The organism is Streptomyces sp. IMTB 2501, assembly GCF_001953885.1.
In the GTDB taxonomy this organism is placed as follows: domain Bacteria; phylum Actinomycetota; class Actinomycetes; order Streptomycetales; family Streptomycetaceae; genus Streptomyces.
Genome location: NZ_MQUS01000017.1, coordinates 114,048 through 171,718 on the forward strand (window position 1 = coordinate 114,048; position 57,671 = coordinate 171,718).

Below are 57,671 nucleotides of genomic sequence, written 5' to 3' on the forward strand. Positions count from 1 at the left end.
CGACCGGGTGCGACAGCCTGCGGGCCTCCAGGGTGTACGACGGGGTCACCGCGAGGATGCCGTCGGCGGCGACCGGCGCCTCGGTGATGCCGACCGTCTCCCGGTAGGCGGTCGCGTACCGCAGCCGGTCGAAGAAGCGCTGGCCGGAGCGCGGGTAGTGCGCGGTGACCTCGTGCGGCACCTGGTCGAGGTTGATCCGCTGGATGACACCGGCGAGGCCGAGGGAGTGGTCGCCGTGGAAGTGCGTCACGCAGACGCGGTTCAGGTCGTGGGCGGCGACCCCGGCGCGCACCATCTGGCGCTGCGTGCCCTCGCCGGGGTCGAACAGGATGCCCGTGCCGTCCCACCTCAGCAGATAGCCGTTGTGGTTGCGATGCCGGGTCGGGACCTGGCTGGCGGTGCCGAGGATCACCAATTCACGTACGGACACGGTTCGTTATCCGGGGGGCCACTGCATGCCGCGGCCGCCGAGGACGTGCGCGTGGGCGTGCCAGACGGTCTGGCCCGCGCCGGAGCCGGTGTTGAAGACGACGCGGTAGCTGTCGAGCTTCTCCTCGTCGGCCACGGCCTGGGTCTCGGCGAGGACGTCGGCGGCGAGCTGCGGGGCGCCTGCGCCGAGTTCGGCCGCGTTCTTGTAGTGGGCCTTGGGGATCACCAGGATGTGGGTGGGGGCCTGGGGGTTTATGTCCCGGAAGGCGACGGTGGTGTCTGTCTCACGGACGATCGTCGCCGGGATCGTGCCCGCGACGATCTTGCAGAACAGGCAGTCGTCCTGCGGTTCTCCCGCCATGCGGGTGCCTCCTCGCGCTGGTGATCAATACCGGTGCATCGTAGTCGCATCAGGCCGGCATCCCCGGCGGGGTTTTCGCGGGCCGTTCCTCCAGTGCCTCCAGCGCGAGCCGGATCGCCTCGTCGAGCTGGGTGTCGCGGCCCTCCGCCCAGTCCTGAGGCCGCTGGACGACCTCCACATCGGGGTCCACCCCGTGGTTCTCCACGTCCCACCCCACTCCCTCCAGCCACATCGCGTACTTCGGCTGGGTGACCAGGGTGCCGTCGATCAGGTGGTAGCGGCTGTCGATGCCGATGACGCCGCCCCAGGTGCGGGTGCCGACGACCGGGCCGATGCCCAGGGCCTTGATCGCGGCGTTGACGATGTCGCCGTCGGAGCCGGAGAACTCGTTGGCCACGGCGACGACCGGGCCACGCGGGGCGTCGAGGGGATAGCTGGTGGGGCGCATGCCGCGCGGGAGGTCCCAGCCGATGATGCGGCGGGCGAGCTTCTCGACGACAAGTTGGGAGGTGTGGCCGCCGCGGTTCTCGCGGACGTCGACCACGAGTCCCTCGCGGGCCACCTCGACACGCAGGTCGCGGTGGATCTGGGCCCAGCCGGGAGCCTGCATGTCGGGTACGTGGAGGTAGCCGAGGCGGCCGTCGGAGGCGGCGTGGACGTGGGCGCGGCGGTCGGCGACCCAGGCGTGGTAGCGCAGCGGTTCCTCGTCGGCGACGGGGACGACGACCGTGTGGCGGGGTTCACCGCCGGCCGCCGGGGAGATGGTCAGCTCGACGGGGTGGCCCGCGGTGCCGGCAAGCAGCGGACCCGGGCCCGTGACCGGGTCGACCGAGTGTCCGGCGACGGCGATGATCGCGTCGCCGGGGCGGACGGCGACGCCGGGCGCCGCGAGCGGGGAGCGGGCGTCGGGGTCGGAGGTCTCCGCGGGCAGGACGCGGTCGATGCGCCAACTGCCGTCCGGATGACGGGAGATGTCGGCGCCGAGCAGTCCGTGCCGGGGGCCGCCGCCGGGACCGCCTCCGGGGATGACGTAGGCGTGCGAGGTGCCGAGTTCGCCGTGCACCTCCCAGAGGAGGTCGACGAGGTCGCTGTGGGTGGCCAGGCGGGCGAGCAGGGGGCGGTAGCGGGCGAGGACGCCGGTCCAGTCGGCGCCGCCGAGGTCGGCCCGCCAGAAGTGGTCGCGCATGAGGCGGCCGGTCTCGTCGTACATCTGCCGCCACTCGGCGGCCGGGTCGAGGGTCTGGCGGACGCGGGCGAGGTCGACGGTGACGCTGTTGTCGCCGTCGTCGTCGGTGGTGGTACGACGGTCGCTGGGGACGACCCTGAGCCTGCTGTCGGCCCACAGCAGGACGCGTTTGCCGTCGCCGCTGACCTCGAAGTGGTCGGCGTCGGAGGCCAGGTGCTCCAGGCGTCGTTGAGCGAGGTCGTAGCGCTCCAGCTCGGTGTGCGGGTCGGGGTCCTCGGGGTGGGCGCGGGCGGCGCCGAGGACCCCGTGCACGGGGTGGCGCAGCCAGAGCACACCGCCCTTGGCGGCGCGGAGGGTGGAGTAGCGGCCGGCCTCGACCGGGAAGGGCACGATCCGGTCGGCGAGGCCTTCGAGGTCGATACGGGTGGCCGGGGTGCCCTCGCTGTCCGGGGTCTCGTCCTTGTCGGGGGTCTCGAAGGGGCGGCCGTGGCGCTGCGGGCCGAAGGGCGAGGGCGTGGTGGCGGCCAGGGTGATCAGGTGCGGGCGGGCGCCGACCACGAACGCGAGGTCGAAGACATGCTCGTCGTAGACCGGGTCGAAGGCGCGGTTGGAGAGGAATGCGAGGTGTTTGCCGTCGAGGGTGAAGGCGGGCGCGTAGTCCATGAAACGCAGCGGGGTGGCCTCGGTGACCGACAGGTCGGTGGTGTGGGCGAGGCGCAGCTGGGAGAGCGGGCGGGGGCCGGGGTGGGCCCAGGCGAGCCAGGCGGAGTCGGGTGAGAAGGCGAGGCCGGAGACCTCGCCGTCGTCGCTGCGGTCGACCTCGCGGACCTCACCGGTATCCCGTTCGACCAGGAGCAGTCTGCCGTCGTGGACGGCTACGGCGGCCCGGCTGCCGTCGGGGGCCATGGCCAGCTCCAGGACCCGGCCGAGCTGTCCGGCGGCGAGCCGGCGCGGGGGCGCGCCGGGCACGTTGCCGGTCGCCGGGGCGAACTCCAGGGCGTCGTCGCCCTCCGCGTCCGTCACCCACACCACCCACTCCTCGCCCTCGGCACGGAAGGTGCGCGGCAGCCGGGCGCGCACGCCGGGGGTGGCGGCGAGGGCACGGGCCGGCCCGGAGCGGTGGGTGACCCAGTGGACACCGCCGCGCACGCAGACCGCGCTGCCGCGCGCGGTGTGGTCGGGGGATGCCGCGCCGAACCAGCGGCCGGCGTCCACCGGGCGGGGTCGCAGATCGATCCGGGGCCCGCCGAGGCGCACGTCCAGCCGGCGCGGCTCGGCACCTTCCAGGTCGTCCAGCAGCCACAGTTCACCGGCACAGCTGTAGACGATCCGGGTGCCGTCACCGGAGGCGTGGCGGGCGTAAAAGCCGTCGAGGGGGGTGTGGCGGCGCAGGTCGGAGCCGTCGGCGAGGGAGGAGTACAGGGCTCCGGTGCCCTCGTGGTCGGACAGGAAGGCGATCCGGTCCCCGGCCCACACCGGGCACTCGATGTTCCCGTCGACGTCCGGGTGCAGCCGGACGAACTCCCCACTCCCCTCCCGGTCGATCCACAGCTTGCCCGCGGTACCGCCCCGGTAGCGCTTCCAGTGGGCGGCCTCGCGGCCCATCGGCGCCGACAGCAGCACGGTGGCCGGGCCGAACGCCACATCGCCGACCGGGCCGTACGGCAGGGTCTCGCCGGGTCCGCCGTCCAGGGGGACCGCGTGCGCCCAGGTGTGCCGGAAGCTGGCCTGGCCGTGCGCGCCGAGCGCGAGCACCCGTCCGTCGGCGGTCCAACCGCGCACCTCGGTACGGCGGTTGCCCCAGTACGTCAGCCGGTCGGCGGGGCCTCCGTCGACGGGGGCGACATGCGCCTCGGGCGCGCCGTCGCGGGTGGAGGTCCAGGCGAGGGACCGTCCGTCCGGGGATATCCGGGGTGTGGTCACCGGCACGTTGTCGGCGCTGACCCGCCAGGCCCGGCCGCCGTCCAGGGGCGCGAGCCATACGTCGTCCTCGGCGACGAACGTCACCAAGTCGCCGTGTACATGGGGGAATCGGAGATAGGCGGAGGACGTCGTGGTTCGCGTCGAAGCACCCTGGGTCACCCCGTCACTGTACGCAGTGACCGGTGTGCCCCGCGCCCCTTCCGATCACTTGCCCGCGGTCACTTTCCCGCGGCGGGCCAGCAGGTGGGGTCGCCCTTGCACCAGACCGTCTCGGTGACGGTGACCGTCACGGTGGGCCGCCCGCCGCCGGGGGGACGGGTGGGCGGCGTGTACGTCGGTCCGGGCGTGGCATCGCACTCGCCGAGCCCGTCGACGTGGAACACCTGCCTGCCGTCGACCTTCGCCGTCAGATCACCGCGCACACAGGCGCCGTCGACGGCCTTGGTCACCTTCCCGCTGACGGTGATCTTCCGCCCGTCCTTGGTCTCGCCCCGGCAGCCCACGGAGACGACGGTGGTCTCCGTGGGCGAGGGCGTCCCGCCCGCCCTGCCGCCGCTGCCGTAGTCGCCGGTGCAGGTGAGCCAACTGACGTCCACATGCTGCCGTTTCAGAGCGGCGGTCGCGGTCGTACCGGTGGTGTAGGCGGCGGTCGAGGAGTTGAGATCGGCCGGCTGACACGCCACCACGGCCCCACCGCCCGTGACGACCAGCCCGGCAACGGCCAGGGCTCGCGCCCCGCGCACCCGATGTCGAATCCTCCGCAAAACCCCCATGGAGGGCAGGGTGCCACCGACACGAACGCCGGGAAAGGCCGCATACGGCCACTTATCCGTCCAGGGAAGTCGACCAGCGCCCCCAAGAGGTCCGGACGGCAACGCCCTGGGGGCGCGGGGAACCGCGCGACCAGCCACAACGGCGTCGCAGCCGCCCGACGGCATTTCGCGGCACCCCGGCGAGCGCCTGTCAGCCCCTCAGCAACAACCACTCCTGGAGCTCGACCAGGTTGCCCTCGGGGTCCTTGAGGTGGGCGACCCTCATCCGGTCGGTCATGGACGCCGGTCCGTGCAGCAGAACCGCACCACGGCCGGTGATCTCCGCGACGTAGGCGTCGAGGTCGTCGACCCGCAGGACGACCAGGGAGCGGTGACCGCAGGCACTCTCACCCAGCTCGTCCAGGATCTCGGCCATCATCGCCCGGTCCTGCAGCGCGATCCCGGCAGAGCCCGTGTGCGGGCTGAACTTCTCGTACGGACCCTCGGTCGCCCCGGACTGCGGCTTGAGGCCGAGGACGTCGGCGTAGAAGCGGTAGCAGGCGGCGAAGTCGGTGACCAGGAGCCGGACTTGGGCGAGTTCCATGATGTCCCCCAGATGTCAGGACCAGCGGCCGGTACGGCCCAGCAGCAGGGCCGCGGCGGCGGTGCCGGCGGTTGATGTACGCAACACGGTAGGACCGAGCACATACGCCTTGGCGCCCGCCTCCTCGAAGAGCGCCAACTCGTCCCGGGCGACGCCGCCTTCGGGGCCGACGACGAGCACGATCTCGCCCTCCGTGGGCAGTTCGGCACTCGCCAGCGGCCGGCTCTCGTGCTCGAAGTCGGAGTGCAGCACGCCGGCGAAGTCGGCTGCGGCGAGAAGCGCGGCAACCTGCTTGGTGGTTGCCGCGTCCGCGACCTCCGGGAAGCGCAGCCGGCGGGACTGCTTGCCGGCCTCGCGCGCGGTGGCCCGCCACTTGGCGAGCGCCTTCAGACCCCGGTCGCCCTTCCACTGGGTGATGCACCGGGCGGCCTGCCAGGGCACGATCGCGTCGACCCCGGTCTCCGTCATCGTCTCCACGGCCAGCTCGCCGCGGTCGCCCTTGGGGAGGGCCTGGACGACGGTGATCCTGGGGCTGGGCTCGGGTTCCACCGGGAACTCGAAGGGCTCGACGACCATGTGGTCCTTGCCCGAGACGCTGACGACGACCCCGGCCGCGCCCCGCCCCCTGCCGTCGGTCAGCACCACGTGCTCGCCGGGCTGCAGCCGCCGTACGGAGACCGCGTGCCGCCCCTCGGGGCCCTCGACGTCGACGACCGAGCCGGGGCCCACGCCCTCCAGCGAGTCGACGACGAACACCGGCGCGGTCATCGCGGGCCGCCCTGGGCCGACAACGCTGTCCTGGCTGCGTCGAGTTCCTCGGCCAGCACCGCCACGAGCTGCCCGGCCGGCAGCTCGCGGGCCATCCGGTGGCCCTGGCCCGCCCACAGCGACAGGCCCTGCGCGTCCCCGGCCTTGGCCGCGGCCTTGCGCAGCGGCGAGGTCAGGTGGTTGATCTCCGGGTAGGCGGCGGGGGCGTAGGGGCCGTGCTCGCGCACGAAACGGTTGACCAGTGCGCGCGCCGGACGGCCGGAGAAGGCGCGGGTCAACTCGGTGCGCGCGAATAGGGGGTTGGTCAGCGCCTGCTTGTGCACGGCCTGGGCGCCGGACTCGGGGGTGGCGAGGAAGGCGGTGCCCAGCTGGGCCGCGCTCGCGCCGGCCGCGAGGACGGCGGCGATCTGGCTGCCGCGCATGATGCCGCCGGCGGCGACGATCGGGATGCTCACAGCCTCGCGGATCTGCGCGACCAGCGACAGCAACCCGATGCCGGACCCGTCGTTCTCGGGGAGGTCCCGGTGGGTGCCCTGATGACCGCCGGCCTCCACACCCTGTGCGATCACCGCGTCCGCGCCGGCCTGTTCGACCGCGCGGGCCTCCTCCGCGGTGGTGGCGGTGACCAGGGTGAAGGTACCGGCCCGGCGCAGCTTGTCGAACACCTCCCGGCTCGGCACGCCGAAGTGGAAGGAGACCACCGGTACCGGGTTGTCGAGGAGTACGGCGAGCTTGGCGTCGTAGCCGTCGTCCCGGCCGCTGTCCGGGTCGCCCAGCTCGGTCTCGTACCAGGCGGCCTCGCCGGCCAGCTGGTGGGCGTAGACCTCCACGGCACCGGAAGGGGGCGCGGCGTTGGCCGCTCCGGTGGAGCCGGTGCTTGCACCGGGATACTCGGGCTGCGGCATGAACACGTTCACGCCGAAGGGGCGGTTCATGAGCCCCCGCAGCTGCTTGATCTCCTGGTACATGCCGTCGGCGGTCTTGTACCCGGCGGCGAGAAAACCGAGACCGCCGGCCTCGGAGACGGCAGCGGCGAGCTGCGGCACGGAGACACCGCCCGCCATGGGGGCCTGCACGATCGGAAGGGGGAAGAGATCGGTCAGCGCGGAGGACATGACCGCATGTTGTCACGTCCTTTGAACAAGTCCGAATCCGGGCTTCCCGTGGCATAGGACAGGGGCATAGGGGGCCCGAAGCACCCCGCACACCCCTGTCCGGCAACGGCTCAGCGACCGTTGAACGCGTCCTTCAAACGCGAGAACAGCCCCTGCCACCCCGGCTGGAACTGCCCCTGCGGTCGTTCCTCGCCCCGCAGCTTGGCCAGCTCGCGCAGCAGTCGCTCCTGCTCGGGATCCAGCTTGGTCGGCGTCATGACCTCGACATGCACGATCAGGTCACCCCGGCCACCGCCCCGCAGATGCGTGACACCCCGGTTGTGCAGCGGGATCGACTGGCCGGACTGGGTGCCGGGCCGGATGTCGACCTCCTCCATGCCGTCCAGCGTCTCCAGCGGCACCTTGGTGCCGAGGGCCGCCGCGGTCATCGGGATGGTCACCGTGCAGTGCAGGTCGTCACCACGCCGCTGGAAGGTCGGGTGCGGCAGTTCGTGGATCTCGACGTACAGGTCACCGGCCGGACCGCCACCGGGGCCGACCTCGCCCTCACCGGCGAGCTGGATGCGCGTGCCGTTGTCGACACCGGCCGGGATCTTCACGGTGAGCGTGCGGCGGGAACGGACGCGGCCATCACCGGCGCACTCCGGGCACGGCGTCGGCACGACCGTGCCGAAGCCCTGGCACTGGGGGCAGGGCCGCGAGGTCATGACCTGGCCCAGGAAGGACCGGGTGACCTGCGAGACCTCACCGCGGCCGCGGCACATGTCACACGTCTGAGCGGTCGTGCCGGGCGCCGCGCCCTCGCCGTTGCAGGTGTTGCAGACGACCGCGGTGTCGACCTGGATGTCCTTGGTCGTCCCGAAGGCCGCCTCGTCCAGCTCGACCTCGATCCGGATCATCGCGTCCTGGCCGCGCCGGGTGCGCGAGCGCGGGCCGCGCTGCGACGCCGTACCGAAGAACGCGTCCATGATGTCCGAGAAGTTGCCGAAGCCACCGGCCCCGAAGCCGCCCGCGCCGGCGCCGCCCGCCTGCGAGAGCGGGTCGCCGCCGAGGTCGTAGACCTGCTTCTTCTGCGGGTCCGACAGCACCTCGTAAGCGGCGTTGATCTCCTTGAACCGCTCCTGGGTCTTCGGGTCGGGATTGACGTCCGGGTGCAGCTCGCGCGCGAGCCGACGGAACGCCTTCTTGATCTCATCCTGCGACGCGTCGCGGCGCACGCCGAGAACGGCGTAGTAGTCCGTGGCCACTTACGACTCCGCCAGGATCTGTCCGACGTACCGTGCCACTGCGCGTACCGCTCCCATCGTTCCCGGGTAGTCCATGCGGGTCGGTCCGACCACGCCGAGCTTGGCAACCGCCTCGCCGCCCGAACCGTAGCCGACCGACACCACGGAGGTGGAGTTGAGTCCCTCATGGGCGTTCTCGTGCCCGATGCGCACCATCACGCCCGGATCCTTCGCCTCGCCAAGGAGCTTGAGGAGCACGACATGCTCCTCCAGGGCCTCCAGGACGGGCCGGATCGTGAGGGGAAAGTCATGTCCGAAGCGGGTGAGATTGGCGGTGCCGCCGATCATCAGCCGCTCCTCGTTCTCCTCGACGAGTGTCTCCAGAAGGGTGGAGAGCACCGTGGAGACCGTACCGCGGTCCTCCGGATCGAAGGCGTCCGGCAGGTCCTCGACCAGCCGCGGCACATCCGTGAACCGGCGGCCCGCGACCCGGCTGTTCAGCCGCGCACGCAGATCGGCGAGGGAGGTCTCGCCGAACGGCGCCGGGCAGTCGACCATCCGCTGCTCGACCCGGCCGGTGTCCGTGATCAGCACGAGCATCACGCGCGCCGGGGCGAGCGAGAGCAGCTCCACATGCCGCACGGTGGACCGGGTCAGGGACGGATACTGCACGACGGCGACCTGCCGCGTGAGCTGCGCGAGCAGCCGCACGGTCCGCGCCACCACATCGTCGAGATCGACGGCGCCCTCCAGGAAGTTCTGGATCGCCCGCCGCTCGGGCGCGGTCATCGGCTTGACGCCCGCCAGCTTGTCCACGAACAGCCGGTAGCCCTTGTCGGTGGGGATGCGCCCGGCACTGGTGTGCGGCTGGGCGATGAACCCCTCGTCCTCCAGGGCCGCCATGTCGTTGCGGACGGTGGCCGGGGAGACCCCGAGGTTGTGCCGCTCGGTCAGGGCCTTCGACCCGACCGGCTCCTCGGTGCCGACATAGTCCTGGACGATGGCGCGCAGCACCTGAAGCCTGCGTTCACTCAGCATCCGCGCGCACCTCCAGCACGTCGTCCCCTCTGTCCCGCGGTCCGTCCGCCTGGCACTCTTCGCATGGGAGTGCCAGCGTTCTGGGGCCCAGTGTACGGCTGTCGGGTACACCCGGGGCAAGGTCGGTGCGGTCGCGGCGGCTCGTGCAGCTAGCGTCGCGGTATGACGGTGACTTGGGAAGAGCTGGGGTGGGAACGGCTGGCCGCCGGCGTCGGACGCCGCCGCCTGCCCGGCTGGGACTGCACGGTCGGGCTGGTTCTCGGGGAGGGTACGGCGCTGATGGTGGACGCCGGCTCCAGTCCGGCCGAGGGCGCGCGGCTGCGGGCCCAGGCCGAGGAACTGGCCGACGGCCGTGTGACCCATCTCGCGCTGACGCATCCCCACTTCGACCATGTCTTCGGGGCGGCCGCGCTCGCCGGGACGCAGGTGTACGCGGCGGTGGGCGTCGACGCGGTCTTCGCCTACGAGCGCACGGAACTGCGCCTGGACGCCGTGCGCAACGGGCTCGCGGTGGCCGACGCCGACGAGGCGGTGGACGCGCTGGTGTCGCCCGGCCATCTGGTCTCCGGCGAGTGGACGCTGGACCTCGGCGCGGGCCGCCAGGCGCTGCTGGCGAACGTGGGTCCGGGACACACGGCCCACGATCTCGCGGTGCTGATCCCCGGCTCTCCGGAGGTGGTCTTCTGCGGCGACCTGGTCGAGGAGTCCGGCGAGCCCCAGGCAGGCCCGGACGCGGTGCCGTCCCGCTGGCCGGACGCCCTGGACCGGCTGCTGTCCCTGGGCGGCGAGGACGCGCTGTACGTACCCGGTCACGGAGCGGTGGTGGACGCCGCGTTCGTCCGGCGCCAACGCGACGAGCTGGCCACTCGCTTCGGCGTGTCGTGAGCGCGGCCGTACGGCTTCTCCTATCGTCACTCGAATGCGCCAGTACTCCGCCGACCTGACCCCGCCGTGGAAGAAGCAGCAGCCGGTGCCCGAGGTACCGGCGGAGGCCGGCCTGGTGGTGGAGGAGCCCGGCACCGGCTTCTGCGGCGCGGTGATCCGCTGCGAGGCGGGCACGGTGACGCTGGAGGACCGCTTCGGCAAGCACCGGGTGTTCCCGCTGGAGCCGCGCGGCTTCCTGCTGGAGGGCAGGGTGGTGACGCTCGTACGGCCGTCCTCCGCCGCTCCGGTACGGCCCACCCGTACCGCCTCCGGCTCGGTCGCCGTCCCCGGCGCCCGCGCCCGTGTGGCCCGCGCCGGCCGCATCTACGTGGAGGGCCGGCACGACGCGGAGCTGGTGGAGAAGGTCTGGGGCGACGACCTGCGCATCGAGGGCGTGGTCGTGGAGTACCTGGAGGGCGTGGACGACCTGCCGTCGATCGTGTCGTCCTTCGCGCCGGGTCCGGACGCGCGCCTGGGCGTGCTCGTGGACCACTTGGTGCCGGGCACGAAGGAGTGGCGGATCGCGGAGTCGGTGACCAGCGAACACGCGCTGGTCGTGGGCCACCCGTACATCGACATCTGGGAGGCGGTGAAGCCGGCCGCGCTGGGGATCGAGGCGTGGCCGAGGGTGCCGCACGGCCAGGACTGGAAGACGGGCGTGTGCCGGGCGCTGGGCTGGCCGTCGGAGAACACCGGGGCGGTGTGGCAGGCGATCCTGAAGCGGGTGGGGTCCTACAGGGACCTGGAGCCGGAGCTGCTGGGGCGCGTGGAGGAGCTGATCGACTTCGTCACGGGTAGCGGTGGGGCCTGACGTCGGGGAAGGTTCCGAACTCGCTGGTTTTCAGCTCGACACCCAGGACATCCAGCATCAGCGGCCGGCCGAACTTCTCGATGTACTGCGCCCGGTAGTTGGCGTCCTCGCCCTTTCCCTCGGGCTTTGTGAACAGAACGCACTGCGCCATGATCGGATCGATGACGAGATAGGCGGGCACGTTGCCTGCGGCATAGATCGAACGCTTGACGGCGTAGTCGCGGTGCACGCTGTTCTTGGAAACGACCTCGGCGACCATCGTGATCAGTTGGCACGGCAGCAGACGCCCCGAATCGGGCAGGACGTCACGCGCCACGACCACGAGGTCCGGAACCGGCTCACTCGCCTCGTCGACGAGGTCCACGTCCTGGGTCTGAAGCGGATACCAGCGATCCAACGGAATCTGCCGCTCCGTCAGCAGCACGATCAGGTTGTGCACCAGATCGGGGCTGGCCATCATCACGATTTCCCCCCGCAGAAGCTCCGCTTTGAGCCCGTCAGGCGGCTCAAAACCCTCGAAGAACTCTGCGACTCCACGTTCGTCCACAGCGGTCATCTCCGTGGCCTCTACATTCGCCGCATACTGTCAGCGGCAGCCTACGAACCAGGTTAGGGGCCGAACCGGCGTCCGGCTGTGATTCACCCGCCCGAGTGATCAATCCACCAGGTCCCTGACCACCGCATCCGCCAGCAACCGCCCCCGCAGCGTCAGCACAGCCCGCCCCTCGTCGTACGGCCCTTCCTGGAGGAGCCCGTCCGCCAGCGCGCGCTGGGACGCCGCCAGCCCCTCCTCCTTCAGCAGCGACAGCGACACCCCCTCCCGCAGCCTCAGCTCCAGCAGGATCCGCTCGACCCGGCGGTCCTCCTCCGACAGCAGCTCACGGCCCGCCCCCGGTGAACGGCCGGAGGCGAGGGCCGCCGCGTACGCCCCCGGATGCTTCACGTTCCACCAGCGCACCCCGCCCACGTGCGAGTGGGCTCCGGGGCCCGCCCCCCACCAGTCGGCGCCGCGCCAGTACAGCTCGTTGTGCAGGCAGCGGGCCGCCTCAGAGGTGGCCCAGTTGGAGACCTCGTACCAGTCGAAGCCCGCCGCCGACAGGGTTTCCTCGGCGATCAGATAGCGGTCCGCGTGGACGTCGTCGTCCGTCATCGGGACCTCGCCCCGGCGGATGCGGCGGGCGAGCTGGGTGCCCTCCTCGACGATCAGCGCGTACGCGCTGACGTGATCCGGCCCCGCCCCGATCGCCGCGTCCAGTGAGGCCCGCCAGTCGTCGTCGCTCTCCCCCGGCGTGCCGTAGATCAGGTCGAGGTTGACGTGCTCGAAGCCCGCCGCCCGGGCCTCCGCCACGCAGGCCTCGGGACGGCCCGGCGTGTGCGTGCGGTCGAGCACGCGCAGGACATGCTGCTTCGCGCTCTGCATACCGAAGGAGATCCGGTTGAAGCCGCCTTCCCGGAGCGCGGCGAGGTAGGCCGGGTCCACCGACTCCGGGTTCGCCTCCGTGGTGATCTCCGCGTCGGGTGCCAGGCCGAACTCGTCCCTGATCGCCCCCAGCATCCGTACGAGATCGTCCGCGGCCAGCAGCGTCGGCGTACCACCGCCGACGAACACCGTACGGACCGCGCGCGGGTCGTCACCGAGCACCTTCCGGGCGAGCCGGATCTCGTCCGTCAGCGTGTCCGCGTAGTTGTCGCGGGACGCCAGCACACCGCCCGTGCCGCGCAGCTCGGTCGCGGTGTAGGTGTTGAAGTCGCAGTAGCCGCAGCGGGTCGCGCAGTACGGGACGTGCAGGTAGAAGCCGAGCGGGCGCTCTGCGGCCCCGGCGAGCGCGTGCGCGGGCAGCGCGCCGTCGGCGGGGACGGGCTCGCCGTCGGGGAGTGCGGAAGGCATGCCTTCCATTGTCCAGCACCGGCGCGCCTACTCCGCCTGCAGCACCAGCAGCGCGAGATCGTCCTCGGGCAGGCCGCCGCCGAAGTCGTGGACCAGGCGGCGGATCCTTTCGGCGATCAGCTCGGCGCTCAGGCCCGCGCAGCCGCACAGGGCCTGAGCCAGCCCGTCGCCGTCGTCGAACTGGCGGGAGCCGGAGCGGCGCTCGGTCACTCCGTCGGTGACGCACAGCAGGCTGTCGCCGGGCCGCAGGTCGATGGTCTCGCTGGTGTAGGTCTCGTCCTCGACCACACCGAGCAGGGTCTGCGGACCGGCGGCGGTGCGCACGGTGCCGTCAGGGCTGAGGACGAGAGGGAGCGGGTGGCCGGCGGAGGCGAGGGTGCAGCGGACGCCGCCGTCGTACGGGGTCAGCTCGCCATAGAGGAGGGACAGGAAGCGGGTCTGCGGGCCGTCTCCGGGGGCCACCGGGCGGCCGCCGGCGGCAACCAGGGCGCGGGCGGCCGCGTCGGCGGCCTCGGTGGCGTCGTCGAGGAGGAGCTGGTTGAGCCGGTCCAGGACGTCGGCGACCCGGTAGCCCTCGCGGGCGAGGAGGCGCAGCCAGGGCCGGGCGAGCCCGATCACGACCGCCGCCTCCGGGCCCTTGCCCTGGACGTCGCCGACGGCGAAGCACCAGCGGCCGTCGCCCGCCGGGAACAGGTCGTAGAAGTCGCCGCTGGGGCCACCCTTGTCGCAGGGCTCGTACACGAGCGCGCTGCTCAGGCCGGGGATCTGGGCGACCGCGCCGGGCAGCAGGCCGCGCTGCAGGACGGCGCTGATGGTGGCCTGGCGGGCGTACTGGCGCGCGGCCCCGATGGCGAGCGCCACCCGGCGGCTGAGGTCCTCGACGAGCCCGGTGACCTCGTCGGGGAAGCAGGTGAGCCCGCACCGGCCGATGACCAGCGTGCCGAGCGGCCGGCCGCCCGCGATCAGCCGGTACGACAGCGCCGTGCCGTCGGCGCCCTCCGGGCCGAGCGCATGGCCGGGCCAGGGGTACGGCTCGGGGCCGGAGAGCAGCCCGTCGGGCGGACAGGGCGGCTCCTTCTCCAGGGCGCACCGCAGTTCCTCGATGCGGTTCTCACTGGCGTGCCAGACCCGGTCGGGGCCACCGCCGGCGCCGGCGCGCACGGTCGCCTCGTCCTCCAGCCACACCGCGCACCAGTCGGCGAGCCGGGGCACGAGGAGCTGGCCGGTCAGCGCGGTCACCAGGTTCTCGTCCAGCTGTCCGGCGAGCAGGTCGGATGCCTCGGCGAGGAAGGACAGCGCGCCCCGGCCGAGCCAGTCCCGGTCGCCCACGGCGCGATGCGGCTGCGGGGCCAGATCCTCGGCGACCTCCAGGGCCGCGTCCCGTGCGGGCGCCTCCGGGTCCTCGACGCCGCCCGGGGGCAGCCGCGCCCAGACCGTCTTGGCGCCGGTGCGGTAGGTGACGCCCCAGGACTCGGCGAGCGTGGTGACGAGCCGCAGGCCGCGCCCGTACTCGGGGGTGTCGTACGCGCCCTGGCCGCCGAGGGCATCGCGCGGCGCTCGGGAGGGATGCCGGTCGCAGACCTCCACGACGAACGCGCCGTCCTCCTCCAGCCGCCAGTCGACCTCCACGTCCGTACCGGCGTGTACGACGGCATTGGTGACCAGCTCGCTGACGACGGCCATGGCGTCGTCGGCGAGCCGCGCCGAGACCCCGGGCGCCTCGGCCAGTGCGGCCCTCACCAGCGCACGGGCCGACCCGGGCGCGACGGGGCTCCCGGGCAGCGTGGTCCGCCCCCGCACTTCCCGGGTCCGGGCCGCCTCGGTCTCCCGTTGCGTGGGTATGGCCGCCATGTCCATGCGGCCAGGGTGACAGGCCGGGGGCACCTATAAGCGCTGAGTCACTGAAGTGACCAGAAGACGGCCACTTTCGAGCGCCGCTGAGCACAAATCCCCAAGGGGCGCGGGGAACTGCGCGAACGGCCACGACGAACCCGCAGCCGCCGGCAGCCCCCAGCCGCCCCTTCGAAACCGCGTCAGGCCTCCCGTGTCCCGGCGTACATCTCATCGATGAGGTGCTTGTACTCCCGCTCGACCACGGGACGCTTCAGCTTCAGACTCGGCGTGATCTCCCCGTGCTCCACGTCCAGATCCCGCGGCAGCAGCCGGAACTTCTTGATGGTCTGCCACTTCTGCAGCCCCGCGTTGAGCTGCTGGACGTACCCGTCGACCATCTCCACCGTCTGCGGCGCGGCGACGACGTCGGCGTACGACCGTCCCTCCAGCCCGTTCTCCTTCGCCCAGTCCAGGAGCGCGATCTCGTCCAGGGCGATGAGGGCGGTGCAGTAGTTCCGGTCGGCGCCGTGCACCAGGATGTTGGAGACGTACGGGCACACCCCCTTGAACTGGCCCTCGACCTCGGCCGGTGCGACGTACTTGCCGCCGGAGGTCTTGATGAGGTCCTTCTTGCGGTCGGTGATGCGCAGATAGCCGTCGGGCGACAGCTCGCCGATGTCGCCGGTGTGGAACCAGCCGTCGGACTCCAGCACCTCGGAGGTCTTCTCGGGCAGCCCGTGGTAGCCCTCCATGATGCCGGGGCCGCGCAGCAGGATCTCGCCGTCGTCGGCGATGCGCACCTCCGTGCCGGGCAGCGGCTTGCCGACCGTGCCGGTGCGGTACGCCTCGCCGGGGTTGACGAAGGAGGCCGCGGAGGACTCGGTGAGGCCGTAGCCCTCCAGGATGTGGATGCCGGCGCCGGCGAAGAAGTAGCCGATCTCCGGGGCGAGTGCCGAGGCGCCGGAGACGCAGGCGCGCAGCCGGCCGCCGAAGGCCTCGCGGAGCTTGCTGTAGACGAGGGTGTCGGCGACCTTGTGCTTGGCGGCCAGGCCGAACGGCACGGCGTGGTTGCCGGTGCGGCGGAAGTTGTCCTGGCTGACCTTGGCGTACTCGCGCGAGACCTCGGCGGCCCACTGGAAGATCTTGTACTTGGCCGGGCCGCCCTCGCGGGCCTTGGCGGCGACACCGTTGTAGACCTTCTCGAAGATGCGCGGCACGGCCGCCATGTACGTCGGCTGCACCACCGGAAGGTTCTCGATGATCTTGTCGACGCGGCCGTCGACGGCGGTGACGTGCCCGACCTCGATCTGCCCGGAGGTGAGGACCTTGCCGAAGACGTGCGCGAGCGGCAGCCACAGGTACTGCACGTCCTCGCCGGTGATCAGGCCGGTCGCGGCGATCGCCTTCGCCATGTACGCCCAGTTGTCGTGCGGCAGGCGCACGCCCTTGGGGCGACCGGTGGTGCCGGAGGTGTAGATGAGGGTGGCGAGCTGCTCCCGGGTGATCGCGCCGACCCGCTCCTTGATCAGCTCGGGGTGCTTCTCCAGGTAGGCGGCGCCGCGCTGCTCCAGCTCCGCGAGGGTGGTCACCCAGTCGTTCGTCTCCACGCCGGCCGGGTCGATGGCGACGACCTTGATCAGCTCGGGCAGCTCGGCGCGCTTCTCGACGGCCTTGGCGACCTGGGCCGCGTCCTCGGCGATCAGCACCCGGCTCTCCGAGTCGGAGAGGATGAAGGCCGACTCGTCCGCGTTGGTCTGCGGGTAGATGGTGGTCGTCGCGCCGCCGGCGCACATGATGCCGAGGTCGGCGAGGAGCCACTCGACGCGGGTGGAGGAGGCGAGCGCCACCCGCTGCTCCGGCTGCACGCCCAGTTCGACGAGCCCGGCCGCGATCGCGTACACCCGCTCGGCCGCCTGCGCCCAGCTGAGCGACTTCCAGTCGTCCGGGCCCTGGCCCGAGGCTGGCGGCACCGGATGGCGGTAGGCCTCGGCGTCCGGTGTGGCCGCCACGCGCTCCAGGAAGAGGGCCGCCACGGACGGCGGACGGTTCTCGATCAGGGTCTGTGTGTCGCTCACGACATCCTCCGGGGCCCGCGACGGTGCGGCTGTACTCGGTGCGGCTGGCATTGACTCACGGTGGGGGTTCGCGCTGCTGTATCGCTGTTGTTTAACTCGCGAGTAACTATCGAGCAGGGATCAGAGTAAGCCGCGACCGGCCGCTGCGTAAGGGGCATCGGCCTGTCTGTTTCCTCGCGTGTTCCACGGAGAGCGACGCTACGCACGCGTAGGGGCCCGCCGCGCTTTCGCACGACAGGCCCCTGTGTGTCCGCTTTACGGACGTCACCCGCTGTTACCGCTGGTTACTTCTTGCCCTTGGCCGACCCCGCGCTGTCATCGCTCGACAGAACGGCGATGAAGGCTTCCTGCGGAACCTCCACGGAACCCACCATCTTCATCCGCTTCTTGCCTTCCTTCTGCTTCTCCAGCAGCTTCCGCTTACGGGAGATGTCACCGCCGTAGCACTTGGCGAGGACGTCCTTGCGGATGGCGCGGATGGTCTCGCGGGCGATGACCCGGGAGCCGATGGCGGCCTGGACCGGCACCTCGAAGCTCTGCCTGGGGATCAGCTCCTTGAGCTTGGCGACGAGCCGCACGCCGTACGCGTACGCCTGGCCCCGGTGGGTGATCGCGGAGAACGCGTCCACCTTGTCGCCGTGCAGCAGGATGTCGACCTTGACCAGGGAGCTGGTCTGCTCACCGGTGGGTTCGTAGTCCAGCGAGGCGTAGCCGCGGGTCTTGGACTTCAGCTGGTCGAAGAAGTCGAAGACGATCTCCGCGAGCGGCAGCGTGTAGCGGATCTCGACGCGGTCCTCCGAGAGGTAGTCCATGCCGAGCAGGGTGCCGCGCCGGGTCTGGCACAGCTCCATGATCGCGCCGATGAACTCGGTGGGCGCGAGGATCGTGGCCCGAACGACGGGCTCGTAGACCTCGTTGATCTTGCCCTCGGGGAACTCGCTCGGGTTGGTGACCGTGACCTCGCTGCCGTCCTCCATGATCACGCGGTAGACCACGTTGGGGGCGGTGGCGATCAGGTCGAGGCCGAACTCGCGCTCCAGGCGCTCGCGGATCACGTCGAGGTGGAGCAGGCCCAGGAAGCCGACACGGAAGCCGAAGCCGAGGGCGGCGGAGGTCTCCGGCTCGTAGACGAGCGCGGCGTCGTTGAGCTGCAGCTTGTCGAGGGCCTCGCGCAGCTCCGGGTAGTCGGAGCCGTCGAGCGGATACAGCCCGGAGAAGACCATGGGCTTCGGGTCCTTGTACCCGCCCAGCGCCTGTGTGGCCCCCTTCTGCTGGCTGGTGACGGTGTCACCGACCTTGGACTGGCGGACGTCCTTCACACCGGTGATGAGATAGCCCACCTCGCCGACGCCGAGGCCGTCGGCCGGCAGCATCTCGGGCGAGTTGACGCCGATCTCCAGCAGCTCGTGCGTGGCGCCGGTGGACATCATCTTGATGCGCTCGCGCTTGTTGAGCTGGCCGTCGATGACACGGACGTACGTCACGACACCGCGGTAGGAGTCGTAGACCGAGTCGAAGATCATCGCGCGGGCGGGCGCGTCGGCGACCCCGACCGGGGCCGGGATCTCCTTGACGACCTTGTTCAGCAGCGCGTCGACGCCGAGACCGGTCTTGGCGGAGACCTTGAGCACGTCGGAGGGATCGCAACCGACCAGGTTCGCCAGCTCCTCGGCGAACTTCTCCGGCTGGGCGGCCGGCAGGTCGATCTTGTTGAGCACGGGGATGATCGTGAGGTCGTTCTCCATCGCCAGGTAGAGGTTGGCGAGGGTCTGCGCCTCGATGCCCTGGGCGGCGTCGACGAGGAGGATGGTCCCCTCACAGGCGGCGAGCGACCGCGAGACCTCGTAGGTGAAGTCGACGTGCCCCGGGGTGTCGATCATGTTGAGGATGTGGGTCGTGCCCTGGTCGGGGCCCTCGGTGGGGGCCCAGGGCAGACGCACCGCCTGGGACTTGATCGTGATGCCGCGCTCGCGCTCGATGTCCATCCGGTCGAGGTACTGAGCACGCATCTGCCGCTGCTCGACCACACCGGTCAACTGGAGCATCCGGTCGGCGAGCGTGGACTTGCCGTGGTCGATGTGCGCGATGATGCAGAAATTGCGGATCAGAGCCGGGGCGGTACGGCTCGGCTCGGGCACATGGTTAGGGGTCGCGGGCACGCAGGGTCCTGTCTCTTGAGGCGCCTTATGCCTCGGGTCGGATCGATACGTAGTCTCCATGGTCCCACGCGGAGGGACCGAGGACCGTTTTGGGCCGCTCGCAGGGCCACTGGTACTGTAGATGGCTGTGCCTCATGCCCTCTCAGCGCGAGGCACGTCAGAGAAATTTTGGATCACCGGTACGGGACCCTCGCGGCCCCGCACCAGAACCTGAAAAGGCTCCTTCGTGGCGAACATCAAGTCCCAGATCAAGCGGATCAAGACCAACGAGAAGGCTCGGCTGCGCAACAAGGCCGTCAAGTCCTCCCTGAAGACCGCGGTCCGCAAGGCCCGTGAGGCCGTTGCCGCGGGTGACGTCGAGAAGGCCACCGCGCTGTCCCGCGAGGCCGCGCGTCAGCTCGACAAGGCCGTCTCGAAGGGCGTCATCCACAAGAACCAGGCCGCCAACAAGAAGTCGGCGCTTGCTTCCAAGGTCGCGTCCCTCAAGGGCTGAACCCCCTTTCTGATCTGACCGCCGGAAGGACCCAGAGCGGGCCCTCTCTCATCCGCTCCCGTCCGGCACCCCGGATTCGCACGCGGCCTGCGTTCGCCACGCGGGTGCGAGTCCAAAAGCTCGAATCGAGAACCCCGGCACCTTGCCCTTCCCCAGGGCGGGTGGCGGGGTTTTTGGTTGCCTCTCGGGCCGGACGGTGTCCGGGGCAGAGCCCCGGGGACACCTATCCGCGCCCGCGAGACCGAGCAGCCCGAGCGATCACCACAACGGCCTTCTCCAGGGCGTACTCGGGATCATCGCCCCCGCCCTTCACCCCGGCATCGGCCTCGGCAACAGCCCTGAGCGCCGCCGCCACCCCGTCCGGCGTCCACCCCCGCATCTGCTGCCGCACCCGATCGATCTTCCACGGCGGCATCCCCAACTCCCGCGCCAGATCAGCCGGCCGTCCGCCCCGAGCAGACGACAGCTTCCCGATGGCCCGCACCCCCTGCGCCAGCGCACTGGTGATCATCACCGGCGCCACCCCGGTCGCCAGCGACCAGCGCAACGCCTCCAGTGCCTCCGCCGTACGCCCCTCCACGGCCCGGTCGGCGACCGTGAAGCTGGAGGCCTCCGCCCGCCCCGTGTAGTACCGCCCGACGACCGCCTCGTCGATCGTCCCCTCCACATCGGCGACCAGCTGGGAGACCGCCGAGGCCAGCTCCCGCAGCTCGCTGCCGATGGCGTCGCACAGCGCCTGGCACGCCTCGGGCGTGGCCGACCGCCCGAACGAGCGGAACTCCCCCCGCACAAAGGCCAGCCGGTCCGCGGGCTTGGTCATCTTCGGGCAGGCCACCTCCCGCGCTCCCGCCTTGCGCGCGGCGTCCAGCAGCCCCTTGCCCTTGGCCCCGCCCGCGTGCAGCAGCACGAGCGTGATCTCCTCGGCGGGCGCCCCGACATACGCCTTCACGTCCTTGACCGTGTCGGCGGACAGGTCCTGCGCATTGCGTACGACCACGACTTTCCGCTCGGCGAAGAGCGAAGGACTGGTGAGCTCGGCGAGTGTGCCGGGCTGCAACTGGTCCGGGGTGAGGTCGCGTACGTCCGTGTCGGCGTCGGCGGCCTTGGCGGCGGCCACCACCTCCTGCACGGCACGGTCGAGCAGGAGGTCCTCCTGGCCCACGGCAAGCGTCACCGGGGCGAGAGGGTCGTCATTCGCAGTCTTCCTGGCCATCCCTCAAAGCATCCCACGCACCACTGACAATGGGCTCATGCGGCTGCGAGGGCCCGCACAGCCGCGGGCTCCGACAGAGCTGCGGGGCCGGCTCAGTGGGGGGAGGCACCCCTCCAGCGCGGGCCCTGTCACCGGTCACCGGTCACCGGTCACCGGTCACCGGTCACCCGGCAGGATCACGGCTCCTCCCGCCATCCGTCCCACTCCCCCACGAACTCGTCCAGCTCCGCCGGATCCAGCCGCTCGCCCTCGTCCCGCAGGACCACCAGCCACTGCGCATCCTCGGCATCGTCCTCACCGGCCAGCGCGTCGCGGACCAGCTGGGGCTCCTCGTCCAGGCCGAACCGCTCCCCGAGCGCCTCGGCCGCCTCCTCGGCGGCATCCCGGTCGGGCAGCACCAGCACATGTCTCACATCGCTCACGGCCCCATTCTCCGGCACCGCGATCGGGGAGTGCGCGGGGCTCGGTGTCCCGGTCACCGGGCGTCGCCGGCTCCGGCGGAGCCGGATGAGTTCACATTCCGGCTTCGCACCGTCGGCACGGAGCCCAGCTCGATCCCGAACCGCTCCCGGTACGCCGCCAGCACCTCCTCGTCCGTCCCCAACTCCCTTGTCTCGCGCTTCCCGTCGGCGTCCGTCGTCGTCAGCGACCGCCCGCCGAGCGTGACCCGCCCTCCCTCCTCGGTGACCCGTGAGCAGACCAGCGACCGGGTGAAGTGCGACAGCGGCGAGGTGCTGTGCCACCAGGCCCCGGCCGCGAAGTCCCCGAGCGCCCGGGGCCGCACCTCCAGCCGGTACTGCGGCTCGCCGTTCCGTACGACGTCCAGGTCCCCTACCCCGGCCGAGCCGCCACCGCGCACTCCGGCCGCGTCGGGCCCGGCCTCCACCACCCGGAACACCCCGCCGGGGTCGGCCTGCTCCCCGCGTTCCGCGTAGAGCAGCGGGTAGTGGCTGTGCGCCCCGAACCCGACATCCGCGAGCCAGGTGTCCCCCTCCACCGTCCGCACCCGCAGGGCGAGATGGTCGTACGGGATACCGAGCCGTCCCTCGTCGCCGTAGACGCGTCCGGCGAGCAGTTCGACCTCGTAGCCGAGAGCGGCGAGCAACGCTCCGAACGCGCCGTTCAGTTCGTAGCAGAAGCCACCTCGCCGCCGTCCGATCACCTTGTCCAGCAGTGGTTCCTCCTCCAGCACGATCTCCTCACCGAAGTGGATCGACAGGTTCTCGAAGGGGACGGTCCGCAGATGACGCAGATGCAGCTCGCGCAGCGCCGGGCCGGTGGGCCGCTGTGGGCGCTCGGCGCCGATCCGGCGGAGATAGGCATCGGCCTGGCTCAAGTTCATGGACCCAGTCTGAGCGAACACCGCGTCCTCAGTCCTTCGTCACCGTCACCTTCCCTCCCGGCCCTCCCGTCCCGCCGACCGCGAGCTCTCCGTCCCGGTCGGTGCGCAGCACCAGCGCCCCGCCCGCCCGCAGCGCGGCCACGGTCGCCGGTGCCGGGTGGCCATAGGGGTTGCCGGCACCGCAGGAGATGAGCGCCACCCGGGGTGCCGCGAGCCGTATCAGCTCCGGGTCCTGATAGGCCGAGCCATGATGGGCCACCTTCAGGACGTCCACACCGGCCAGCTCGGCCGCCGCAGGTGACCGCGCCAACTCCTGCTGGGCCGGCGGTTCGAGATCGCCCAGCAACAGCAGCCGCAGTCCGCCCGAGCGGACCAGCATCGCGACACTGGCGTCGTTCGGATCCTCCGGCACCGGCGCAGGTGTCAGGCCCGGCCATGCCGGGGCCTCGGGGTCCGAGGGCGGCATGGTGCCCGGCGGGGGCCACAGGACCCGCCAGGAGACCGGTCCGGTGCGCCGTTCCTCTCCCGCGACCGCTCGTGTGACCGGGATGTGCCGTGCCGCCGCCTCCCTTTTGACGAACGCGGCCTGGTCGGCGGGTTCCTCGAAGCCCGTGGTCTCGATCGCGGCCACCGAGCGGCCCCGTAGGACACCGGTCAGTCCCGCCACATGGTCGGCGTGGAAATGGGTCAGGACGAGGAGCGGGACACGCGTGATCCCCAGCTGTCGCAGGCAGTGGTCGACCAGATTCGGATCGGGTCCCGTGTCCACGACCACCCCGGCTCCCGCGCCCGTCGCCAGTACGGTCGCGTCGCCCTGCCCGACATCACACATCGCGAACCGCCAGCCCGGTGGCGGCCAGCCCGTGATCACCCGGGTCAGCGGCGCCGGCCGCACCACCACCAGCAGAAGCAGCACCCCGAGCAATCCGGACCACCACGGGTGCCGCGCCAACCGCCGGCCGGCCAGGACCACGGCCACGGTGACCGCCGCGAGCGCCAGCGCCCCCGGCCAGCTGCCCGGCCAGCCCACCCCCGCGCCGGGCAGCGCCGCTCCCGTCCGGGCCACTGCGGCGATCCACCCGGCCGGCCAACCCGCGCACCAGGCCAGCGCCTTGGCGAGGGCCATGGCCACCGGCGCCGCCATGAGCGCCGCGAACCCCAGCACCGTGGCCGGTGCCACCGCCACCTCGGCCAGCAGGTTGCACGGCACCGCCACCAGGCTCACCCGCGCCGACAGCACCGCCGTGACGGGGGCGCACACCGCCTGTGCCGCGGCCGCCGCCGCCAGCGCCTCCGCGAGCCTCGGCGGCACCCGGCGCCGCCGCAGCGCCTCGCTCCAGCCCGGTGCCAGGACGAGCAGCGCGCCGGTGGCCAGCACGGACAACAGGAAGCCGTAACTGCGGGCCAGCCACGGGTCGTAGAGCACCAGCAGCAGGACGGCAGTGGCCAGTGCCGGGACCAGGGATCTACGGCGCCCGGTGGCCAGGGCGAGCAGTGCGACCACGCCGCAGGCGGCGGCCCGCAGCACACTGGGGTCGGGCCGGCTCACGACCACGAATCCCACCGTGAGCACCCCGGCGGCCAGCGCGGTCGCCCGCAGCGAGAGCCCCAGGCGCGGGGCCAGACCACGGCGCTCGACCTGCTGCGCCAGCCCGGGCGGCCCGATCAGCAGCGCGAGCAGGACGGTGAGGTTGCTGCCGGACACGGCGAGCGTGTGGGCCAGATCCGTGTCCTTGAACGCCTCGTCCAGCTCGGGCGTGATCCGTGAGGTGTCCCCGACGACCAGCCCGGGAAGCAGTGCCCGTGCGTCCCCGGGCAGGCCGTCGGTCGCCTCCCGCAGTCCGGCCCTGAGCCGTCCCGCCAGCCGCTGCGGCCCGCTGGGTCCGGCCACGACCTGCGGGCCGGACCGGCCGTGCACCCTCAGCACGGCTGCGGTCCGGTCCCCACCCGTCAGCGCGGGCGCCAGCCGCCCATTCACCCGCAGCCGCGTGGACGGCAGCAACCCGAGCCAGGCAGCACGAGCCCCCTGCCCGCCGCGGGCAGTGGACCGCCTTTCCGCTGAGGAACTTCCGCTCCGAGCAGCCCTCCTCTCCGGTACCCGAACGTCCGCATCGACGACCAGCAGCACCGGAGTCCGCATCGACACGCTCGTCCCGTCGCTCTGCTCGACGCGCCGCACCTCCGCCCGGGCCAGTACCGCCATCGGTGCCGCGTGATCGCCGCGCACCCGTGGCCGGCTCAGCCAGGGGTCGCCACTCACCTCGACCTCTGCGGTCACGGCCGCGTACCGCCGGGCCAGTTCTGGCACCGGCCCGCGCCGTACGTCCGCCCCGTGCAGCCCGGCCGACGCGGCCGCGGCGGCAACGCAGAGCAGCACGGCGGCGATCGAAGCGCGGGCCCACACGAACCGCCCGAGCACCCACCCGACTCGGCCCTCCCGTCCGGGTCTCCGCGCTGCCAGCAGCACGACCCCGCCCACCAGACAGATGACCGCGATCGCGGCGGTCCAGCCCGCCGGGGTGTCCAGCGTCAGGGCCGCCGTGGCCCAGGCGGCCAGCGCGGGCGGCACCAGGCGCAGGTCCATCGATCCCGCCCGGTCGCCGTGCGCGGGCCCTCGCTCCTCGTCGCGCCCCACAGCGCCGCCGGACCCCAACGCCTCCGGCCGGTCGTCTCCGCGCCCGGCACGCGCGCGTGCACCGGTCCTTCCACGCCCCGACAGCCCGCCGTCGATCACCCGGCTCATGGCCGTACCCGGTTCCGCAGATCGCTGAAGCGGCGATCACCGATGCCGTTGACCTCGCGCAGTTCGTCCACCGAGCGGAAACCACCGTGCTGGGTGCGGTAGTCGATGATGTGCTGAGCGAGTACCGGGCCGACTCCGGGCAATGTGTCGAGTTGGTCCGCCGTGGCCGTGTTGAGGGAGACAGGTGCCGCGGAGCCCGTGCCGGCCGGTCCAGAGGCCGCCCCGGCCGCTCCGGAACCCGGCCCGGCGACCGGCCCGGGTGGAGCTGCCATCCCGGCGGGCCCGCCGACAACGACCTGTTCGCCGTCGACCAGGAATCGGGCCCGGTTGAGCCCCTCGATGTTCACGCCCGGACGGACGCCCCCGGCCGCCCGCAGCGCGTCGGCCACCCGGGAACCGGCCGGCAACCGCCGGATCCCCGGATTGCGGACCTTGCCGCTGACGTCCACGACGATCTGTCCGCCCGGCGTCGGCGAGGCACCCGCGCCCGCACCGGTCCTCGCGTCGTCTCCCTTCCTGGCGTAGGGCCTCTCCGCGCGCACCACTTGAGGGGCGCTCACGGACTCGGTCCGCCCGGCCCAGAAGTGCTGTACGGCCAACACGGCGGCGGCCACGAGCACCACGGCGAGCGCCACGACGGCGCGCCGCTCCACACCGCACCGAGCCTGCAGCCACACCGGCATCCGCTCCCGCACCGCCAGCCCGACCCGCTCCCGCCACCCTGGACCTTCGGGTCCGGGCAGCTCCAACGGGCTTACGGCACCGGCTGGTTCGCAGTCTTCGGCAGCACTCACTACCGGTGCCGGCGTCAGCTTCGGAGCCCACCCGCCAGCCGGCACGGCGCTCTGCGGCTCGCCCCTGGCAGGCTCAACGTCCGGTGGAACGGTCGGACCAGGCACAGTCCGGCCAGACACGGCCGTGGTCGCCGCCGCCCGCGCCGCCTTCAGCCCAGGCGCCCGCCCCGTGCCCCATGCCGTTGCCGTCTCGGTCGCCCGATCCGCAGGGGGCCCGTCCGGTGGCCCGTTTCCCGACTCCCGCCACCGTGCGGCTCGTTCGCCGAAGAGGAGTTCCGCTCGGCGGCGCAGTTCGTCGGCCGGTGCCGGCGGGCGGTGGCGGTCTCGGCGGTGGTGGACGCCGCGCCGGTGGCGGAGGCGGCCTTCGGAGGTGGGACCGCGGCCGGGTCCGCTGGTCGGAGTGGCTGTGCGTGAACGTGATCGAAGTGCCATGCGACGAGGATGGGACATCCCGCCGATTCGCGATGATCTTGGTCAATTCCCGGGGACGACCGCCCAGTTGTGGATAACTCCGCCACCCACACGAGTGAGGGTCAGCGCGGTGAGACCACAGCGCCGAGCAGCCCGGGACCGGTGTGTGCACCGATCACCGCCCCGACCTCGCTGACATGGAGGTCGGCCAGACCCGGCACGCGTACCCGCAGCCGGTCGGCGAGCGCGGCGGCGCGGTCGGGGGCGGCGAGGTGGTGGACGGCGATGTCGACTTCGGCGCTGCCCGCCCGATCGGCGGTGAGTTCTTCCAGACGCGCGATGGCCCTGGACGCCGTACGGACCTTCTCAAGCAGTTCGATGCGGCCGCCGTCGAGTTGGAGCAGGGGTTTGACGGCGAGCGCGGAGCCGAGCAGGGCCTGTGCGGCGCCGATGCGGCCGCCCCGGCGGAGATAGTCGAGGGTGTCGACGTAGAAGTAGGCGGACGTGCCCGCGGCGCGCTTCTCGGCGGCCGTGACGGCCTCGTCCACCGTGCCGCCGGCCTCCGCGGCCTCGGCCGCGGCGAGCGCGCAGAAACCGAGGGCCATCGCGACCATCCCGGTGTCCACGACCCGTACCGGCACCGGCGCCTCGCGCGCCGCGAGGACCGCCGCGTCATATGTGCCGGACAGTTCGGCGGACAGGTGCAGGGAGACGATGCCGCTCGCGCCGGACTCGGCGACCCTGCGGTACGTTGCCGCGAACACTTCGGGGCTCGGGCGCGAGGTGGTGACGGGACGTCGTTTCTGCAGCGCCTGGGCCAGTGAGCGGGTCGAGATCTCGGTGCCCTCTTCGAGGGCCTGGTCGCCGAGGACCACGGTCAGGGGTACCGCGGTGATGCCGTGCCGCTCCATCGTCCGTGGCGGCAGGTAGGCCGTTGAATCGGTGACGATCGCGACATGGCGGGACATGAGCTGGAGGTTACCTGCCGTAGCGCTCGCGCGGCAGCCCGGCCCCCGTGCTACGGGCCGGGAGCTGCCCTCAGGTGGTGCTCTCGGGCCGGGGCTTCTTCTGCCAGGGATGGGCGAGGCGCGGCGACGGCGAGGTGATCGACGGTGGCGGCTGCTCCTGGGCGGAGCGGGACGTCCGGGAGCGGGCCCGCTGCCCCGTCGGGCCCTCGGCGGTTGAAGCGGACGGCTCGGGCCGCTGTTCCGGCGCCGGCGCGGGCCCGGCCGGGGTCCAGTGGCGCAGGGCGTCGGCCTCGATGTCTATCTGGTCGCTCAGCGCGCCCAGATCGTCGTCGACGAAGCGGCGCGCCCGGTCGCGGACGGCCCGGCGCAGCGAGTCCGCGGACTTGGTGATGCGTTCGGCGCGGCTGCGCAGCTCGGGCAGGCGGGCGGTGAGTTCGGACCGGTCCGGCTCCGACTCCAGGCGCCTGAGGTCGGCGTCCAGTTCGTGCCCGTGCGCGCTGAGCCGTTCGAAAAGGCCGAGGGACTCCTTCAGCGACTCGTCCTCGGCCACGCCCGCGCGCAGCGCGTCCTGGGTGGCCCGCATCGACGTGCGCAGAGCGAGCCGGAGCTGGGCGATCTCGGCGGCCGGGCCGACCTGGACGAAGGACTTGGCGCGCAACGTGTGGTCCTCGACCGTGCGGCGGGCCTGCTCGATGGTCCGGTCCACTCCGCGCTTGGCGGCGCCGACCGCCTTGACCGTGGCGTACACGCCCAGGCCGACGAAGAGCAGGAAGAGCACGGCGAACACAGCGATCACGGCTTCCACGACGCTCCTCCTCCGGCCGGTGCGGCACACGCAGCTGCGCTCTCCACCGTAAACGCAGCGGGCAGGTTCGGAGTTCCAGAAGAACCCCGAACCTGCCCGTAGGGGACTACCCCGATGCCGGTCGCGGCCGGCGTCCGGTCGTCACGCCGGAACGCGTCCGGTCATCACGCCGTAACGATGTTCACCAGCTTCGGTGCACGGACGATCACCTTGCGGATGCCCGCGCCGTCCAGCGCCGCGACGACCTTCTCGTCGGCCAGCGCCACCTTCTCCAGCTCCTCCTCGGAGATGGCCGGCGGCACCTCCAGACGGGCCTTGACCTTGCCCTTGATCTGCACGACGCAGGTCACGGTCTCGTCCACGACGTACTCGGGGTCGGCCACCGGGAAGTCCTGGTGGACGACCGAGTCGGTGTGGCCCAGCTTGCGCCACAGCTCCTCGGCGATGTGCGGGGCCAGCGGGGCGACCATCAGCACCAGCGGCTCGGCCACCGAACGCGGCACCGGGGTACCGGCCTTGGTCAGGTGGTTGTTCAGCTCGGTGACCTTGGCGATGGCGGTGTTGAAGCGCAGCCCCTCCAGGTCCTGGCGAACGCCGTCGATGGCCTTGTGCAGGGCGCGCAGCGTGTCCTCGTCGGGCACCGCGTCCACCACGGTCGGCTCGCCGGTGTTCTCGTCGACGATGTTGCGCCACAGCCGCTGCAGCAGCCGGAACTGGCCGACCACCGCGCGCGTGTCCCACGGCCGGGAGACGTCCAGCGGGCCCATGGCCATCTCGTACAGGCGCAGGGTGTCAGCGCCGTACTCGGCGCAGATCTCGTCCGGGGTCACCGCGTTCTTCAGCGACTTGCCCATCTTGCCCAGCAGGCGGCTGACCTTCTCGCCCTGGTAGTAGTAGGCGCCGTCGCGCTCCTCCACCTCGGCGGCCGGCACGGCGATGCCCCGGCTGTCACGGTAGACGTAGGCCTGGATCATGCCCTGGTTGAACAGCTTGTGGAACGGCTCGGCCGACGAGACGTGGCCCAGGTCGTACAGGACCTTGGACCAGAAGCGGGCGTACAGCAGGTGCAGCACCGCGTGCTCGGCGCCGCCGACGTACAGGTCGACACCGCCGTGCGGCCTGCCCTCACGCGGGCCCATCCAGTACTGCTCGATCTCGGGGTCGACCAGCTGCCGGTCGTTGTGCGGGTCCAGGTAGCGGAACTCGTACCAGCAGGAACCGGCCCAGTTGGGCATGGTGTTGGTCTCGCGGCGGTACTTCTTCGGCCCGTCGCCCAGGTCCAGGGTGACGTCGACCCACTCCTCGTTGCGCGACAGCGGGGTCTCGGGCTGGGTGTTCGCGTCGTCCGGGTCGAAGGTGCGCGGGCTGTAGTCCTCGACCTCGGGCAGCTCCAGCGGCAGCATCGACTCGGGCAGCGGGTGGGCGATGCCGTCCTCGTCGTAGACGATCGGGAAGGGCTCGCCCCAGTAGCGCTGGCGGCTGAACAGCCAGTCGCGCAGGCGGAAGTTGACGGTGCCCTCGCCGATGCCCTTGTCCTGCAGCCACTCGGTGATGCGGGCCTTGGCCTCGACGACGCCCAGGCCGTTCAGCCGCACGTCGTCGCTGTCGGAGTTGACCAGCGTCGCGTCGTACGACACGAACGCGTCGTCCCACGCCGAGGTGTCGGTGCCGCGTCCGTCGGTCGGCTCGACGACGCAGCGGATCGGCAGCTCGAAGGCGCGTGCGAACGCGAAGTCACGGGTGTCGTGCGCCGGGACGGCCATGATCGCGCCGGTGCCGTAGCCCATCAGGACGTAGTCGGCGATGAAGACGGGGATCTGCTCGCCGTTGACCGGGTTGGTCGCGAACGCGCCGGTGAAGACGCCGGTCTTGTCCTTGGCTTCGGCCTGGCGCTCCACGTCGGACTTGGCGGCGGCCTGCGCGCGGTAGGCGGCGACGGCCTCGGCGGGGGTGGCGTGGCCGCCGGTCCACACCTGGTGCGTGCCCTCGGGCCAGGCCTCGGGGGTGAACTTCTCGACCAGCGGGTGCTCGGGCGCCAGCACCATGTAGGTCGCGCCGAACAGGGTGTCCTGGCGGGTGGTGAAGATCGTGATGTGCTCGCCGTCGATCGGGAAGTCGACGCGGGCGCCCTCGGAGCGGCCGATCCAGTTGCGCTGCTGCAGCTTGATGGCCTCGGGCCAGTCCAGCTCCTCCAGGTCCTCCAGCAGCCGGTCCGCGTAGGCGGTGATGCGCATGTTCCACTGGCGCAGCTTGGCCTTGAAGACGGGGTAGTTGCCGCGCTCGGAGCGGCCCTCGGCGGTGACCTCCTCGTTGGCCAGCACCGTGCCCAGGCCCGGGCACCAGTTGACCGGCGCGTCGGAGGCGTAGGCCAGGCGGTACTCGCCCAGGATGTCGGCACGCTCGCGGGCGCTCAGCTCGCTCCACGCGCGCGTGGTGCCCGGAATCCCCCGCTCACCGGACTCGAACCGGGCGACCAGCTCGGAGATCGGGCGGGCCTTCCTCGCCTCGTCGTCGTACCAGGAGTTGAAGATCTGCAGGAAGATCCACTGGGTCCACTTGTAGTAGTCCGGGTCGATCGTGGCGAAGGACCGGCGCTTGTCGTGGCCCAGGCCCAGCCGGCGCAGCTGGGCCGTCATGTTCTCGATGTTGGCCTCGGTGGACACGCGCGGGTGCGTGCCGGTCTGCACGGCGTACTGCTCGGCGGGCAGGCCGAAGGCGTCGAAGCCCAGGGTGTGCAGGACGTTGTGGCCGGTCATGCGCTGGAACCGGGCGAAGACGTCGGTGGCGATGTAGCCCAGCGGGTGGCCGACGTGCAGGCCCGCACCCGAGGGGTACGGGAACATGTCCATGATGAACTTCTTGGGCCTGGCGACCAGCTCGGGATCACCGGCCAGGTCGCCCTTGGGGTTCGGCGCCGCGTAGGTGCCGTCGGCGTCCCAGAAGTCCTGCCAGCGTGCCTCGATCTCGGCCGCCACGGCGGCCGTGTAGCGGTGCGGTGCGGCCTCCGCCGACGTGGCGGCGGCCGCAGCGGGGTTCGTCTCGCTCATGATCCTCAAAGCTCCATCGATCGTCTCTGCCTGCGGCTGTGACATTCAAAGAAACGAAAAATCCCCTCACACAGGAGGGGACGCCGCGCCGATGCCGACCTCAGGTTCGACCAGGGTCGGTACTGATCAGCGCGGCCCGCTAAGCAGAAGGCGTACGGCACGCATGGCGTTAGGGTACCGCAGGCCCTGAGCGAGCGGCGACGGCCTTGAGCAAGCCGCGACGCGCTTCCGTATCCCTTGTGGACATGCCAGGAACCGCGGCGGAAGCTGAACCAAGGTCAACATTTACTTCGCGTACCGTGCCCTAAGGGACACCCCGCAATCAGATTGTCTGTTGATAACGACGGAATAACGCAAACCCCATACTGATCAGTATTGGCGCCACTTAGAGTTCGGCAGCGGGACCGCTTTCCCGAAACTGCTCGGAGTTGCCCCCATGAACCCTCGTCGTAGTACCCGCTCCCTCCCCAAACCGGGCCGTTCGGCTTACGGGGTGGCGACCGCAGTCGCCCTGCTGCTGATACCCGTGAGCGTGCTGGTCGGAGGCAGCCAGTTCCAGGACTTCCTGAACTTCGGCGCGGGCGTGATGTCCCTGGTCTCACTCAGCTGCTCGGTGATCTGGGGCCTGTTCGCCCAGGACCGGATCTTCCTGAACATCCGCCAGCGGATCATCGGCCAGGCGGTGCACCGCACGCTGGGGATCGCCTCGATCGCGTTCCTGCTGCTGCACATCACCGTCAAACTCGCGCTCGGCCATACCCAGCTGATCGCCGCGATCATTCCGTTCTCACTCGGCGTCACCGGAATCGGCGGCCTGATCGGACTGGGCTCGCTGGCGGGCCTGCTGATGATCTTCGTGGGTATCACCGGCGCCCTGCGCAGCAATTTCGCCACCCCGGCCCCGGTCGCCGCCCGCTGGCGCGCGATGCACATGCTGTCCTACCCCGCGTGGTGCGCCGCGCTGGTCCACGGCCTGTACGCGGGCCGCCCGGTGAAAAGTCCGCTCTTCACGTACCTGTACGCGCTGTCCCTGATCGCGGTCATGGCCGCCCTCGCGCTGCGCGCGGCCCCGCGCCCGGTCAAGCGCAGGGTCGCCGACCGGCTGGTGGCACTGTTCGGCAGCTCGGAGCGACCGGGACTCGATGAACTGGAGGCGAGCCGCTCCCGAATGGCCGAGGCGGCTCCTGCGGGCTTCGAGGGCGGGCGCGAGCCCGGGGCGGCGGCCGCGCCGCTGTACCAGTCCCCCGCCGCCTCCGCCGCAGAGCCCGCGTCGGGCTTCGCGGCCGCCTACCGCGCCGTCTCCACGCCGGGCCGCTCCCAGCAGCCGTACGCGGCCGGCCGGACCGCCCGCATGGACCTGCCGCTGGACATGCAGGCCACGGAGGCCTTCCCGCGCGTGGACGGCCCCTCCAGCACCTCGGGCGACTGGCCGGTCCCGTCCCCGCCGCCGGTCGGCGAGGCCCCGCCATCCGCGTACGACCCGTTCCAGGACACCGGACACACCATCCCGGTCTATGACAGTTCGGTCGCCAACGGATACGGCGGAAGTGACATGTACGACAACGGTGAGACAAACGGCTTCTACGGCACGTACAACGCCAGTGACACGTACAACGACGGTCCCGCTACCGAAACGCTGCCCGGCGTGTCCTACGACACACCGGGTTCGGGCGAACCTTGGAACATGCCGTCCGGAGGCTTTAAGTGAACGAGGCCCTGCCCGACGTCCCCGAAGTCCGCGTGGTCGGCCTTCCGCAGCTCACGTCGGGCTTCGACCTTGTGGAACGACTCGATCTGCCCATGCACCTGAAGGTGCACGGTCCGCTCGACCCGCTCGGCGGCGAGCAGCTCGCACAGCTCGCCGAACGCATCAACCTCAAGGGCCGCGGCGGCGCCGGCTTCCCGTTCCACAAGAAGCTGCGCTCGGTCGCCGAGTCGGCGATCAAACGCGGGGTGCGGCCGGTCGTCGTGGTCAACGGCAGCGAGGACGAACCGGCCTGCCGCAAGGACACGGTGCTGATCAACCGCGCCCCGCACCTGATCCTCGACGGCGCGCTGCTGTGCGCGGAGGCGCTCGGCGCGCGGACGCTCGTGATCGGCGTCACACGGGAGTCCACGCAGCGCTCCATGGAGGCCGCGCTCGCCGAACGCGGGCTGAGCAACAGCCGCAGATCGGCGCTCCGCGCGTGGGTACAGCGCAACCCGGTGCGCATGGTCACCGGCGCCGCCGCCTCGCTGATCCGCTCGATCGACGGCGGCCCGGCGATCCCGCCCGGCCGCAAGATCAGCGCCTCGCAGAGCGGTGTCGGCGGCGCGCCCACGCTGCTGTCGAACGCGGAGACGTTCGCGCAGCTGGCCATAGCCGCCCGCATCGGCCCCGAGCGCTACGGCAACACCGGCCTGTACGACGAGCCGGGCACCGTGATGCTCACCGTCTCCGGCGCGGTCGCCCGCCCGATGGTGCTTGAGGTCCCCACGGGCGTGCCGCTGCGCTACGTGCTGCAGCTGGCGGGCGCCCCGCCGGTACCGCAGGGCGTGCTGACCGGCGGCTACCACGGCAAGTGGATCGACGCGGCGACCGTGAACGAGGCGATCGTCTCCCGGAACTCGCTGGACGCCGTGGGCGGTTCGCTGGGCGCGGGCGCGATCCTGCCGATCGGCCAGGACACCTGCCCGCTGGGTGAGTCGCTGCGGGTGGCCCAGTGGCTGGCCGAGGAGAGCGCGGGCCAGTGCGGCCCCTGCTACCTCGGACTGCCCGCGGCCGCGCGCGGCATGGAGGACATCCTCAACGGCGGTGGTCCGGCGGCCCTGGAGGCGCTGAAGCAGGTCGCGAAGAACGTGAAGCGGCGCGGTGCGTGTTCGCATCCGGACGGCTCGGCGATGTTCCTGGAGTCGACCATCAAGGCGTTCACGGACGACCTTGCCGCGCACGTCCTCGGAAACGGCTGCGGACGGCCCGTGGAGGGCGTTCTGCCGCTCTTCGAGGGGGGCAGGGCCCCTACGGGCATCCTGGGCGGCGGAGAGCCCGAGGAGACCGGCGCCAGCCGCCAGAAGATCTACGTCGACTGGACGCTGTGCCGGGGCCACGGACTGTGCGCCGACATCCTCCCCGAGGTGTTCGAACTCGGCGCCGACGGTTTCCCGACCGTCGCCCAGGCGCAGGTGCCGCGGTACGCGGAGGCGAAGGCACTGCGCGCGGTGCGCCGCTGCCCGGCGCTCGCCCTGCGCATCGAGGAAGACACGCGCGGGCAGGCGCCGTCCCGCAATCTGCCGGTCGTCTCCCAGGGCCGCGGCCGGCGCGCACTCGGCCGCTGAGCGCACGGAGGGGCGGGTCACCCGAGCCGGGTGACCCGCNNGTGGAGCTAAGGAGAATTGAACTCCTGACCTCCTGCATGCCATGCAGGCGCTCTACCAACTGAGCTATAGCCCCTTGTTTTCTTGTTTCGCCCGGTTCCCCCGGCGACGACGTAAACATTACAGGCACGGCGACGCAGCGCCAAATCGCTTTCGGATTCACACCCATACGGCCGCGAATGTCCGCTTTTGTGGCCACGATCGCGTCGCCGGCAGACCACCGCCGGGTGCCGGTTGCGCTCGCCGGACATCGTTGCCGCGGCGCGATGGTGGTGCGGCGCGCGTCAAGCCGTCACGAAGGAGTAGAACCGCTTGAGTGTGCAGTGCTCTTCCAGGAGACGGCCGTAGATCGGCTCGCCCTCCAATTCCCGGTACGTCTCGATCGGGTCGCCTTTTATGATCAGCGCCCGCGCGCATTCCTCGCACCAGTACTGGTAATCGGGGTTGATCGGCTCCATGTCGCGGACGATCGGGGTACCGCTCCCGCACCAGTCGCACTTTCGCCTGTGTGCACCCATCGATCAGCTCCAGCTGTGGCCGCAGGCCGTGCACACGTAGGAGATTCCACCGTTGTCGCCGAGAACTTGGGCGACATGCGCGGAACCGCAGGAAGGGCAGCTCAGCCGGGTGGTCGTGTCCTGTATCAACGCAGCACCGAGGAGGTGGCCGACCTCCCCAAGGATGCTCGCAGGCATCGCTACTCCCTCCCGTCGGGCCACGCCCCCTTCCGGCCGTTTGATTCTGCCACGGCCGGAGCAATACGGTCAGCGACGCCTCAGTACCAGTCCGGACACGGCTCCCGCCGCGGCCGTTCCGGCCAGCGCCCAGGCACACACCGAGAACGCCTCCGCAGAGGTATACGAGCGCAAAGCCCCGAGTGACTCAAGCCTGTTCAGGAACAGTGTGCCGAAAGACGCCGTACCGATCAGGCCGCCGAGCCGGGTGAGCGTCGCCGACAAACCGCCGGCGTCCGCCGCGCCCTCGGGGCCGCACGGCGGCGAGCGCACCGGTGGGCGCCGGCCGGCACCGCGGCTCCGGCCGGCGGGAGCCACGGGAGGTCCTGACCCGCCGCCGGAATGCGGAAGGTCCCGCCCCCTGACGGGGACGGGACCTTCATCACCGATCTTTGACAACTCGGCGGAGTGTCGATCAGTGGAGCTAAGGAGAATTGAACTCCTGACCTCCTGCATGCCATGCAGGCGCTCTACCAACTGAGCTATAGCCCCTCGCGTTCTTCCCGCTCGGCGGGGCGAACAAGAAGAACTTTAGCCTGTGACCTGCCAGAAAGTGAAATCCGGGGTCCGCGAGCCTGCTGGGGCTCAGTCGTCGTCGCCGAGGACGGGCTCCGGGAGGGTGCCCGCGTTGTGCTCCAGCAGGCGCCAGCCGCGCGCGCCCTCGCCGAGCACGGACCAGCAGCAGTTGGAGAGGCCGCCGAGGCTCTCCCAGTGCCGGGCCTCCAGGCCGAGCAGCCGGCCGATGGTGGTGCGGATGGTGCCGCCGTGGCTGACGACGACGAGGGTGCCGTCCTCGGGCAGCTTCTCGGCGTGCCTGAGGACGACGGGTGCGGCACGGTCGGCGACCTCGGTCTCCAGTTCGCCGCCGCCGCGGCGGACGGCCTCGCCGCGCTTCCAGGCGGCGTACTGCTCGCCGTAGCGGGCGATGATCTCGGCGTGCGTCAGCCCCTGCCAGAGGCCCGCGTAGGTCTCGCGCAGGCCCTCTTCGCGGGTGATGTCGAGGCCGGTGAGGGCGGCCAGCTCGGCGGCCGTGCCCGCCGCCCGCTGCAGGTCCGAGGAGATGATCGCGTCGGGCCCCAGGGAGGCCAGCAGCCGGGCGGCGCGGCGAGCCTGGCCGATGCCGGTCTCGGTCAGGGCGACGTCCGTGCTGCCCTGGAAGCGCCGCTCCACGTTCCAGGCGGTCTGGCCGTGCCGCCACAGGATGATGCGGCGGCCGCGGTCCTTGCGGTCGGTGACCTCTCCGGTGGTGCTCATCACCACTCCCCGCCCGGCTCCCGCTCGGCCTCGGCGGCCTGCAGCCTGGCGTGCTCCGCCGCCTTGCCGCGGGTGGCCTTGGCGTCGGCGGGCAGCTCCAGCTCGGGGCAGTCCTTCCACAGCCGCTCCAGGGCGTAGAAGACACGCTCCTCGCTGTGCTGGACGTGGACGACGATGTCGACGTAGTCGAGCAGGATCCAGCGGGAGTCGCGGTCTCCCTCACGGCGCACCGGCTTGGCGCCGAGCTCCTTCAGCAGGCGCTCCTCGATCTCGTCGACGATGGCTTTCACCTGGCGGTCGTTCGGCGCGGAGGCCAGCAGGAAGGCGTCCGTGATCGACAGCACATCGCTGACGTCGTACGCGATGACGTCGTGGGCGAGCTTGTCGGCCGCCGCCTGGGCAGCGGTGTTGATGAGGTCAAGAGAACGGTCGGTGGCGGTCACAAGCAAGCTTTCGGTCGGCGGTCACTAGACCTCAAGGGTCTCACGGACCGCCCGGCGCACCCCACGCGATTACGGTGCCACGTGGGGTGCCCGGGACCTGGTCACGAGCTGCCGGGCTGGTAGTCCCGGCCGAGGACGACCGAGACGTCGGCACCCGAGGAGACGGTTCCCTTGGCCACGGAGCCGGCGGGCAGGCCGAGGGTCTTGGCGACCTCGGCGGCGTCGGACTTGTGGGAGGCGTCCGAGTAGGTCACCTTCGAGGCGGCCTGGGTGCCGGAGGCGCTGCCGCCCTCCAGGAAGGTGAAGCCGCCGTTGAGCAGCACCACGCGGGCCTTCTCGGTGTCGTCCTTCACACCGGTGGCGTTCTGCACGGAGACCCGGACCGCGGAGCCCGCGTCGGGGCTCTTGGCGGTGCCGCCGAGGATGTCCTTGACCACGCTGTCGCTGGTCTTCGCGCTCAGCGTGCCGTCGGGCTGCACGGGCAGCAGGGCGGTCTTGTAGGAGCCGCTCTTGGCGAGGTCGGCGAGCTTGGCGAGGAAGGCGCCGAGGTCCTGGTCGGTGAGCGGCGGGTCGAGGATCTGCGCCAGGGTCTGCACGGTCGTCGTGGCCGCCGACGGATCGGAGGACAGCTTGCGCAGCACGCCCTGCATGACCTGGCCGAACCGCTCAAGCTGGGCGTCCTCGGACTCGCCGGAGGCCCGGTAGGTGGCGTAGGCGACGGCCATCTTGCCGCTGAGGGTCTGGGCGCTGCCCTTGTGGACGATCGGCTCGGCACCCGTCTTCTTGGTGTCCGGGTCGGGCACGTCGGTGTTGGTGTCGAGGTCGATGTTGCCGACCAGGTCGACGAGGTTCTGCAGATAGGGGGTGTCGAGGCGCCAGGTGCCCTGGATGCTGGTGCCGAGAACGGTGCCGAGCTGGTCCCGGGTGCCGGAGGAGCCGTCGCCGTCCACCGACTTGGCGAGGGTCGTGGTGGAGCCGTCGTCGCCGCTCAGGGCCAGGGAGTTGGGCAGCAGCACGGTACTGCCCTGCTTGGTCGTGGTGTTGTCGACCAGCAGTGCCGTGGAGGTGCCGCCCTTGGCGGTGTTGTGCAGGTGGACGACGATCACGTCGCGCTTCTGGGCGCCGACCGGCGTGCCCGCGCCGGGCTTGGAACCGGACGAGGACAGGCTCGGCAGCTTCCCGGCGTACCAGAGGTAGCCGACGCCGCCGACGGCGACGAGGGCGAGGACGACGAACAGGGCGATGATCCGGCTGCGGGCGCGGCGGCGGGCCTCCTCGCGGCGCTCGGAGCGGTTCTCGGTGAACTGCAGCCAGTCGATGACGTCCTCGGAGTCGCCGTCCGGCTCCTCGACGAACGCGAACTGCTCGGTGTGGTAGTCCCGTTCGTCCCCGTCCCGCCGCTGCCCTGGCCGTCCCGGGGCGTGCGGTTCCTCCGCCGGGCCGGCCTGCTGCGGGATATAGGCGGTCTGCTCGGTGACCCGGGGCTGCTGCCCGCTGCTCGCGGCCTGCCCGTAGGGGTCGTAGCCGGCGGTCTGGTGGGTTCCGGTGCCGTAGGGGTCGTACGGGGCCTGGGCGCCGTAGGGGTCGTACCCGGGTGCGGGCCGGCCGGAGTCGTAGGGGGGCACCGGCTGCTGCTGGCCGGTGGCGTACGGATCGTAGCCGTAGCCCTGTTGCTGGGCGTACGGGTCGTAGGGGGCCTGCTGGGCCTGTGGAGACTGCTGTGCCGGGATCTGCCGGTACACGGGCTGGCCGTGCTCGTCGTAGCCGACGAGTTCGTACGGGCCTGCGCCGTAGCCGGCGTCGCCCACGTCGTATCGGTTGTTCACCGGTGCCCCTCTCGGCTCACTCGCCGCGGTACAGCTCGCGCTTGTCGATGTAGCGCACGACTCCGTCCGGCACCATGTACCAGATGGGGTCTCCCTTGGCGACTCTCGCACGGCAGTCTGTGGAGGAGATGGCGAGCGCCGGCACCTCGACGAACGACACACCGCCCTCCGGCAGACCCGGATCGGTCAGGTGGTGCCCGGGCCGCGTGACGCCGATGAAGTGGGCGAGGGAGAACAGTTCCTCGCTGTCCCGCCAGGTCAGCAGCTGAGCGAGGGCGTCGGCGCCGGTGATGAAGAACAGGTCTGTGTCGGGGTTGAGGGCGCGCAGATCGCGCAGGGTGTCCACGGTGTAGGTGGGACCGCCGCGGTCGATGTCGATACGGCTGACGGAGAACTGCGGGTTCTCGGCGGTCGCGATGACCGTCATCAGATAGCGGTCCTCGGCCGGGGAGACCTTGCGGTGGGACTTCTGCCACGGCTGGCCGGTGGGCACGAACACCACCTCGTCGAGGTGGAACTGCGCGGCGACCTCGCTGGCCGCCACGAGGTGCCCGTGGTGGATCGGATCGAATGTTCCGCCCATGACGCCCAGGCGGCGCTTGCCCGCGTTGGCGGGGCCCTGGCCCGGCCGGTACTGCGGGTGCTTCACCGTGTCGTCGGCGCTCTCGTACGCCGGACCGGTAGGCATGTCCTGCTCTCCCATGCGTGCAGACCCTACCGGCCCGGTCTCGGGCGTCCGGCCGGGGACGGGGTCCGGCTCAGCGGTCGCGGTTGAAGCGGGTGGTGATCCACAGCAGGAGCAGCAGGATGACGAGGGCGCTGCCACCGGTGATGGCCGGGTTCAGGCTGTTGTGGTGGCCGCCTTCGGCTTCGGCGAGGGTGACCAAGTGGGCTGCGGTGCTGTGAAGGCTCATCTTCGGCAGGACCTAACGCGTGTGGGCGGGATAAAGATGTCGGCTCATCGTATGCGGGCGGCCCGGCGGCGATCACGCCGACTCCGCCGTCGGGGGCGGCAGCCGGAACTTTCGCCGACTGTCAGTCGTCTTTCTTCTTGTAGCCGCGCAGCAGGAACCAGGCGGTCAGTGCACAGCCCAGGATCATGACGATCAGGACGATGCGGAGCAGATTCCCCGCCCCGTGCTGCTGGACGGCGCTCGTGGCGGCCTCGGTCAGCCAGGCGGCTGCGGGGTGATGCTCCATGGGTGGACTCCTTCGGCTGTACTGCCCGTCCACGGTATCTCCGCCTAGGCTGGGCTCCGCCTCGGGGGCACAGCGGGCACTCATACGCACATGGGGGAAGACATGTCCGACGACGGCCAGCAGCACACGGGGCACGAGCGCGTGCCGAGCAGGCAGCGCAGGCGCTTCCCGGGGATCTCCTCGCGTGCCTATGAGCATCCGTCCGACCGCTCGGCCCTGGTCGCGCTGCGCAAGCTGAGCGGATTCGACACCGTCTTCAAGGCGCTCAGCGGGCTGCTGCCCGAGCGGAGCCTGAGACTGCTGTACCTGTCCGACTCGGTGCGCGTCTCCGAGCGGCAGTTCCAGCACCTGCACGACATGCTGCAGGACGCCTGTTACATCCTGGACCTGGAGAAGGTCCCGCCGATGTACGTCACACAGGATCCGCAGCCGAACGCGATGTGCATCGGCCTGGACGAGCCGATCATCGTCGTCACCACCGGGTTGGTGGAGCTCCTCGACGAGGAGGAGATGCGGGCGGTCGTCGGACACGAGGCGGGACACGCGCTGTCCGGGCACTCGGTGTACCGCACGATCCTGTTGTTCCTGACCAGCCTCGCGCTGAAGGTGGCCTGGATCCCGCTGGGCAACCTCGCGATCATGGCGATCATCACGGCGCTCAGGGAGTGGTTCCGCAAGTCGGAGCTGTCCGCCGACCGGGCGGGGCTGCTGGTGGGGCAGGACCTGCAGGCCTCGATGCGCGGCCTGATGAAGATCGCGGGCGGCAACCATCTGCACGAGATGAACGTGGACGCGTTCCTGGAGCAGGCCGAGGAGTACGAGTCAGGGGGCGATCTGCGCGACTCGGTGCTGAAGATCCTGAACGTGCTGCCCCGCTCACACCCGTTCACCGCCGTGCGGGCGGCCGAGCTGAAGAAGTGGGCCGAGTCCCGGGACTTCCAGCGGATCATGGACGGCCACTACCCGCGGCGCGACGAGGACAAGGACACCTCGGTCAGTGACTCGTTCCGCGAGTCGGCGGCCAGCTACGCGAGCGATGTGAAGACCTCCAAGGACCCGCTGATGAAGCTGGTCACCGACCTGGCGGGCGGCGCGGGCGACCTGGGTGGCCGGGTCCGCCGGGGCTTCGAGGGCTTCCGCACCCCGCCCCCTCCGAAGGAGGGCCCGACGGACACTCCGCGGGACGAGGAGTAGACCACGACGGCGGGATCCGCCAGTGCCGGACCCTTCTCAGCCCGAGAGGCCGGTACCGGGTTCCGGGTGGCCGGAAAGGCGCCGCACCCTCACCCCGGCCGGCACGGAAAACGCCGCTCACACCTTCGGCTCGGCCCCGGCGGCCAGCGTCCCGCACAGAGCCGCAGGGCTGTCCGTCTCGTACGGATCGGTGCCCGCGGGGCCGCCGGTGTGGGCCGTCTGGCCCGCCAGCAGGGGACGGAGGTAGGCGGTGGAGTCCTCGGCGCAGGCGAGGGGGCCCGCCTGGACGTAGGACGTGACCAGCTGGACCTGATGGGTGCGCAGGTCGTCACGGGTGAAGCGGAAGGTCACCTCGCGGCGGACCGTGAACAGCGACGCGGCGGCGCCGGCCGCGGCACCGGTGGGGCGCAGGGCGTAGACGAAGGTGTGGTCGGCAGTGACCTCCAGCGCGCTCGAGTCACTCTCGACGGCCTGCAGATCGCCCTGGACGCGGATCCGGTCGTCGGCGAGCTGGGCGCGGGAGGGGTCGAGACGGACCAGCCAGCCGGTGGGGGCGTGCCGGCCGTCCGCCGCCGGGTGGTCGAAGCTCTGGTCGAACTGGTCGAGCTGGTCGGAGTCGATGAGGGAACGGACAGGGCTGACCTCGCGGCCGGTCAGCACCTCGGGGTAGAGCGAGGAACGGACTATGTAGTCCTTGGCGGTGGTGAGCGCGGTCACGACCTGGCTGTCGGAGAAGTGGGCGGTGCCGCGGGCGGCCGGCAGCGGAATCCCCTCGGCGCCGACATCGAACGGAGCGGCGTGGCTGTGCGCGTACAGGTACTCGGGGTCGGCGGCGCCGGGCACCTTGTCCGTCGGGGCGAGCGGGATCACCGTCATCCGCAGCGGCTCGGCGGGGCGCCGGGTCTGCGGGGCGCCGTAGGGGTGGCGGACGCCCATGTAGACCGCGGTGCCGAAGGCCACGGCGATCAGCAGGACGAGGACCAGGGCCTGCCGGGTGAGTCCGCGGTGCAGGGGCGGGCGACGGCGTACGGCGGGCGCGTGGTCGGCCATCCGCTCCTCGGCGGAGTACTCCTGGAGGCGGGCAGCACGGACGAACGACTCGTCGAACACGACGGATCGGTACTCGTCCTCTCCACCTGCGGGGCCGCCCTCGGGTGCGCCCTCCGGTGGGTCTCCAGGCTCGCCCATACTTTCAGAGTAGGTCTCGGGGGCCTCAGGTAAACGCCCTGCTACACGACAACTTCTGACAGGTGCTCACCAAAAGTGGGGGCGGGCGCTCAGGGGGAGCGCGGGATGGCCGAGGCGGCCGGCTGGGAGGAGTCGGCGGCGGCGGAGGGCGCGGCGGCGCCGCCCTGTTCCAGGCCGGTCGAGGCGGGCGTGGGGACCCCGTCGCGGGTGCCGGCGGAGCCGCCTCGGTAGACGGCGGCGAAGGCCAGGGCGACCATGCCTATGCCCATGACGACGGCGAGCAGCCAGGCGACGGGGCGGTGCCAGCGGACCTGTTTGCCGTAGGGGCCGAAGGGGCTGTGGCGCTCGTCGAGGACGTAGGTGTCGTCCAGCTCGTCATCGTCCCGATCTTGGCTGAGATCGGTCCCCTCGGGGGAGTACTTGTCGTCGTAGCGCTCGCCTCGGGCGTGGGCGCGGCGGGCCTCCGCCTCGGAGGCCTCGGCTCTGGCCTGTGCGGCGGCCAGGAGGCGTTCGACGGCGGTCGGCTCATGGACCACGGCCGCCTGTACGAAGGCCTCGTCGAAGACCACGGAGGCGAACTCTTCGTCCGACACCCCGTGGTCGTGGTCGTCGTCGGGCTCCCAGCCGTCAGGGAACGGCATGCCCCCCACGTCCTCCGGCACGGGTCCAGAGTAGACCTGGGGGGTCAATTTGGGCAGACGGTATGGAAATTCGTCTGACTGGTGAGACGCCATTTCGGCCGCCCGCCCCCTTCCCGGGACGTACGGCCGAACAGGTGAATCTCACGGGCGCACATGTCCGTCGCCGGTGACGATGTACTTCGTGCTGGTCAGCTCCGGCAGGCCCATCGGGCCGCGGGCGTGCAGTTTCTGGGTGGAGATGCCGATCTCGGCGCCGAAGCCGAACTGGCCGCCGTCGGTGAAACGGGTGGAGGCGTTCACGGCGACGGTGGTGGCATCGACCAGCTGGGTGAAGCGGCGGGCGGCCTGCTGGGAGGTGGTGACGATCGCCTCGGTGTGCCCGGAGGTCCACAGCCGGATGTGCTCGACGGCCTTGTCCAGCGATTCCACCACCGCTGCGGCGATGTCGTAGGAGAGGTACTCGGTCTCCCAGTCCTCGGCCACGGCCTCCACGACGGTCGCCTTGGAGTCCTTGGCGTAGGCCATGACCCGCTCGTCGGCGTGTACGGTGACGCCGGCCTCGGCGAGGGCGTCCAGGGCGCGCGGCAGGAACTCGGGGGCGATGTCCTGGTGGACGAGGAGGGTCTCGGCGGCGTTGCAGACGCTGACCCGCTGGGCCTTGGAGTTGATCAGGATGTCGATCGCCATGTCGATGTCGGCGGTCGCGTCGACGTAGACGTGGCAGTTGCCTGTGCCGGTCTCGATGACGGGGACGATGGACTCGCTGACCACGGTCTGGATCAGGGAGGCGCCGCCGCGCGGGATGAGGACGTCGACCAGGCCGCGGGCGCGCATCAGCTCGCGCACGGAGTCGCGGCTCTCGCCGGGTACCAGCTGGACGGCGTCGGCGGGCAGCCCGGCGCCGCCGACGGCGTCCCGGATGACGCGGACGAGGGCGGTGTTCGACTCGTAGGCGGAGGCGGAGCCGCGCAGCAGGACGGCGTTGCCGGACTTCAGGCAGAGGGCGGCGGCGTCGACGGTGACGTTCGGGCGGGCCTCGTAGATGATGCCGACGACGCCGAGCGGGACGCGGACCTGGCGCAGGTCGATGCCGTTGGGCAGGGTGGAGCCGCGGACGATCTCGCCGACCGGGTCGGGCAGCTTCGCGACGTCGCGGACGTCGGAGGCGATGGCGCGGACCCGCTCGGGGGTGAGGGTGAGCCGGTCGACGATGGCCTCGCTGGTGCCGTTCTCCCGGGCCTTGGCGATGTCCTTGGCGTTGGCCTCGACGATCTCGCTGGTCCGGACCTCCAGGGCGTCGGCGATGGCGAGCAGCGCGTCGTCCTTCACGGCGCGCGGGAGCGGCGCGAGGTCGGCGGCGGCGGCCTTGGCCCGGTAGGCGGCCTGGGTGACCGGGGACATGGAGTCGTACGGCGAGAGCGTGGTCATGAGGGAAGGGTAGTGCGCGGTGCCGCGCGCTCACCGCTCATCCCAAACCGCGAGACAAGCCCTCAGGACCGCTCAAAAGGGATGCACCCCGACCGGCGTCGCCGGTGCCGGGCCGTATCCCTCGGCGATGCGGTGGTGGTAGGTCTCGCGGTCGATGACCTCCAGGCCGACGATCTCCCAGGCAGGCAGGCCGGCGCTCTGCCGGTGCTCGCCCCACAGGCGCAGGGCCACGGCGGCGGCGTCGTGCAGATCGCGGGCCTCTTCCCAGTACCGGATCTCGGCGTGGTCGGGCGCGTATCTGCTGGTGAGCAGGAAGGGGTGGTCGTGGGCCAGCTGTTCCAGGGCCCGCCGCAGCTCGGACAGGGGGACCTGCTTCCCGGAGACACTGAGGGTGACATGCCACAGGCGGGGCAGGTCCTTGGGCTCTTCGTAGGCGTCCCCGGCCGCGACGCTCGTCAGAGCACCGCGCGACGTCGCCCCAGGGCGCGCTCGTCTCACGACGGCCTCCTTCACGCTTGGCTCGCATGGCCCCTTGACGGAACGTGTTCCTTCACATGTCCCAGACACAAAGTTGAGCAGGCCTTGGAGCCCCGCGTGGTGGTTTTACGGAACGTCCCCCACCGGGGGCGGACCTTACGCCCCGTTTTACGAGCGGTTTTGCGAGTGTCAGGGGTGCAGGAGCACCAGGTCGTCCCTGTGTACGACCTCGCGTTCGTACGCCGGACCCAGCTCGCGGGCCAGCTCGCGGGTCGAACGCCCGATCAGCCGCGGGATCTCCTTGGCATCGAAGTTGACGAGCCCCCGGGCCACCGCGCGCCCGGTCGTGTCGCGCAGTTCGACGGGGTCCCCGGCGCTGAACTCGCCCTCCACGGCGGCGATTCCGGCGGGCAGCAGGGAGGTGCGGCGCTTCACGACCGCGTCCACCGCGCCGTCGTCCAGGGTCAGTGCGCCCTGCGGGGTGGAGGCGTGCTGCAGCCACAGGAGGCGGTCGGCGGAGCGTTTGCCGGTGGGGTGGAAGTAGGTGCCGGTGTCGCCGCCGCTCAGCGCGTCCGCCGCGTGCACGGCACTGGTGAGGACCACGGGGATGCCGGCTGCGGCAGCGATCCCGGCGGCCTCGACCTTGGTGACCATGCCGCCGGTGCCGACGCCGGCCTTGCCCGCGCTGCCGATCTCGACACCGGCGAGGTCCTCGGGGCCCTTCACTTCCGCTATCCGGGAGGTGCCGGGCTTGCTGGGGTCCCCGTCGTAGACACCGTCGATGTCCGAGAGGAGGACGAGCAGGTCGGCGTGGACGAGGTGGCCGACGAGGGCGGCGAGGCGGTCGTTGTCGCCGAAGCGGATCTCGTCGGTGGCGACCGTGTCGTTCTCGTTGACGATTGGGAAGGCGCCCATCGCGAGGAGCTTGTCGAGGGTGCGGGAGGCGTTGCGGTGGTGGGCGCGGCGGCTCATGTCGTCGCTGGTGAGCAGGACTTGGCCGACGCGGACGCCGTAGCGGGCGAAGGAGGCGGTGTAGCGGGCGACGAGCAGGCCCTGGCCGACACTGGCGGCGGCCTGCTGCCGGGCGAGGTCCTTCGGGCGGCGGCGCAGCCCGAGCGGGGCGAGCCCCGCGGCGATGGCGCCGGAGGAGACGAGGACGATCTCCCGCTCTCCCCCGCTGCGGATCTTGGCGAGCACGTCGACCAGCGCGTCGACACGGTCGGCGTCCAGGCCCCCGGCGGCGGTGGTCAGCGACGAGGAGCCCACCTTGACGACGATCCTGCGGGCCTCGCCCACGGCCTGCCTAGCCCTTGCCACCTTGCCCTCTGTTCCCCTCGTGTTTCCCGCGCGCGGTTCCGGCCGCCTCTTGGCAATCTACGCGAAGGGGATCGTCCCGTGCCCACCGGTCCACCCTCCGGACAGGCGGTGCGTAGCCGTCCGCTCACGCTCTGCGCTTGTGGAAATCAAGGCCCGTCAGGCCGCCGCCCTGAAGTCGTTCGGCGTCAGCATCCGCCGCACCTTGCGGAGTGCCCGGCGCAGGAAGGAGCTGGCTGCGGCCTCGCGGTGGCCGTGGACGGCGCGGGCCTCGCGGGGCTCGGCGAGGTGGATGTCGTCCGGGACGCCCGCCGCCTTGGACCGGAAGCGCGGGTGGACGAGGCAGACGCGGGTGCCGCGCTTCTCCGGGATCGCGCCGGCCTGCTTCTTCGCCTTGACGAACTCGACGACGTCCAGCAGCGGATCGGCTCGCTGGCGGGGATCAGGTGCAGCCGCAGCCGCTCGTGGACCTTGAGCCGGCGGGCCACACCGGGTGTCCAGCAGGCCTCCGTCAGCGGCTCGGCCAGTTCCAGCTTGCGCCGGCGGACCTCGTCGCCGCCCTTGAGGAACTTCGGCCCGAACTGCGGCAGCAGGGTGATGAGGAACGGCCGGATCATGAGGAGGTCGCGCCGCTCGCCGGCCGGGACCATGTCGGCGAGCAGCTTCATCAGGGCGCGCGGAGTCGAAGCGCACGGTGCGGCTGCCGCTCTTGATGACGTGCTTGCCGTCGTCGCGGCCGACCAGGTGGTAGCAGGGGTGGTCGGCGAGGACGGAGACGCCATTCGCGCGCAGGTACGCCTCCATGATGAAGAGGGCGTCCTCGTCGGTGAACAGCGACTCGTCGAAGCGCATGCCGTGCCTGTCCAGCAGTGCGCGGCGGAACAGCTTCTGGGCGCTCAGGGTGAACTTGACGTTGGAGGAGAAGACGTCGGTCCGGCCGAGGGTCTTGCCCCACATGGACTTCGGCGCGGTGCGGTTGACGCCCTCGACCTTGCCGAGCACCGCGTCGGTGCCGTTCTCGTCGCCCATGGCGACCATGCGCTGAAGCGCTTGGGGGCCGAGCCGGTCGTCGGCGTCGAGGAAGAAGACGTACCGGCCGCTCGCCTTGGCGAGGCCGACGTTGCGGGGGCCGCTCGGGCCGCCGGAGTTCGCCTGGCGGATGACGGTGACGCGCATGGGGGCGCGGGCGGCGAACTCCTCCAGGCATTCCCCGGTGCCGTCCGTCGAGCCGTCGTCGACCGCGATGACCTCGAAGCGTTCGGGATCGATGGTCTGCGCCCCGGCGGACGCCAGGCACTCGACCAGATTCGGCATCGCTTCGCACGCCCCGATGACCACGCTCACATCGGGCTGCGGCACAACGGGTCACACTTACCCCTTACATGGGACATTCCCTGCGATTTACCTTAATCGCAACCCGTTGGACCTTCTTACCCTGCAAGCGATTACCCCCCACCAGGCCAGTAGTGGTCGAAGTCACAAGAGGTAAGAGTTGCTCACTTTCCTTCGGCGGCCCCGGGTAAGAGCGATCTGTAGGGAATCTGAACGTAAGGCGAACGAAAAAGGGCCGGTCCGTGGGCCGGCTCTCTCACCTGCGGGGGTCAGCCCGCGTTCACTCCGTCGACATCGTCGGCGGACACGGTCCGCTGCCCGGGCACCGCGTCGGTCAGCTCGGCGGCCTGTGCGGGGTCCGTACCCACGGCGCCCGACCGGGACCGCTGGCCGACGTTGCGGGCCTCGGCCTTGCGGCCGAGATCGGCCACCGCGGCGTTGAACTGGTCGATGGACTTCGGCTCGTCCGAGCCCAGCAGATGGCGCTTGAGCTCCTTGCGGGCGCCCGTCAGCGGGTCCGTGGACGGGTCGCGCACTGCGTCCAGCAGGACGCCTGGCTCGGCCGCGTCGTTGGACAGGATCACCGCGGCGCGTACGGCCGTGTTCTGCCGCTTGAACTCCTCGTGACCGAGGTCGCCGGAGTCGGTGACCGCGTACGGCTTGCCGCTCGCGATGAAGCCGGACACCACGGAGGAGATGTCGGAGACCATCGCGTCGGAGACGTTGAAGCAGTCGTACAGGCGCGGCTCGGCGCCCGTGATCACACGGTGCTCGTACGAGGGGAAGGCGCGCCAGTAGGCGGTGTTCCACTCGGCGCGCAGCCGGGCGATCTCCTCGTGCCTGGCCACGTCGGCGATGCCGTCACGGGTGGCCTCGGCTTCGTCGCCCTTGCTGTCGGCGCCCTTGCCTGTCAGGTCGGCGATCCGGGCCCCGATCCGGGCCAGGTCCGCCTTCGCCTTGGCCTGGGCGGCCTTGTCGGCAGTGAAGCGCGGATCGGCGGCACGCTCGGCGGCAGCCTTCTCGACCAGCGCGGTGATCCGCCGGTGCGCGGCGCCGGCCTCCTTGCTGACGGTGCCGGTGAACGGGTGCGGCTGGTACAGGACGCGGACCGGCGGGTCGGCCGCGATCAGCTTCCGCACGATGTTCTCGCCGGCGAGAACGATCGAGGTGTTGCCCGGGTTGCCGTCCCAGCCCTCCCAGGTCGGCGCGTACAGGACGGTCGGGCAGGATGCGTCGGCGGCCGCGCCGCGGGGGCCGTCGGGCACGCCCTGCCAGGTCTCGATGGGCGCGAGCTGCGGGCGGCCCACCGCCGACCTCCACGATGTCGTCGTCGCGGACGCCGACGTCGGCGAGGGAGTAGCGGTCACGGCCGGCCCGGCCGGCGGTCCACACCTCGTGGTAGACCTTGCTGTACGGGTTGACGCCGGCGAGCTTGCCGCTGTCGCCGTGACCGATGAAGGCGTGCTTCATGATGAAGGCGTGCTTCATGATGGGCACGCACAGCAGGTGGATGTTCTTGCCGACGTTGGCCGCGTAGAGCGCCACGCGCACGGTCGACAGGTCCAGGTTCATCAGGTGCACCCTTCCGGGCACGCAGATGACGGGGACCGTGGTCGGCGCGAGGTTGTTCAGGATGGCGCGCTCGCGCAGGAGGATCAGCGGCCGGGTCTCCAGCTGCTCCATCGTCTCCAGCCACATGTTGACCTGGTACGCGGAGTCCTTGGAGCCGGAGACGTACAGCATCGTCCCGGGCCGGTAGCCGGCCAGCCAGTCGTCGACGGCGGCGGCGGAGAGGACGGCGTCGGCCTTGGGCTGGGTCTTCCGGCCGCGGATGTACGGCACGAGCACGAGGACGTAGGGCAGGCCGAGGCCGACGGTGAGGCCGATGCCGGTGAAGCCCGCGGCCGCCGAGGAGTCCAGTTCGGCGGAGACCAGGATCGACACCCGCCCGGATCTCGCTGAGGCGGCTACGGGCCGTGCCCGGCAGTCTGAGTCGCACGGAGGGCCGCGGCGCCGAGCACGCACGGCGGCCCCGGTGGTCGGCAAGCGGCGACGAGCGACACCAGTCGCGAGTATGACAAGAGCGGACGGCGCAAGGCCCGGCAGGCCGGTTACGCGCCTGAGCCGGACAACCGGTCCGGGGGCTGAGGACGATGCCCTTCAAGCGGAAGCGCCGTCCGGGGGCGGAAACCCCCGGACGGCGGCAACAGCAGCCCGAGCCTTACTCGAACGGGTCGAACTCGTCGTACTCGCGCAACGCCTCGTCCCGCTCCGCTTCCTTGTCCTTACGGCGCTGCGCCGCAGGCCGGGCCGCGTCGAAGCGGTGGTCCTCGCCACGGCGGCCGAGCATCTCCGCGCCCGCCATGACCGTCGGCTCCCAGTCGAAGACGACCGCGTTCTCCTCGGGACCGATCGCGACGCCGTCGCCGGACCGGGCGCCCGCCTTCATCAGCTGCTCTTCCACACCCAGGCGGTTGAGCCGGTCGGCGAGATAGCCGACGGCCTCGTCGTTGTTGAAGTCGGTCTGGCGCACCCAGCGTTCGGGCTTCTCGCCGCGCACCCGGAACAGCAGCTCGCCGCCGACCTCCTCGCGGGTGACGGTGAAGCCCGTGTCGTCCACGGCCTTGGGCCGGATGACGATCCGGGTCGCCTCCTCCTTCGGCCTGGCCGCGCGCGCCTTGCCGACCAGCTCACCGAGCGCGAACGACAGCTCGCGCAGCCCGATGTGGGCGACGGCCGACACCTCGAAGACGCGGTAGCCGCGGGCCTCCAGGTCGGGCCGGACCATCTCGGCGAGGTCCTTGCCGTCCGGCACGTCGACCTTGTTCAGGACGACGATCCGGGGCCGGTTGTCGAGGCCGCCGTACTGCCGCAGCTCCTCCTCGATGACGTCGAGGTCGGAGACCGGGTCGCGCTCGGACTCCAGGGTCGCGGTGTCCAGCACGTGCACCAGCACGCTGCACCGCTCCACATGCCGCAGGAACTCGAGTCCGAGGCCCCTGCCCTGGCTGGCGCCCGGGATCAGCCCCGGCACGTCGGCGATGGTGTAGACGGTCGAACCGGCCGTCACGACACCGAGGTTCGGCACGAGGGTCGTGAAGGGATAGTCGGCGATCTTCGGCTTGGCCGCGCTGAGCACCGAGATCAGCGAGGACTTGCCGGCGCTCGGGTAGCCGACGAGCGCCACGTCGGCGACGGTCTTCAGCTCCAGGACGATGTCGTGGAGGTCACCCGGCACGCCGAGCAGTGCGAAGCCGGGCGCCTTGCGGCGGGCGGAGGCCAGCGCCGCGTTGCCGAGGCCGCCGCGCCCGCCCTGCGCGGCGATGTACGAGGTGCCGTGGCCGACGAGGTCGGCGAGCACATTGCCCGCCCTGTCCAGCACGACCGTGCCGTCCGGCACCGGCAGGACCAGGTCCTGGCCGTCCTTGCCGGAGCGGTTGCCGCCCTCGCCGGGCTTGCCGTTGGTGGCCTTGCGGTGCGGCGAGTGGTGGTAGTCGAGCAGTGTCGTCACCGACTGGTCGACGGTGAGGATGACATCACCGCCCCGACCGCCGTTGCCGCCGTCGGGGCCGCCGAGCGGCTTGAACTTCTCTCGGTGTACGGAGGCACAGCCGTGGCCTCCGTTACCCGCGGCGACGTGCAGCTCGACGCGGTCCACGAAGGTGGTCATGGTTCGGTGCCTCCAGAAAAGTACGGATATATCTCGTCGTCAACACAGTGGTCAACACGCGAAAGGCGGACCCGCCTTCCCGACCGGGAAGTGAGGTCCGCCTCGCGAAAGCGTTCGGCGCTGAATCAGGCGATTCAGGCGACCGGAACGATGTTCACGACCTTGCGGCCACGGTGGGTACCGAACTCCACCGCACCGGCCTGCAGGGCGAACAGCGTGTCGTCGCCGCCACGGCCGACACCGGCGCCGGGGTGGAAGTGGGTGCCGCGCTGACGGACCAGGATCTCACCCGCGTTCACGACCTGACCGCCGAAGCGCTTCACGCCGAGCCGCTGGGCATTGGAGTCGCGACCGTTCCGGGTGGACGATGCGCCCTTCTTGTGTGCCATGTCTCCTCAGTCCCTTACTTCGCAGCCGTGGGGATCGACGTGACCTTGATCGCCGTGTACTGCTGGCGGTGGCCCTGCCGACGGCGGTAGCCGGTCTTGTTCTTGTAGCGCAGAATGTCGATCTTCTGGCCCTTGTGGTGGTCCACGACCTCGGCCTGGACCTTGATGCCGGCCAGCACCCACGGGTCGCTGGTCACGGCGTCGCCGTCGACAACGAGCAGGGTCGAGAGCTCGACCGTGTCGCCAACCTTGGCGGTGGAAATCTTGTCAACCTCAACGATGTCGCCGACAGCAACCTTGTGCTGGCGACCACCGCTGCGCACGATGGCGTACACGCGGATCTCTCTTTCGCTCGTTCAGAACCGGCACCCCCGCAGGCCAGCCGCCCTTTGTTGCATGGGCGACCTCTCCCGGCCCGACTTGCGTCCGGGAGGATGAGGTTTACGGGGATGTGGCGCGCTCAGTGACACGCCGACGGTCAAGGTTACGGGGCGGGGCCGAGGGGGTCAAACCGGGCCCCGGGCGGTGTGCGGCCGGTCACTCGGGACCGGCCGCACACCCGGGGCGTCAGCCCTCGTCGCCGGTGGCGGAGACCGTGGTGGTCTTCTTCGCCGTCGACTTCGCGGCGGCCGTCTTGGCCGCCTTCTTGGCCGTCGTCTTCTTCGCGGCCGTCTTCTTGGCCACGGTCTTCTTGGCCGTCGTCTTCTTGGCGGCGGCCTTCTTCGCCGTGGCCTTCTTGGCGGTCTTGCGGGCCGCCTTCTTGGCCGGAGCAGCCTCCTCTGCCGGCACCTCGGCCGCCTCCGCGACCGCCGGGGCCTCCTCCGCCACGGCCGACGGTACGACCAGGACGGCCGTTTCCCCGGCCGCGGCCGGCGCGCCGACCTTGCGCACCGCACGACGGCGCGGGCGGGCCGGGGCGGCGCTCTCTGCGGGCGCCTCCTCGACCGGAGCGACCGGGGCCGGTGCCGCGGCCTCGGGCCGGGCCTCCGGCTGTGCCACCGGCGCCTCGGCCGCGGACACGGCCTCGGGCACCGTCACCACGGTCGCCTCGGCTCCCGCGGGGGAACCGGCCGGCGCCGACACCTTCCGGGTCGCACGACGGCGCGTACGGCCCTTGGGCGCGGCCTCCTCGACCGCCTGGCCGGCGACGGCCACATGGGCGACCGCTTCCCCGGCGGCGGCCACCGGGACGACCGGCGCCGCGACTGCCTCTTCCTTCGGCGCCTCGGCGGCCTCGGCGGCCTGTTCGGCCACAGCGACAGCCTCAGCTGCGGCCTTCTCGGCCTTGGCGGCCTTGGGAGCCTTCTCGGCCTTCGGCGCGCCCGCCGGAGCCGAGGCCCGGCGGCTCGCCCGGCGGCGGCTACGGCCACGGGTGGCCGCCGCCTCCGCCTCGGCGACGCTGCTGTACAGCTCCTCGTCCGGCGCGAACTCGGGCGCGGGGAGGGCGGCCGGCACGGCGACCTCGGCGGCCACCTCGGCGGCGGTCTCCGCCTCCGGCTCGACGGCCTCACCCGTCTCGACGGCCACGGCGGCGGTCTCGTGCACATGCTCGTGCACGTCACCGCCCCGGCCGCGCTTCTTGCGCTTGCCGGCACCACCGCCACCGACGGCCGTCGGCTGCTCCATGTGCACGATGACACCGCGGCCGTTGCAGTGGACACAGGTCTCGGAGAAGGACTCCAGAAGACCCTGGCCCACCCGCTTGCGGGTCATCTGCACCAGGCCCAGCGAGGTCACCTCGGCCACCTGGTGCTTCGTACGGTCACGGCCCAGGCACTCCAGCAGGCGGCGCAGCACCAGGTCGCGGTTGGACTCCAGGACCATGTCGATGAAGTCGATGACGACGATGCCGCCCAGGTCGCGCAGCCGCAGCTGGCGCACGATCTCCTCGGCCGCCTCCAGGTTGTTCCTGGTCACGGTCTCTTCGAGGTTGCCGCCCTGGCCGGTGAACTTGCCGGTGTTGACATCGATCACGACCATCGCCTCGGTCTTGTCGATCACCAGCGAACCACCGCTCGGCAGCCAGACCTTGCGGTCCAGTGCCTTGGCGAGCTGCTCGTCGATCCGGTAGGTGGCGAAGGCGTCGACCTCGGAGGTCCACTTGGACAGCCGCTCGGCGAGGTCCGGCGCGACGTGCGAGACATACCCGTGGACGGTGTCCCAGGCCTCGTCACCGCTGACGATGACCTTGGAGAAGTCCTCGTTGAAGATGTCGCGCACGACCCGGACGGTCATGTCCGGCTCGCCGTACAGCAGCGTCGGGGCGTTGCCGTTCTTGGACTTCTTCTGGATGTCCTCCCACTGCGCCTGCAGCCGCTCGACGTCCCGGCGCAGCTCGTCCTCGCTCGCGCCCTCGGCGGCGGTGCGCACGATGACACCCGCGTCCTCGGGGACGATCTTCTTGAGGATCGTCTTCAGCCGGGCCCGCTCGGTGTCGGGCAGCTTGCGGCTGATGCCGGTCATCGAGCCCTCGGGGACGTACACGAGGTAGCGGCCCGGGAGGGAGACCTGGCTGGTCAGACGGGCGCCCTTGTGCCCGATCGGGTCCTTCGTCACCTGGACGAGGACGGACTGGCCGGACTTCAGCGCGGACTCGATGCGGCGCGGGCCGTTGGCCATGCCCAGCGCCTCGAAGTTGACCTCACCGGCGTACAGGACAGCGTTGCGGCCCTTGCCGATGTCGATGAAGGCGGCCTCCATCGACGGCAGCACGTTCTGCACCTTGCCCAGGTAGACATTGCCGACGTACGACGTCGACTGCTCCTTGTTGACGTAGTGCTCGACGAGCACGCCGTCCTCAAGCACGCCGATCTGGGTGCGCTCGCCGTGCTGGCGCACGACCATCACACGCTCGACGGCCTCGCGGCGGGCCAGGAACTCGGCCTCGGTGATGATCGGAACGCGGCGCCGGCCCTGCTCACGGCCTTCCCGGCGGCGCTGCTTCTTGGCCTCCAGCCGGGTCGAGCCCTTGATGGACTGCACCTCGTCGGACGGCTCGCTCGGCTTGCGCGGCTCGCGGACCTTGACGACCGTGCGCTCGGGGTCGCCCTCGTCGGGCTCGGTGTCCACGGACGTGTCGCCGGCCCGGCGACGACGGCGCCGGCGGCGCCGGCTGCTGGAGGAGCCGCCGGCCTCGTCGCGAGCCTCCTCGGCGTCCTCTTCCTCCTGCTCGGCGGTGTCCTCGGCGTCCTGCTCGGCCTGCTCGGCGGCCAGCTCCTCGGCGTCCGCGCCCTCGCCCTCGGCGGCGTCACCCCGACGGCGGCGCCGACCGCCACGACGGCGACGGCGGCGCGAACCGGCCTCCTCGAAGCCCTCGGCGCCCTCCGTCTCCTCGGCCTCCTCGCCCTCGGCGAGGTCCTCGGCCGTCTCGGCGGACTCCTCGGCTTCCTGCTCCTCCTCGGCGGCGGCCTCGACGGCGCGCGTCTCCTCGGCGGCGGCACCCTTGCGGCGACGGCGGCGGCGCGAGCCGGTCTCGGCGCGCTCCTCCGCGTACTCCTCGGCCTCCTCGGGCTCCTCCGTCTCGGCGGCCTCCGCGGCGGCCTCGGCGGCGGCGCGCTCCGGGGTCTGGAACTTCGGCTCGGCGAACACCGGCGCCTGGAAGACGGCGACGGCGGGACGGGCCGGGCGACGCTTGCCCTCGGCCTCGGGAGCCTCGGTCTCGGCGGCCTGCGCGGGCTGCTGGGCGGGCTCGGAGAATCCGAACACCGGACGCACGGCCCGGCGCCGGCTGCGGCGCGGTGCGGCCTCCTCGGTGGCCTGCGGCTCCTGGGCGGCGGGGGAAGTGGTGACGGGGACCTCCGGGGTGGGCGCCGCGGCACCGGCCTCGGCGGACTTCTCGGCCTCGGCGGCGGGAGCGGTGGGAACCTCCGCAGCCGGGACCGGCTCGGCGGCGGACTCGGCACCCTTCGGCTCACCGGTCGGCGCGGACACGCGGCGGGTGGCCCGGCGGCGGGTACGACGCGGAGCGGACTCCTCGACGTCACCGCTCACCTCGGCGGGAACGGCGGCCTCGGCGGCGGGAGTTTCGGCGGCGGGAGTCTCCGTGGCGGCGGACTCGGCGGCCTGGGGCGCACCGGCGGGCGCGGACGCCCGGCGGGTCGCACGACGGCGCGGACGCGCGGCGGGCGCGGCCTCCTCGGCGGCGGCGGGCGTCTCGACGGCGGGCTGTTCCTGGGCCTCCTCGGCCTCGGCGGCGGTGGCCGGGACCACGGTCTCGGTGGCCTCGGCGGCCGACGGCGTCCCCGCGGGCGCGGACGCACGGCGCGTGGCCCGACGGCGAGGACGAGCGGCGGGCGCGGCCTCCTCGGCGGGGGCGGCAGCCACGGCGGCCTCAGCCGTCACGGGAGCCTCGTCGGCCCCGGGAGCGACAGCGGCCGGCGCGGACACGCTGCGCGTGGCGCGGCGGCGGGTACGACGCGGAGCGGCCTCCTCACCGACGACGACCTCGCCGCCGTCGGCGACGGCAGCGGGCTGCTCGGTCTGGGCGACGGTGGACCCGGCCGGTACGACGGTCTCGGTGGCCTCGGCGGCCTCGGCGGCCGACGGCGTCCCCGCGGGCGCGGACGCACGGCGCGTGGCCCGACGACGAGGACGAGCGGCGGGCGCGGCCTCCTCGGCGGGGGCGGCAGCCACGGCGGCCTCAGCCGTCGTGTCTTCGGCCTCTTCGATCTCTGCGGCCTCGACGATGTCGTCGGACTCCGCGGCCGGTATGGCCGGGAGGGTCACCTCGGTGGCAGCCGCGGCCGCGGCCGGCGGACCCGCCGGTCGGGAGGCGGCACGGCGACGCCTGCGCGGCGGCAGGGTGTCGCTGGGAGTGTTCAGTTCGGAACCCTCAATGGGTTCGGTCGGCTCGAGCATGCGGGCGTTTCTCCCGTCAGGCTCCCGGGCGCCGCGCCTGGTCCGGCGTCGGTCTCGATGGACCGTCCGCCGTTGACGTCCACGGCCCGCGTGATCCGCGATGGCCGCCGTCCGGGGCGCGGGCGCCGCACGGGAGCACTCTGTGTCCTGTCTCGCCGGTTCCGTACGCCTTGTCGGTACGGCCTGGCGAAAGTCTTCTGGTCGGTGCGCTGCCCGACCCAGGTGGCTCCCGAGTACAAGGGCGGCGCTACGACGTCCGTCCCTACGCGGGACCTTCCGGCATCGGCGCCGTCGCGGCGGCGGCCGGTGTGGCCGTCAAGGCCCCGGCTGCCTCGCGGTCGGGCGCGAGCGGGTCAGTCACCGTGCCGGTCTCTTCATCGAGCAGCCCCTGCGCCAGCCTGGTCACCGCTGCGGGGACCGGCGGCGCCAGGTCGGCCACGGCGCGGAGACCGGACAGGACGTCGTCGGGTCGTACGGCAGGCGTCACGTGCCGAACAACCAGCCGCAGTATCGCACAGGGCTGGTCGGTCGGCCTATCAGCCGGTGAACCGTGCGTTTCCAGGCTCACCACGGCGGGGCGGGCGTCGAAGGTACGGACGCCGTTCTTGGTCATCCGCTGCACCTCGACGGTCTCGGCCCCGTTGAAGGCCGAGACCGCGCGCTCGGCGTCGGCCGGGGCGACGCCGTCCAGCCGCAGCTCCCAGACGGAAGCCGTGAGCCGGTCGGCGAGGCCCGAGGTCCGCGCCTCGACCGCGTCTACGATGTCGAGCCCGGCGGGCAGCGACTCGTCGAGGAGGACGCGCAGCGTCTCCGGGTCACGCGGTGCGGTGAGCGCGATCTCCAGATACTCCGCCTCACTGCCCGTGCCGGTGGGTGCGGCATTGGCGTACGACACCTTCGGGTGCGGCGTGAAACCGGCCGAGTACGCCATGGGCACCTCGGCGCGGCGCAGCGCCCGCTCGAAGGCGCGCTGGAAGTCTCGGTGGCTGGTGAACCTCAGGCGGCCGCGCTTGGTGTAGCGCAGTCGGATGCGCTGCACCGCGGGTGCGGGCGGCGGGCCTTCGGGCTGTCGCTTGCCCAGTGTCCTAGTCCTTCGTGAGTGCGGTCGTACTGCTACCAAGAGTACGTGCAGCGGGCCCCCGAAGTTCCCGCCGGTCCACCGGGACCGGCTGCCGCTGCTCGCCGAACAGCATCCGCCGGAAGTCGGCCCGGGCCTGCCGTACCGTGTCGCGAGCGCTGGTCAGCGCGTCTCGGACGGACCGGCCCACCACCCGCACGCCCTGGGCGACGGGCCGCAGGACGGCGGCGCGGACGGCGTGGCCGACTGGGGTGAGGGCGGTCCGGTACACCCAGCGCACCGGCTCCACGAAGATCCACTGGAACAGGGTCGCAAGCGGCCGGCCGACGGCCCGCGAGATCCGTCCGGTGATCCAGCACAGCCCGTGAACTCACCCTCCACCGA

General features: G+C 71.5%; 45 protein-coding genes, 2 tRNA genes and 3 pseudogenes (1 of these 50 only partly in view). 6 read left to right on the forward strand and 44 right to left on the reverse strand.

Going from position 1 to position 57,671, the window contains the following annotated elements; all coding sequences use genetic code 11:
• From AV521_RS27425 to hrcA, 9 genes are all read right to left on the reverse strand, one after another.
• Nucleotides 1–430, reverse strand: the 5' end (the start) of a protein-coding gene (locus tag AV521_RS27425; RefSeq protein ID WP_076091727.1) for a ribonuclease Z. The gene continues 476 nt to the left of window position 1, outside the view; the window shows 430 of its 906 coding nt (coding positions 1–430); its start codon is at nt 428–430; its stop codon lies off the left edge, out of view.
• Between the two features lie 6 nt (nt 431–436).
• Nucleotides 437–790, reverse strand: a complete 354-nt coding sequence (locus AV521_RS27430; protein WP_076091729.1) for a histidine triad nucleotide-binding protein — start codon at nt 788–790, stop codon at nt 437–439.
• Nucleotides 791–839: 49 nt separating this feature from the next.
• Complete coding sequence (locus AV521_RS27435) at nt 840–4,058, reverse strand: S41 family peptidase (RefSeq protein WP_107481036.1); 3,219 nt, start codon at nt 4,056–4,058, stop codon at nt 840–842.
• 59 nt (nt 4,059–4,117) lie between these two features.
• A complete protein-coding gene (locus AV521_RS27440; protein ID WP_076091733.1) occupies nt 4,118–4,672 on the reverse strand; it encodes a hypothetical protein in 555 nt (184 codons plus the stop codon).
• A 190-nt stretch (nt 4,673–4,862) separates the two neighbouring features.
• The gene (locus AV521_RS27445; RefSeq protein WP_076091735.1) at nt 4,863–5,255 is read right to left on the reverse strand and encodes a VOC family protein; all 393 of its coding nucleotides are present in this window, start codon (nt 5,253–5,255) and stop codon (nt 4,863–4,865) included.
• A gap of 15 nt (nt 5,256–5,270) precedes the next feature.
• The gene (locus AV521_RS27450) at nt 5,271–6,023 is read right to left on the reverse strand and encodes a 16S rRNA (uracil(1498)-N(3))-methyltransferase (RefSeq protein ID WP_076091737.1); all 753 of its coding nucleotides are present in this window, start codon (nt 6,021–6,023) and stop codon (nt 5,271–5,273) included.
• On the reverse strand, nt 6,020–7,138 hold the full coding sequence (locus AV521_RS27455) for a nitronate monooxygenase (RefSeq protein ID WP_076091739.1): 1,119 nt from the start codon (nt 7,136–7,138) through the stop codon (nt 6,020–6,022). The genes AV521_RS27450 and AV521_RS27455 overlap by 4 nt, the downstream gene beginning before the upstream one ends.
• A 110-nt stretch (nt 7,139–7,248) precedes the next feature.
• Nucleotides 7,249–8,385 (reverse strand): molecular chaperone DnaJ, encoded by a 1,137-nt coding sequence (dnaJ, locus tag AV521_RS27460; RefSeq protein WP_076091741.1) that lies wholly within the window; start codon nt 8,383–8,385, stop codon nt 7,249–7,251.
• A complete protein-coding gene (gene hrcA, locus AV521_RS27465) occupies nt 8,386–9,402 on the reverse strand; it encodes a heat-inducible transcriptional repressor HrcA (protein ID WP_076091743.1) in 1,017 nt (338 codons plus the stop codon).
• Nucleotides 9,403–9,564: 162 nt separating this feature from the next.
• On the opposite strand from hrcA, the gene AV521_RS27470 reads away from it, so the two are divergent.
• The gene (locus tag AV521_RS27470) at nt 9,565–10,287 is read left to right on the forward strand and encodes an MBL fold metallo-hydrolase (RefSeq protein ID WP_076091745.1); all 723 of its coding nucleotides are present in this window, start codon (nt 9,565–9,567) and stop codon (nt 10,285–10,287) included.
• Nucleotides 10,288–10,321: 34 nt separating this feature from the next.
• Complete coding sequence (locus AV521_RS27475; protein WP_076091747.1) at nt 10,322–11,137, forward strand: DUF3097 domain-containing protein; 816 nt, start codon at nt 10,322–10,324, stop codon at nt 11,135–11,137.
• Here the strand turns inward: AV521_RS27475 and AV521_RS27480 are convergent.
• The 5 genes from AV521_RS27480 to lepA all read right to left on the reverse strand — a co-directional run bounded on the left by AV521_RS27480 (nt 11,115) and on the right by lepA (nt 19,092).
• Nucleotides 11,115–11,693, reverse strand: a complete 579-nt coding sequence (locus AV521_RS27480; RefSeq protein WP_076091749.1) for a Uma2 family endonuclease — start codon at nt 11,691–11,693, stop codon at nt 11,115–11,117. The two genes, AV521_RS27475 and AV521_RS27480, sit on opposite strands and share 23 nt — an antisense overlap.
• Before the next feature lie 99 nt (nt 11,694–11,792).
• Nucleotides 11,793–13,025 (reverse strand): radical SAM family heme chaperone HemW, encoded by a 1,233-nt coding sequence (hemW, locus tag AV521_RS27485; protein WP_076091751.1) that lies wholly within the window; start codon nt 13,023–13,025, stop codon nt 11,793–11,795.
• Between the two features lie 27 nt (nt 13,026–13,052).
• Entirely contained in the window at nt 13,053–14,876 is a 1,824-nt protein-coding gene (locus AV521_RS27490) for an ATP-binding SpoIIE family protein phosphatase (protein ID WP_179023426.1), read from the reverse strand.
• Between the two features lie 182 nt (nt 14,877–15,058).
• On the reverse strand, nt 15,059–16,933 hold the full coding sequence (locus AV521_RS27495; protein ID WP_076091753.1) for a long-chain fatty acid--CoA ligase: 1,875 nt from the start codon (nt 16,931–16,933) through the stop codon (nt 15,059–15,061).
• A 284-nt stretch (nt 16,934–17,217) separates the two neighbouring features.
• A complete protein-coding gene (lepA, locus tag AV521_RS27500) occupies nt 17,218–19,092 on the reverse strand; it encodes a translation elongation factor 4 (protein ID WP_076091755.1) in 1,875 nt (624 codons plus the stop codon).
• A 226-nt stretch (nt 19,093–19,318) separates the two neighbouring features.
• Here lepA and rpsT point away from each other — a divergent pair, with 226 nt between their 5' ends.
• Nucleotides 19,319–19,585 carry a 30S ribosomal protein S20 gene (gene rpsT / locus AV521_RS27505; RefSeq protein ID WP_076091757.1) on the forward strand — a complete coding sequence of 89 codons (267 nt, stop codon included), beginning with the start codon at nt 19,319–19,321 and terminating at the stop codon, nt 19,583–19,585.
• A 223-nt stretch (nt 19,586–19,808) separates the two neighbouring features.
• On the opposite strand, the gene holA is transcribed toward rpsT, so the two are convergent.
• From holA to leuS, 8 genes are all read right to left on the reverse strand, one after another.
• Nucleotides 19,809–20,798 (reverse strand): DNA polymerase III subunit delta, encoded by a 990-nt coding sequence (holA, locus tag AV521_RS27510; RefSeq protein WP_076091759.1) that lies wholly within the window; start codon nt 20,796–20,798, stop codon nt 19,809–19,811.
• A 176-nt stretch (nt 20,799–20,974) separates the two neighbouring features.
• Nucleotides 20,975–21,220 carry a hypothetical protein gene (locus tag AV521_RS27515; RefSeq protein WP_076091870.1) on the reverse strand — a complete coding sequence of 82 codons (246 nt, stop codon included), beginning with the start codon at nt 21,218–21,220 and terminating at the stop codon, nt 20,975–20,977.
• Between the two features lie 53 nt (nt 21,221–21,273).
• On the reverse strand, nt 21,274–22,140 hold the full coding sequence (locus AV521_RS27520) for an arylamine N-acetyltransferase (protein WP_076091761.1): 867 nt from the start codon (nt 22,138–22,140) through the stop codon (nt 21,274–21,276).
• A gap of 28 nt (nt 22,141–22,168) precedes the next feature.
• Complete coding sequence (locus AV521_RS27525) at nt 22,169–24,883, reverse strand: ComEC/Rec2 family competence protein (protein WP_079249426.1); 2,715 nt, start codon at nt 24,881–24,883, stop codon at nt 22,169–22,171.
• Nucleotides 24,880–26,109, reverse strand: a complete 1,230-nt coding sequence (locus AV521_RS27530) for a ComEA family DNA-binding protein (RefSeq protein ID WP_076091765.1) — start codon at nt 26,107–26,109, stop codon at nt 24,880–24,882. Before AV521_RS27530 ends, AV521_RS27525 begins: the two co-directional genes overlap by 4 nt.
• A 101-nt stretch (nt 26,110–26,210) precedes the next feature.
• Nucleotides 26,211–27,056, reverse strand: a complete 846-nt coding sequence (locus tag AV521_RS27535) for a DegV family protein (RefSeq protein WP_076091767.1) — start codon at nt 27,054–27,056, stop codon at nt 26,211–26,213.
• Between the two features lie 70 nt (nt 27,057–27,126).
• Nucleotides 27,127–27,861: a hypothetical protein gene (locus tag AV521_RS27540; RefSeq protein WP_076091769.1), complete on the reverse strand. Its 735-nt coding sequence runs from the start codon at nt 27,859–27,861 to the stop codon at nt 27,127–27,129.
• A 164-nt stretch (nt 27,862–28,025) separates the two neighbouring features.
• Nucleotides 28,026–30,908 carry a leucine--tRNA ligase gene (gene leuS / locus AV521_RS27545; protein WP_076091771.1) on the reverse strand — a complete coding sequence of 961 codons (2,883 nt, stop codon included), beginning with the start codon at nt 30,906–30,908 and terminating at the stop codon, nt 28,026–28,028.
• A 436-nt stretch (nt 30,909–31,344) separates the two neighbouring features.
• Here leuS and AV521_RS27550 point away from each other — a divergent pair, with 436 nt between their 5' ends.
• On the forward strand, nt 31,345–32,616 hold the full coding sequence (locus AV521_RS27550; RefSeq protein ID WP_179023415.1) for a cytochrome b/b6 domain-containing protein: 1,272 nt from the start codon (nt 31,345–31,347) through the stop codon (nt 32,614–32,616).
• Nucleotides 32,613–34,223, forward strand: coding sequence for an NADH-quinone oxidoreductase subunit NuoF family protein (locus AV521_RS27555; RefSeq protein ID WP_076091775.1), 1,611 nt, complete (start codon nt 32,613–32,615; stop codon nt 34,221–34,223). The genes AV521_RS27550 and AV521_RS27555 overlap by 4 nt, the downstream gene beginning before the upstream one ends.
• A 42-nt stretch (nt 34,224–34,265) precedes the next feature.
• Here AV521_RS27555 and AV521_RS27560 read toward each other — a convergent pair.
• The 9 genes from AV521_RS27560 to AV521_RS47850 all read right to left on the reverse strand — a co-directional run bounded on the left by AV521_RS27560 (nt 34,266) and on the right by AV521_RS47850 (nt 39,719).
• Nucleotides 34,266–34,338: transfer RNA gene (locus AV521_RS27560), tRNA-Ala, on the reverse strand.
• A gap of 208 nt (nt 34,339–34,546) precedes the next feature.
• A complete protein-coding gene (locus AV521_RS27565) occupies nt 34,547–34,780 on the reverse strand; it encodes a hypothetical protein (protein ID WP_006136074.1) in 234 nt (77 codons plus the stop codon).
• A gap of 635 nt (nt 34,781–35,415) precedes the next feature.
• Nucleotides 35,416–35,488, reverse strand: a tRNA-Ala gene (locus tag AV521_RS27570).
• A 93-nt stretch (nt 35,489–35,581) separates the two neighbouring features.
• On the reverse strand, nt 35,582–36,250 hold the full coding sequence (locus tag AV521_RS27575) for a histidine phosphatase family protein (RefSeq protein ID WP_076091777.1): 669 nt from the start codon (nt 36,248–36,250) through the stop codon (nt 35,582–35,584).
• On the reverse strand, nt 36,250–36,693 hold the full coding sequence (gene rsfS, locus AV521_RS27580) for a ribosome silencing factor (protein ID WP_076091779.1): 444 nt from the start codon (nt 36,691–36,693) through the stop codon (nt 36,250–36,252). The genes AV521_RS27575 and rsfS overlap by 1 nt, the downstream gene beginning before the upstream one ends.
• Before the next feature lie 101 nt (nt 36,694–36,794).
• The gene (locus AV521_RS27585; RefSeq protein ID WP_076091781.1) at nt 36,795–38,519 is read right to left on the reverse strand and encodes an LCP family protein; all 1,725 of its coding nucleotides are present in this window, start codon (nt 38,517–38,519) and stop codon (nt 36,795–36,797) included.
• Between the two features lie 16 nt (nt 38,520–38,535).
• A complete protein-coding gene (gene nadD / locus AV521_RS27590) occupies nt 38,536–39,222 on the reverse strand; it encodes a nicotinate-nucleotide adenylyltransferase (RefSeq protein WP_179023417.1) in 687 nt (228 codons plus the stop codon).
• A gap of 55 nt (nt 39,223–39,277) precedes the next feature.
• Nucleotides 39,278–39,433: a hypothetical protein gene (locus AV521_RS49440; RefSeq protein ID WP_179023420.1), complete on the reverse strand. Its 156-nt coding sequence runs from the start codon at nt 39,431–39,433 to the stop codon at nt 39,278–39,280.
• Between the two features lie 121 nt (nt 39,434–39,554).
• Nucleotides 39,555–39,719 (reverse strand): hypothetical protein, encoded by a 165-nt coding sequence (locus tag AV521_RS47850; protein ID WP_107481039.1) that lies wholly within the window; start codon nt 39,717–39,719, stop codon nt 39,555–39,557.
• Between the two features lie 102 nt (nt 39,720–39,821).
• On the opposite strand from AV521_RS47850, the gene AV521_RS27595 reads away from it, so the two are divergent.
• On the forward strand, nt 39,822–40,913 hold the full coding sequence (locus tag AV521_RS27595) for a M48 family metallopeptidase (protein WP_076091783.1): 1,092 nt from the start codon (nt 39,822–39,824) through the stop codon (nt 40,911–40,913).
• A gap of 117 nt (nt 40,914–41,030) precedes the next feature.
• On the opposite strand, the gene AV521_RS27600 is transcribed toward AV521_RS27595, so the two are convergent.
• The 13 genes and pseudogenes from AV521_RS27600 to AV521_RS27660 all read right to left on the reverse strand — a co-directional run.
• The gene (locus AV521_RS27600) at nt 41,031–42,101 is read right to left on the reverse strand and encodes a hypothetical protein (protein ID WP_076091785.1); all 1,071 of its coding nucleotides are present in this window, start codon (nt 42,099–42,101) and stop codon (nt 41,031–41,033) included.
• Nucleotides 42,102–42,190: 89 nt separating this feature from the next.
• A complete protein-coding gene (locus AV521_RS27605; protein ID WP_179023422.1) occupies nt 42,191–42,835 on the reverse strand; it encodes a hypothetical protein in 645 nt (214 codons plus the stop codon).
• Nucleotides 42,836–42,883: 48 nt separating this feature from the next.
• Complete coding sequence (locus tag AV521_RS27610; protein ID WP_076091789.1) at nt 42,884–44,170, reverse strand: glutamate-5-semialdehyde dehydrogenase; 1,287 nt, start codon at nt 44,168–44,170, stop codon at nt 42,884–42,886.
• 72 nt (nt 44,171–44,242) lie between these two features.
• Entirely contained in the window at nt 44,243–44,668 is a 426-nt protein-coding gene (locus AV521_RS27615) for a hypothetical protein (RefSeq protein ID WP_076091874.1), read from the reverse strand.
• Between the two features lie 168 nt (nt 44,669–44,836).
• Nucleotides 44,837–45,943, reverse strand: a complete 1,107-nt coding sequence (gene proB, locus AV521_RS27620) for a glutamate 5-kinase (protein ID WP_076091791.1) — start codon at nt 45,941–45,943, stop codon at nt 44,837–44,839.
• Between the two features lie 177 nt (nt 45,944–46,120).
• Nucleotides 46,121–47,275, reverse strand: a pseudogene (locus tag AV521_RS27625) (glycosyltransferase family 2 protein).
• A gap of 287 nt (nt 47,276–47,562) precedes the next feature.
• Nucleotides 47,563–49,231, reverse strand: a pseudogene (locus AV521_RS27630) (hypothetical protein); the annotation flags it as partial.
• A 283-nt stretch (nt 49,232–49,514) separates the two neighbouring features.
• Entirely contained in the window at nt 49,515–50,963 is a 1,449-nt protein-coding gene (gene obgE / locus AV521_RS27635; RefSeq protein WP_076091793.1) for a GTPase ObgE, read from the reverse strand.
• 134 nt (nt 50,964–51,097) lie between these two features.
• Nucleotides 51,098–51,352, reverse strand: coding sequence for a 50S ribosomal protein L27 (gene rpmA, locus AV521_RS27640; protein WP_023550764.1), 255 nt, complete (start codon nt 51,350–51,352; stop codon nt 51,098–51,100).
• Between the two features lie 14 nt (nt 51,353–51,366).
• Nucleotides 51,367–51,687 carry a 50S ribosomal protein L21 gene (gene rplU / locus AV521_RS27645; RefSeq protein WP_009188585.1) on the reverse strand — a complete coding sequence of 107 codons (321 nt, stop codon included), beginning with the start codon at nt 51,685–51,687 and terminating at the stop codon, nt 51,367–51,369.
• A 232-nt stretch (nt 51,688–51,919) separates the two neighbouring features.
• Complete coding sequence (locus AV521_RS27650) at nt 51,920–56,209, reverse strand: Rne/Rng family ribonuclease (protein WP_079249427.1); 4,290 nt, start codon at nt 56,207–56,209, stop codon at nt 51,920–51,922.
• Nucleotides 56,210–56,471: 262 nt separating this feature from the next.
• Nucleotides 56,472–57,248 (reverse strand): TIGR03936 family radical SAM-associated protein, encoded by a 777-nt coding sequence (locus AV521_RS27655; RefSeq protein ID WP_076091795.1) that lies wholly within the window; start codon nt 57,246–57,248, stop codon nt 56,472–56,474.
• Between the two features lie 46 nt (nt 57,249–57,294).
• Nucleotides 57,295–57,639: pseudogene (locus tag AV521_RS27660) on the reverse strand (hypothetical protein); the annotation flags it as partial.
• Between the last annotated feature and the right edge of the window lie 32 nt (nt 57,640–57,671).

Excerpts from the sequence above, each read along its gene's own strand:
- AV521_RS27430 (WP_076091729.1), bottom strand. The coding sequence starts at position 790 with ATGGCGGGAGAACCGCAGGACGACTGCCTGTTCTGCAAGATCGTCGCG.
- AV521_RS27440 (WP_076091733.1), bottom strand. The coding sequence starts at position 4,672 with ATGGGGGTTTTGCGGAGGATTCGACATCGGGTGCGCGGGGCGCGAGCC.
- AV521_RS27445 (WP_076091735.1), bottom strand. The coding sequence starts at position 5,255 with ATGGAACTCGCCCAAGTCCGGCTCCTGGTCACCGACTTCGCCGCCTGC.
- AV521_RS27450 (WP_076091737.1), bottom strand. The coding sequence starts at position 6,023 with ATGACCGCGCCGGTGTTCGTCGTCGACTCGCTGGAGGGCGTGGGCCCC.
- AV521_RS27455 (WP_076091739.1), bottom strand. The coding sequence starts at position 7,138 with ATGTCCTCCGCGCTGACCGATCTCTTCCCCCTTCCGATCGTGCAGGCC.
- hrcA (WP_076091743.1), bottom strand. The coding sequence starts at position 9,402 with ATGCTGAGTGAACGCAGGCTTCAGGTGCTGCGCGCCATCGTCCAGGAC.
- AV521_RS27470 (WP_076091745.1), top strand. The coding sequence starts at position 9,565 with ATGACGGTGACTTGGGAAGAGCTGGGGTGGGAACGGCTGGCCGCCGGC.
- AV521_RS27475 (WP_076091747.1), top strand. The coding sequence starts at position 10,322 with ATGCGCCAGTACTCCGCCGACCTGACCCCGCCGTGGAAGAAGCAGCAG.
- AV521_RS27480 (WP_076091749.1), bottom strand. The coding sequence starts at position 11,693 with ATGACCGCTGTGGACGAACGTGGAGTCGCAGAGTTCTTCGAGGGTTTT.
- hemW (WP_076091751.1), bottom strand. The coding sequence starts at position 13,025 with ATGCCTTCCGCACTCCCCGACGGCGAGCCCGTCCCCGCCGACGGCGCG.
- AV521_RS27490 (WP_179023426.1), bottom strand. The coding sequence starts at position 14,876 with ATGGCGGCCATACCCACGCAACGGGAGACCGAGGCGGCCCGGACCCGG.
- holA (WP_076091759.1), bottom strand. The coding sequence starts at position 20,798 with ATGGCCAGGAAGACTGCGAATGACGACCCTCTCGCCCCGGTGACGCTT.
- AV521_RS27520 (WP_076091761.1), bottom strand. The coding sequence starts at position 22,140 with ATGAACTTGAGCCAGGCCGATGCCTATCTCCGCCGGATCGGCGCCGAG.
- AV521_RS27525 (WP_079249426.1), bottom strand. The coding sequence starts at position 24,883 with ATGAGCCGGGTGATCGACGGCGGGCTGTCGGGGCGTGGAAGGACCGGT.
- AV521_RS27530 (WP_076091765.1), bottom strand. The coding sequence starts at position 26,109 with ATGGCACTTCGATCACGTTCACGCACAGCCACTCCGACCAGCGGACCC.
- AV521_RS27535 (WP_076091767.1), bottom strand. The coding sequence starts at position 27,056 with ATGTCCCGCCATGTCGCGATCGTCACCGATTCAACGGCCTACCTGCCG.
- leuS (WP_076091771.1), bottom strand. The coding sequence starts at position 30,908 with ATGAGCGAGACGAACCCCGCTGCGGCCGCCGCCACGTCGGCGGAGGCC.
- AV521_RS27550 (WP_179023415.1), top strand. The coding sequence starts at position 31,345 with ATGAACCCTCGTCGTAGTACCCGCTCCCTCCCCAAACCGGGCCGTTCG.
- AV521_RS27565 (WP_006136074.1), bottom strand. The coding sequence starts at position 34,780 with ATGGGTGCACACAGGCGAAAGTGCGACTGGTGCGGGAGCGGTACCCCG.
- AV521_RS27575 (WP_076091777.1), bottom strand. The coding sequence starts at position 36,250 with ATGAGCACCACCGGAGAGGTCACCGACCGCAAGGACCGCGGCCGCCGC.
- nadD (WP_179023417.1), bottom strand. The coding sequence starts at position 39,222 with ATGGGAGAGCAGGACATGCCTACCGGTCCGGCGTACGAGAGCGCCGAC.
- AV521_RS49440 (WP_179023420.1), bottom strand. The coding sequence starts at position 39,433 with ATGAGCCTTCACAGCACCGCAGCCCACTTGGTCACCCTCGCCGAAGCC.
- AV521_RS47850 (WP_107481039.1), bottom strand. The coding sequence starts at position 39,719 with ATGGAGCATCACCCCGCAGCCGCCTGGCTGACCGAGGCCGCCACGAGC.
- AV521_RS27595 (WP_076091783.1), top strand. The coding sequence starts at position 39,822 with ATGTCCGACGACGGCCAGCAGCACACGGGGCACGAGCGCGTGCCGAGC.
- AV521_RS27600 (WP_076091785.1), bottom strand. The coding sequence starts at position 42,101 with ATGGGCGAGCCTGGAGACCCACCGGAGGGCGCACCCGAGGGCGGCCCC.
- AV521_RS27605 (WP_179023422.1), bottom strand. The coding sequence starts at position 42,835 with ATGGCGTCTCACCAGTCAGACGAATTTCCATACCGTCTGCCCAAATTG.
- AV521_RS27610 (WP_076091789.1), bottom strand. The coding sequence starts at position 44,170 with ATGACCACGCTCTCGCCGTACGACTCCATGTCCCCGGTCACCCAGGCC.
- obgE (WP_076091793.1), bottom strand. The coding sequence starts at position 50,963 with ATGACCACCTTCGTGGACCGCGTCGAGCTGCACGTCGCCGCGGGTAAC.
- rpmA (WP_023550764.1), bottom strand. The coding sequence starts at position 51,352 with ATGGCACACAAGAAGGGCGCATCGTCCACCCGGAACGGTCGCGACTCC.
- AV521_RS27650 (WP_079249427.1), bottom strand. The coding sequence starts at position 56,209 with ATGCTCGAGCCGACCGAACCCATTGAGGGTTCCGAACTGAACACTCCC.